The sequence below is a fragment of the Methylomonas koyamae genome (assembly GCF_006483455.1).
Lineage (GTDB): Bacteria > Pseudomonadota > Gammaproteobacteria > Methylococcales > Methylomonadaceae > Methylomonas > Methylomonas koyamae_B.
In genome coordinates this window covers 1-57671 of record NZ_PPPU01000008.1, presented here as the reverse complement: position 1 = coordinate 57671, position 57671 = coordinate 1, and the positions used below count along the sequence as shown (strand labels likewise).

The window sequence follows — 57671 nt, the reverse complement described above, 5'->3', positions numbered from 1 at the left end:
GGCGGCGGCCGGGTTCGATATCGTGACCAAAACCCCGCAATTTGCCAAACCGGTTTTGGATGCCGATGATGCCGAGCGATTGCAACAAGTCTTCCACGAGTCGTTAACAAAGCTGAACTGCGATTCGGTATACGGCTTATTGATTCATCGGGCGGACGATCTGTTCGTGCCCGGCGGCGAACGTTTGATGGCGGCGTTAACCGGCTTGAAGCAGCAAGGCTTGGTCGCCAAGATCGGGGTTTCGGTGTACGACTCGGCGCAGATAGACCAAATTCTGCAGCGGTTTGATATCGATTTGGTGCAACTGCCGATCAGTGTTTTGGACCAGCGCTTGCTGGTTAGCGGCCATTTGCAAAAACTAAAATCGGCCGGAGTCGAGGTGCATGCCCGCTCGGTATTTTTGCAGGGCCTGTTGCTGATGGATGCGTCGGAAATTCCGGCGTATTTCGCTCCGGTGCGGCATGTTCTCGAAGCCTATCACGCATTTGTTCGCGCCCGCGGATTGACGCCGCTACAAGCCGCAGTGGGGTTCGTCTCCGGCTTGACCGAAATCGACCAAATCATTTGTGGCGTGAACAATGCGCAGCAACTACGCGATATCTGCGACGCCGCCAACGTCGAGCTCGATTGCGGCGAGTTTGCCGGGTTCGCCATCGGCGCAGAAGCGATAGTCAATCCGGCTTTGTGGCGGCTGGAACCAGGAAAATCATGATATTAGCGATATTACAGGCTCGGCTGTCGTCGTCCCGCTTGCCCGGTAAGGTGTTGATGCCGTTGTTGGGAGAGCCGATGTTGCTCAGGCAAATCGAACGGCTGCAAAAAGTCCGTCACATCGACCGGCTACTGGTCGCTACCAGCAGCGAGATGGCGGACGATGCGATAGCAAGCTTATGCGAGCAACATGCAGTCGACTGCTTTCGCGGCAATCTGCAAGACGTGCTGGACCGCTTCTATCAAGCGGCAGCGAGTTACCACCCGGATCACGTGGTGAGGCTGACCGCGGATTGCCCGTTGGCCGATCCCGGTTTGATCGACCAAGTCATCGAATATTATCTGGCCGGCGGTTACGACTATGCCAGTAACGCCATACAGCCGACCTTCCCGGACGGCTTGGATGTCGAAATCTGCCGCTTTGCCTGCCTGGAACAGGCTTGGCGCGAGGCCGAGCTGCCATCGCAACGCGAACACGTCACGCCGTTCATTCACCAGCAGCCGGAACGCTTCAATCTTGGCCATTTTTTCAATCGCGAAGACTTGTCGCATCTGCGCTGGACTGTCGACGAGCCACGAGATTTTGAATTGGTCTCGCAGATTTACGCCGCTTTGTACCCGGCGCATCCGGATTTTTCGACGCCGGATATCCTGCAGTTATTAGCCGAGCGGCCCGAACTGGCCAATTGGAATACGCAACATCAACGCAATGAAGGTTATCTTAAATCTGTTGCCGCCGATGCTCAGCAATCGTCAAACCCAGCGAGTTAATCGTCCTTATGTCCGAACGTTACCGTAACTCCGAAACGCTATTGGAACGTGCGTTAAAAACCATCCCGCTCGGTTCCCAAACTTTTAGCAAAAGCAAAACCCAATACCCGCACGGCGTGTCGCCGTATTTCATCCAACGCGGGCGCGGCAGCCACGTATGGGACGTCGACGGCAACGAGTACGTCGATTTCATCAACAGCTTGGCCGCGGTTACGCTGGGTTACAACGATCCTGACGTCACCGAAGCCGTCAAGGCGCAGTTGGAAGACGGCGTGATATTCAGCTTGTCCCATCCGATCGAAATGCAGGTCGCGGAAAAAATCTGCGAATTGGTGCCTTGCGCGGAACAAGTCAGATTCGGCAAAAACGGTTCCGATGCCACGGCCGGTGCCATTCGTTTGGCGCGCGCGCGCACCGGCCGCGACCATGTCGCGGTTTGCGGCTACCATGGCTGGCAGGATTGGTATATCGGTTCGACCTTGCGCAACCGGGGCGTGCCACAAGCCACCCGCGATTTGACGCATACCTTCACGTATAACGACATTACCTCGCTGGACAGTGTGTTCAAGCAGTGGCCGGACCGGATCGCTGCGGTGATTCTGGAACCGATGAATGTGGTCGAGCCGCAGGACGGGTTTTTGGAAAATGTTAAAGAATTAACCCACAAACACGGCGCGGTGTTGGTTTTCGACGAAACCATCACCGGCTTTCGCTATGCCAACGGCGGCGCCCAGGAATATTTCGGGGTGACGCCGGATTTGGCAACCTTCGGCAAAGGTTTGGCCAACGGTTATCCGGTATCCGCCGTCGCCGGGCGGGCGGACTTGATGCAATTGATGGAAGAAGTGTTCTTCTCGTTTACCTTCGGCGGCGAAACCTTGTCTTTGGCTGCCGCATTGGCAACGATGCAGAAATTGCAGCGCGAACCGGTCGTGGCGACGATGCGGCTGCAAGGCGAAAAAATCATCCAGCGCCTGCAGGCAGCGATAGCCGCACATGGCGCTGAGCATTTCCTCAGCGTCTCCGGCCATCCGGCTTGGAGCTTTTTGTTGATCAAGGATGCCGAGCCTTACACGTCCTGGCAATTGAAAACCCTGTTCATGCAAGAGATGTTGGAACGCGGCATTCTGGCCTTCGGCACTCACAATATGAGCTATAGCCATCACGACAGCGATCTGGATCAATTGTTTGCCGCTTACGATGCGGTGCTTCCGCTGCTGGTAGCGGCGGTCAAGGAGCGCTCCTTGGAAAAAATGCTGCGTTGTCAGGCGCTAGAACCGCTGTTCAAGGTCAGATGAGCCTAAAAGTCGCGATTCGCGCCGACGCCTCGGTGCAGATGGGGAGCGGCCATGTGATGCGTTGCCTGACTCTGGCCGATGCATTGCGCGAGCGCGGTGCCGAGGTGGCATTCATCAGCCGCGAACATCCGGGCAATCTGTTTTCGCTGATCGAGGCTTCCGGCCATCTGTTATTGCGGTTGCCGGAACCGGCGTCCGCTCACGATACCCGGCTTGCCCATGCCGCGTGGTTGGGAACAACGCAAACCGAGGATGCCCAACAAACCGCTGCGGCTTTACGGCAGTTTGGCGATCCCGATTGGCTGATGGTCGACCATTACGCGATCGACGCGGAATGGGAGGCAATATTGCGGCCGATGGTCGGACGCATCATGGTGATCGACGATTTGGCGGATCGGCTGCACGATTGCGACTTGTTGTTGGACCAAAATCTGCTGGATCTAACCGGGCAAACTCGCTACGACGGTTTGCTGCCGTCCACTGCAGTCACGCTGATGGGGCCCAAATATGCCTTACTGCGCCCCGAATTTAAAGCGCTAAGGGCGACGGCGCGGATCAGGTCCGGCGTGGTCGAGCGCGTACTGGTTTTTTTCGGCGGCGGCGACCCCAGCAACGAAACCGCGAAAGTGTTGTTGGCGTTAAAGAGTCTGGCTTGCGACGAATTGGCCGTCGACGTCGTAATCGGCAGCGCGAATCCGCATTACCCGCAATTGCTGGAATTATCCGAGCAATTTCCCGCGTGTACCCTATATCGCCAAGTCAGTAATATGGCGGAGTTAATGGCAAATGCCGATCTGTCGGTCGGAGCCGGTGGCGGAGCGATGTGGGAGCGCAGTTGCCTGGGCTTGCCGACTATCGTTGTCAGCGTGGCCGCCAACCAGCAACCGGGATGCGAAGCCATGGCCAGGCAGGGTGCGATCCTGTATCTGGGGCAATCCGAGCGGGTAACGACAGAGTTAGTCGCTTCGGCATTATCGGTTGCGGTTAACGCAGTCGGCTTAATAGAGAGTATTGCGCAACGTAGCTTGGAGGTGGCCGATGGTCTCGGGACGAATCGGGTGGTTTCGCATTTGCTTCAGGCCCGGTTAGCATTACGGCCGGCGGAAATTGGCGATTGCGAGCCGATTTATCAATGGCGCAATGCCGAATCGACCCGAAAATATTCTCAGGATGGGCAGGCTATCGACTTCGAGGGGCATCGAAGTTGGTTTAGCCAAGTTCTATCAGACCCCGATCGCCAGTTGCTGGTCGGCGAGATCGACGGTGAGGCGGTGGGCGTGTTGCGTTTCGATCGCGACAGCGAACGCTCGGTGATATCCGTATACCTTGTGCCTGGTCATTACGGCAAAGGCATAGGCGTGCACCTTATCGAAGCCGGCTGTATTTGGGTCGAGAATAATTGGCCTGGGGTGCAAACGGTCGAGGCCATTATAATGGCGAATAATTTGCCTTCCGTATCCGCCTTTTCCAAAGCCGGTTTTCGAAGCAAATCGTACGCTTACGAAAAGAAAATCAGGAATTGATCCATGCATATCGGAAACAGGCCTATCGGGCCTTCCCACCAACCTTTCGTGATTGCCGAAATGTCCGGCAACCATAACCAGTCGCTCGAGCGCGCATTGCAGATCGTCGAAGCGGCGGCGCGTTCCGGTGCGCACGCGCTGAAGATCCAAACCTATACAGCCGATACCATGACGTTGGATTTGGATCAGGGCGAGTTTTTTATTTCGGACGACAAGTCGTTATGGCAGGGTACGTCACTCTATAAACTTTATCAGCAAGCTCACACGCCTTGGGAATGGCATAAGCCCATCTTCGACCGTTGCCGTGAATTGGGGATGATCGGTTTTTCGACACCATTCGATTCGACCTCGGTCGATTTTTTGGAGACGTTGGATGTCCCTTGCTACAAAATCGCCTCGTTCGAAAATATCGATCTGCCGTTGATACGCAAAGTGGCCGCAACCGGCAAGCCGATGATCGTTTCCACCGGCATGGCCAGCGTAGCCGAACTGGACGATACGGTGCGCGCCGCGCGCGCAGCCGGCTGCAACGACATCGTGTTGTTGAAATGCACCAGTTCCTATCCCGCCACGCCGAAGAACACCAACATCCGCACCATTCCGCACCTGCGTGAACTGTTCGGCTGCGAAGTGGGTTTGTCCGACCATACCATGGGTACCGGCGTCGCGGTGGCCAGCGTGGCGTTGGGCGCCAGTGTCATCGAAAAGCACTTTACGCTGTGTCGCGCCGACGGCGGCGTCGATAGTGCATTTTCGCTGGAGCCCGCGGAAATGGAGGCATTGGTGGTCGAAACCGAGCGCGCCTGGCAGGCCTTGGGCGAAATCAGCTACGGCGTAACCGACGCCGAAAAAAAATCGCTGCAATTTCGGCGTTCGATTTATATCGCCCGCGACGTCGTTGCCGGCGAAGTTTTGACCAGCGAGAATTTGCGCTGCGTCAGGCCCGGTCTGGGATTGCCGCCCAAGTACTACGAAACCTTGCTGGGGCGCAAGGTCAACCGGGATGTGAAAATGGGGACGCCGATGTCCTGGGATTTGCTCGGCTGAGTAATGGCGGAAATCGAACAACCTTGGTTGGATCGTTTAACTTTCGATCTCGATGAAGCTTTGGCGGCGGCGAATTTGCCGGCCCGGCCGTATTCAGAAAATCCAGGCAATTGGTGTAACGCGGCCGTGCGTGCCGAATATCTGCCGGTGGCCTATAGCAGGGCCATGATCGACTACCAGTTGGCATATTGGCGCGGCAGCGGACAACCGCTATTCGACCTATCCCTCGTGCTTTACCAGGACAAGTATCCCTGCGGTATCTGGCCGTTGAGCTTTGTCGTTGCCGATGGCGTGCGTCTCGGTAGCAACGGCGATGCGCTGTTGCCGCCGCTGTTCGTTGCCGGGCTGACGCCAAACGTCAGAAAAAAGCTGTTGCAAAGTTGCCTGGATTTCGTCGATACGCTGGCGAGGAAATTTGATATCGGCCAATGGCAGTCGCTGGCTGCATTCGAAAATCAGTCCAGTGTCAGCGAATGGCAGCACTTGGCTTTGTGCCGCGGTGCCACCGTTACCTGCAGCTACGAATTGTTTATCGATTTACATCGTTCCGTTGCCGAGATTAAGTCCGGCTTTCGCAAGAGTTACCGGCCGTTGGTGTCGTTGGGTGCCAAACTGTGGCAGATTGCGGTTCTTGACGGCCGCGACGATCGGGTCTGGGACGAATTCAAAAATCTGCATCGTGAGGTCGCCGGCAGGGTGACGCGCAGCGACGACAGTTGGCGCTTGCAGCACGCAGCCGTCGCGTCCGGCGATGCGTTTCTGGTGTACCTGCGCGACGGCGCGCAACGCATGGTCGGCGGCGGCTTTTTTCAGGTGACCCGCGACGAAGCCGTATACGCGGTGGCTGCCTACGATAGGGCGCTATTCGACAAACCTTTGGGGCATGCCGTGCAATACCGGGCCATAGAAGAAATGAAAAGCCGAGGCGTCCGTTGGTACAAAATCGGCGCCCGGCCCTATCCCGGCGATCAGCCGCCGCCCAGCGAAAAGGAACTGCGGATCGCCGAATTCAAACAGGGATTTGCCTCGCATATTTTCCCGTGCTATCGCTTGACCGCCAGCCTATGCCATTGATTTCTGAGTCCTGGAACCTGTTCTGCGAACAAACAGCCGTCTATCGTCTTTCCGTATGCACTCGATAACATTCAGCCCATTCCCTGACAAAAACAGCGGCCGCAGATTTTCGAGCCGGCAAGGAGCTTGTTGATGGCAAATGTTTCCATTGGCATCGTCTCTTATAACCGGCCGGAGTTGCTGAAACGGGCCATCGAATCGGCGACCTCGCAAACCTACCGCGACGTGGAAATTGTCATTAGCGACAACGGCAGTACCGATCCGTTGGTCAGGCAAATTATCGAAGAATTTGCCGCTAACGACCCGCGCATCAAGTGCCTGTTCCATCGGGTCAACCAAGGGGCGTTTTTTAATTTCCGGGCGGCCTTGAATGCCGCCACCGGCCGCTATTTCATCTGGCTGGCCGACGACGATTATTGGTGCGCAGAGTATTTGGAAAATATAGTGGCCACAGCCGAACAAAGCGGGGCGGCTTTGACCTATGGCCGTTGCGAGATAGTCGATGTCGACTTAGCTGGCGATGACCGAGTGGTGAAGGAAATGAAAACGGCATTGGGCAGACTGGCCGCGATGACCAATTTCGTTCGTCTCGACACCGACGCCGTCTTTTATGGCCTGTTTCCTACCGCATTGGGCCGGAAATTGGCCGGGTTGTTACGCTTTTGGCGGATACCGCCGAAGCTGGCCGTGGCTTGGCCGTTTCTTGAATATAATTTCGTCAGTTACGCCTTTATTTTCGGCCTGTTGAGCTCGGGCGGATATTGCAACGCCAGTAGCGAAAATACCGTACATTTCGTCGGCGGCCGATCGCCTTTTCCGCATTCGCCGAGTTTGGGTTGGCGCCATCTGCTGCTGTTTCTAATGTACGTCTCGGTTCACCTGCAAATGGAGAGCCGGTTTGCCTATGCCGCGTATGCGGCCGCCAGTTGGCCGGGTGTGATGTTCTCGCCGGTTGCGGTGGGTTATTTGTTTTGCCGCCGGCTCGGCATGATTTTGAGTCAAAGATTAAACACACTGAGAAAGGTCTGAAATGAGCGTAAAAACCAAATTCAAGGATTGGCTGTATACAAACTATCCGGGGTCGAAGCAAAAAGTGGAAAACTTTTTTGCCGATGCACCACTCTTGCGGAGATTGTTGCGCGTCGGCTTTACCCCGACTTTTCAGGGTTGGGGTATGTCGACCTTTACCCATACGCCGTGGGGCAGTGCGACCGATCTGGGCGACATAGAACAGGCTTTCAACGAAACCTGCGGCCAGTTAACCGAACTGGTTAAAAACGACGGATTCAAACTGACCCAATTCAAGCCGGCCGAACGGTTGAGCATGTTGAATTCGTTGATGTGGCGGCATTACATCGTCTTCTGGAGCGCCACTTTTGCCGCCAAATACGCGCCGCGCGGGACGCATAATTTTGTCGAATGCGGAGTTTGCGACGGTCTGACTTCATTTTTTGCATTGAGTGCCGCATCCGGCTGCGGTAACGATTGGGGCGCTTATTTGTACGATGCTTGGGAGGCGATGCGCGGGGATTTGCTGTTGGATAGCGAGAAAGCCAATCAGGGGGAATACGGCTACCTGAATGTCGATGTCACTCGGGCCAATCTGGCCAAGTTTGGCGATAGGGTTCGCTTCAACAAGGGTTATATCCCCGAATCGTTTGCCCAATCGGAAAATCCCGAGGCGATTGTGTGGATACATATCGATTTGAATTCCGCGACGCCGACCATTGCCGCGCTCGACTTTTTTTGGCCGCGCATGGTTTCGGGCGGGGTGGTGTTGTTCGACGATTATGCCTGGGCCGGTTACGAAGATACCCGCAATTTAATCCTGCAATGGTTGAAAGGCAAGGAAGGCACGCTGCTGCCGTTGCCTACCGGGCAAGCGTTGATCTTTAAACGCTAATCGAGGAAGCGAGCCGATGGGCTGTCGTTTTAAGGAGCAAAAATGCGCTTTTTGATGCTGGTTTTCAGAATCATTCCGGAAGATTGGCATCGGCGGTTTTTTGGTCTGGTCGCGTTGTATCTGTTGTTGGGCGTGTTCGAGATGCTTGGCGTAGCCTCGATCATGCCGTTTGTCGCCCTGTTGTCCGATCCGGCGGCACTGGCCAAGTCCTCGACCGGCCAGTTGTTCGCGCTGGTCAGTCCCGTACCGTTGGAGCAGATACCGGTACACGTGGTGGGTCTGGTCGTACTGTTTTTGTTCGTGTTCGGCAATCTGCTCGGCCTAGCGTCGATGTGGTTGTCGATCCGGTTTTCGGCGCAGTTGGGTGTCAGATTGGCCGGCGAATTATCGCTGAGCTTTTTCGCCAGGGGCTTGCCGTTTTTGCGGTCGCAGAACCCGACGATTCATGCCAATTACGTGGTCAGAGAAATCGATAGAGCGGTGTCGGGCGGCATCCTGCAATTGTGCCTGATCGTCAGTAAAACCTTTCAGGTTGCCTTGGTCGTTGTGCTGCTGGCTTTGGTCTCGCCGTTGTTTTCCGCGGTTTTCGGGTTAGCGGCCATCATCATGTACTCGTTGTTCTTTCGCGTGTTGCGAAAGAAAATGGCCGGAGCCGGCGAGGCGATTTTGCACGCTACCGGAAATGCCACCCGCGCGGCCACCGATCTGTTCGCTTCCGCTAAGGAGGTGTTGGTACGCGGCAATCTGAACTACTTTGTTGACGGCGTTTGCGGTTGGTTGGATGAGTACCATCATGCCGATCAGGTTTCCAGGGTTTATCCGATGGTTCCCAAATACCTGATAGAACTGCTGGCATTTTCGATGTTGCTGTCCTTGCCGATCTACCGTTCCTGGAGCGGCGGCGAATACCTTTCGCTGGTACCGTTCATCGCCTTGTTCGCTTACGCCGGCTACCGTCTGCTGCCGAATTTGCAGCAGGTTTACGCCAGTCTGAGTATTCTGAAATTCAATGCCGCTGCGGTCGAATATCTCGGCCAATGTCTGGCGGAAGCCAGGGCGCGGACGGCGGGTGTCACCAGGATAGAGCACTTCGGCCGGAGCATCGTCTTCGAAAATGTGGCCTATACCTATCCGGGCAGCGATAGCCCGGCGCTTGCCGGCGTGTCGTTGCAAATCGCTGTTGGCGAAAAGGTGGCGATTGTCGGTGTTTCCGGGAGCGGCAAAACCACCATGCTCGATTTGATCCTGGGTTTGGTGCCGGCTGCAAGCGGAACGATCGCGATCGACGGGATCGAACTTGCCGATCAACGATTGTCATGGGCGACCGAATTGGTCGGCTACGCGCCGCAAGCGCCGCTGATCTTGGGTGCCTCGGTTGCCGAGAATATCGCGTTCGGCATTCCGGCCGATGCCATCGATCAACGGCGCTGCCGTGAGGTCGCCGATTTTGCATTGGCCGGCGACGTGGTCGGCAATTTGCCGCGCGGTATGGCTACGGTCCTGGGCGGAGACGGCGTGGCGCTTTCCGGCGGCGAAGCCCAGCGTATATCGATCGCCCGCGCCTTGTACCACGACCCGCAAATCGTTGTGCTCGACGAGCCGTCCAGCGCCTTGGACCCGGTATTGTCGGCTCGCCTGTTCGAAAAATTGTGCGCGACCGATTTTCAGAAAACAGTGGTCGCGGTGACTCATAACTGGGACGTTCTGCCTGGGTTCGACAAGATTGTCTTGATGGACGCCGGCCGCTTGGCCGCGATCGGCAGCTATGCCGAGGTGGCGCCGCTGGTCGAGGAACTGCGCAAGCGCGAGCCGGCCGAAGGTTGACCGACCTGGGAATCCACAAATTTCGCAGGTGAAAGCCGGCGGCCTATCGTGTATCATCCACCGTTTTTTCTTTAGCTCGCTCGCGTTGAAAAATAAAATGGTGCGTCCGTTACAGCCCCGCCGATTGGCTGCCGACCTTTTTAAAGTTGATTCATGAAAGCAGTCATTCTGGCCGGCGGGCTCGGTACCCGCATCAGCGAAGAAACCGTTTCCCGCCCCAAACCGATGATCGAAATCGGCGGCAAGCCGATTCTGTGGCACATCATGAAGATATACTCCGCGCATGGGATTAACGAGTTTATCGTGTGCTGCGGTTACAAGGGATATGTCATCAAGGAGTATTTTGCCAATTATTTTCTGCATATGTCGGACGTCACCTTCGACATGCAAAAAAACCAAATGGAAGTCCACCACCGCTACGCCGAACCTTGGCGGGTGACACTGGTCGACACCGGCGACGACACTATGACCGGCGGCCGCCTGAAACGGGTCGCCGCCTATCTGCAAAACGAAACGGCATTTTGTTTCACCTACGGCGACGGCGTGGCCGATGTCGATATTTCCGCTGCGATTCGTTTTCATCAAGACCATGGCAAGTTGGCCACCGTCACCGCGGTCCAGCCTGCCGGGCGCTACGGCGCCTTGGATTTGGCCGGAACCCGGGTCAAAGGCTTCATGGAAAAACCGAAAGGCGACGGCGGCTGGATCAACGGCGGTTTCTTCGTGTTATCTCCCGAGTGCGTGGAATACATCGACGGCGATGCAACCCACTGGGAGGCCGAGCCATTGACCCGTTTGGCACAGCAAAGCCAACTGATGGCGTTCGAACACGCCGGCTTTTGGCAACCGATGGATACGCTACGCGACAAGAATCAGCTCGAGGAGTTGTGGCAATCCGGGGCCGCACCGTGGAAGGTTTGGCATGAATCCTGAATTCTGGCAAGGCAAGCGGGTGTTCGTCACCGGCCATACCGGTTTCAAAGGTTCCTGGTTGACGATGCTGTTGCATTCGTTGGGGGCGACGGTTTATGGCTATGCCTTGCCTCCGGCCACTGCACCGGCGCTGTTTGTCGAGGCCGGCGTGGAATCGCTGCTCGCCGCGCATGTATTGGGGGATATTCGCGATTTACCTGCTTTGGCGACCGCGCTGGACCAGGCCCGGCCCGATATCGTCTTGCATCTGGCGGCCCAACCCTTGGTACGCTATTCCTATCGCGAGCCGGTCGAGACTTTTCAGGTCAACGTGCTGGGAACGGTAAATTTAATGGAGGCGGTGCGTCGGCAAAGCACGGTCCGCGCCGTTGTCAACGTGACCACCGACAAGTGTTACGAAAATCGCGAGTGGCTGTGGCCCTACCGCGAGAACGAAGCCATGGGCGGCCGCGATCCTTATTCGGCCAGCAAAGGCTGCGCGGAATTGGTGACGGCGGCTTACCGGGCGTCGTTTCTGGCGCAGGCTGGTGTGCATTTGGCGTCGGCCCGTGCCGGCAACGTGATCGGCGGCGGCGATTGGGCGGAAGACCGTTTGCTTCCGGACGCGCTGCGTGCATTGGACCGCGGCGAAGAATTGGTGATTCGGGCACCGAATGCGACGCGGCCCTGGCAACATGTGTTGGAACCGCTATCCGGTTATTTGGCGTTGGCCGAGCATTTATTCGAGCATGGCGAGGCGTTCGCCGAGGGCTGGAATTTCGGACCGCACGAACAGGACGCCAAGCCTGTGGCCTGGGTGCTGGGCGAATTGGCGAAGCGCTTCCCGACTCTGAATTGGCGCTCAGAACCCAGCGATCTGCACGAAGCGCATTTTCTGAGCCTGGACAGCAGCAAAGCCCGGCAGCGTTTGGCTTGGCAACCGCGCTGGCGTTTGCAGATTGCCATCGAAAGAACTGCCGCCTGGCACCGAGCTTGGCGCAACGGCGAGGACATGGCCGAGTTCAGCGCCGGACAAATTCGGGACTACCGGCAAGCGCCGCATGGAGACGGTCTTGGCGCAATTTGAAGTCGTCGCGACGCCTTTGGCCGGATTGAAATTGATTCGGCGGCGCTGTTCGGAAGATAGCCGAGGTTATTTTTCCCGGTTTTTCTGCGCGGACGAATTAAACGCTGCCGGCTTTTCCGAACCGATCGTTCAGATCAACCAGACGCTGACTCGCCGCCGCGGTACGGTCAGGGGCCTGCATTTCCAGTATCCACCCCACGCCGAGACCAAACTGGTCAGTTGCCTGGGCGGGCGGATATTCGATGTCGCAGTCGATTTGCGCAGCGGTTCGCCGACCTTTCTACACTGGTACGGCGTGGAGTTGTCAGCTAATAACCGCGAGTCGCTGCTGATTCCGCAAGGTTTCGCCCACGGTTTCCAGACTTTGGAGGACGACTGCGAATTGTTGTATTTGCATAGCACCGCCTATGCGCCGAGTGCGGAAGGCGCGTTGCATGCGTTGGAGCCGAGAGTGGCTATCGACTGGCCGTTGGCGATTACCGAAATGTCCGAGCGCGACCGGCAACACTCAAACCTACCATCCGATTTTCAAGGTATCGAGCTATGAAATGCCGTCATTGCGGTTCCGAACTCTCTCTGCCGCTGATCGATCTGGGCAGTGCGCCGCCTTCGAATTCCTATCTGACCGCCGAAACCTTGCATGCGCCGGAACGCTGGTACCCGTTGCGGGTACTGGTCTGTCAACAGTGCTGGTTGGTACAGACCGAGGACTATGCCCATTGCGCCGAATTTTTTTCGGCCGATTACGCCTATTTCAGCTCGTTCTCGTCGACCTGGCTGCAGCACGCCGAAAATTACGTCGCGGCGATGGTCCGGCGTTTCGGTCTGGATGCAGGGTCGTTGGTGGTGGAAGTGGCCTCGAACGATGGTTATTTGTTGCAATATGTGCAGGCACGCGGTATTGGCGCCCTGGGTATCGAGCCGACTGCGAGCACTGCGCAAGCTGCCCGCGATAAGGGCTTGCGAATAGTAGAGGCGTTTTTCGGCGCGCAATTGGCCGAGCGGCTGGTTGCGGAAGGCGTCCGGGCCGATTTGATGGCCGCGAACAATGTGCTGGCGCATGTCCCCGACATTAACGATTTCGTCCGCGGCTTCGCGGTGTTGCTGAAGCCGGTCGGGGTTGCGACCTTCGAGTTCCCGCACTTGCTGAATCTGATCGAAAGCAACCAGTTCGATACGATTTACCACGAGCACTTTTCCTACCTGTCGCTGACCGCCGTGCAGCGCATATTCGCGGAAAACGGTTTGACGGTATTCGATGTCGAGGAATTACCGACCCATGGCGGCAGCTTGCGGGTGTTTGTTCAGCGCACCGCCGACGGCGCACAGCCGGTCGAGCCAGCCGTGGCCGAGTTGTTGCGGCGCGAGGTTCAGGCCGGCATGGCCGGGGTGGCTTTTTACGCCGGATTCCAGAAGCGGGCCGATGCGTTGAAGAACGATCTGCTAAGCTTTTTGCTGGACGCCGCCCGCAACGGCAAGAAAGTCGCGGCTTACGGCGCAGCGGCCAAAGGCAACACCTTGCTCAATTACGCCGGCGTGCGGCCTGATCTGATTGCCTATGTCGTCGACCGCAATCCGGCCAAGAAAGGCAAATGGCTGCCCGGCAGTCGGATACCGATTGTGGATGAGCAGCATTTGCAACGCGACAAGCCCGATTATGTGCTGATATTGCCGTGGAATTTGCAGCGCGAAGTTGTTGCGCAACTCGATTACCTGCGGGATTGGGGCGGCCGTTTCGCCATTGCCGTGCCGGAGTTAACGGTCCTCTAATGCGAATCGCGGTTACTGGGGCCGACGGCTTCATTGGCCGTTATCTGTTGTCGATCCTGCTGGCGCAGGGCCATCAGGTGGCTGCCGTTTCCAGGCGTTCCGATCATGCGCCGCAGCCCGGCCTGACCTGGTTACCGGCCGATTTGTTGGATGTCGGCCAAGCCAGGCAGGCGATGGCTCAAGCCGAAGCCGAGTGCTTGATTCATTTGGCCTGGTTCGTCGAGCACGGCCGGTTCTGGACCGCAGCCGAAAATTTTGCCTGGTGCGATGCCACGGCGAATTTGCTGGCGGCATTTAAAGAATTTGGCGGTAAGCGGGCGGTGATTGCCGGGACCTGCGCCGAGTACGACTGGAATTACGGCTATTGCGTCGAAGGCAAAACGCCAACTGCGCCGGTAACGCTGTACGGCAAGTGTAAGGATGCCACCCGGCAATTTACCGAAGGTTTTTGCCGCGACAACGGCATTGACTGGGTGTGGGGGCGGATTTTTACGCCGTACGGGCCGGGCGAACCGACGGCGCGATTCGTGCCGTCGGTGCTCTCGGCCATGGCCCGGGGCGAAGTTTTAAAGTGCAGCCACGGCCGGCAGTTTCGCGATTTTCTGCACGCCAGCGATGTCGCATCGGCTTTCGCCCATTTGGCGGCAAACACGTCGGCGACCGGCGCGTTTAACATCGCCTCGGGCGAACCGATGCGGCTGGCGGACATCGTGGCGATCTGCGCCGGTTTGTTCGAAGCCGTGCCGGCTGTCGAATTCGGCGCCGTGCCGGTCGCCGAATACGATCCGCTGCTGCTGGTCGGCTGCGCGGACAAGCTGGCTGCAACCGGTTGGGCCGCACGGATATCGATCCGCGACGGCCTTGCCGATTACCGAATTAAAATTAACGAATTGAAGGGGAGTGAATGATGGATCCGGTAACACAGTTTGCGCATGAAAGAGAGTCTATCCGCCAGGCTTTCGCGGCAAACAATGCGGGCGAACAGCTGACACGCGCCTGGATGAATTTCGCTCAAGCCGGCAAATATTCTTACCAGTTCGATTGGATGGGGCGGCCGATCATTCAATACCCGCAGGACATCGTGGCGATGCAGGAGCTGATTTGGTCGGTGAAGCCAGACCTGATCGTCGAGACCGGTATCGCTCACGGCGGATCCTTGATTTTCAGCGCATCGATGCTGGCGTTGCTGGACATGGCCGAAGCGATCGAAGCCGGCGAGCAGACGCTGAATCTGCGCGATTTCCGCCGTAAAGTGATCGGCATCGATATCGATATTCGCGCCCATAACCGGGCGGCGATCGAAGCCCACCCGATGAGCTCGCGGATCGAAATGATCCAGGGCTCCAGCATCGCCCCGGAGACCGTGGCCGAGGTCAAAGCGCGCGCGGAGGGTTCGCAGCGGATTCTGGTGTGCCTCGATTCCAACCACACCCACGAGCACGTGCTGGCCGAGCTGGAAGCCTACGCGCCGCTGACGACGGTAGGCAGTTACTGCGTGGTGTTCGATACCATGGTCGAAGACATGCCGGCCGATCTGTTCCCGGACCGTCCCTGGGGGCCGGGCGACAATCCGAAAACCGCGGTCAGACAATATTTGCAGTCGCATCCCGAATTTGAGATCGACAAAAGCCTGGACCATAAACTGCAGATTTCGGTGGCCCCTGACGGCTTTTTGAAACGCCTACGCTAAGCGCCGGCCTTGCCGATGCTCCGTTTTCCTGGTCTTTCTGTGCCGATTGCCCACGCTGTTGTCGCCAATGCCGGTTTTGCCGGCGGTCCGGCTGCCGTGGCGCAACGCGGCGAACGTATCGCAACTCTGGATTTTTTTCGCGGCATTGCCATTTTGATGGTGATTTGCGGCCATTTTCTGCCGCAGCGCTTGGTCTTCGGAGATTTAGCTGCATCGTTTGCCACGATGGGCAGGGGCGGCGTGATTGTGTTTTTTTTGCTCAGCGGATACTTGATATTCAAGAGTTTACAGAGCTGCAATATCGGCCCCTTTCTATGCCGGAGGTTTTTCAAAATTTTTCCGGCGTATTGGTTGAACCTGCTGGTGTTTTTCGTTGCCGGCCAACTGGGTTTCGGTTTGGCAAGTCACTCCAATGCGACCTACCTGGCGAATTTTACGATGCTGTCCGACCTGTTCAGGTTACCCAATGTCAGCAACGTATATTGGACCCTGTTGATCGAAGTGAAGTTTTACCTGTTTATCGCTTTGTATTCTCATTTCTTAAAGAATCGTTTCGTTTTGGCGGTACCGGTATTGTTTACTCTGGCTAATGCTGCGATGTTTTTACTTAGGGGCCAGGCCAGCCAGTTGTTGACGTATTTTCCGGTTTTCTTTGTCGGTATTCAGGTGTTTTTGGCGGAGAAATCGGATTGGGCAGGGGGAAGCCTGTTAAGGTTGGCTTTGATCGCCTTGTTGGCCGGACTTAACGTTGCCTTGTTCGACGGCATCTATCCGCTTTGGTCGATGGCCTATATTCTCGGCGGCGCTGCGGCGATGGCCGGACTGTTGCAATTCGGATTCTCGATGGCTTTGCTGGCGTTTTTCGGCAAGGTCTCCTATAGCAATTACTTGTACCACACGCTGGTCGGATACTCGTTGCTCGATTGGATCGGCCGCCAGCAGACCTTCGCCGGCAATCTGATAGCTATTGTGGGCGCGGCAGTGCTGTCGACCTGGGTGGCTTATCTGAGCTACATATTGGTCGAGTTGCCGGCGGTACGGTTTTGTAAAACCCATGAGCTACGGTTTCTGGGGCGGCTCTCCAGGGTTTGGACACGGTAATGGCAGCGGGAAAAACGGTTTTGGTGGTTTTGGGAACCCGGCCGGAGGCGATCAAGCTATCGCCTTTGGTTTTGGCCGGCAAAAACCGGAGCCAATTCGATTTTCTGGTCTGCAACACCGGCCAGCATCGGCAGATGTCGGATCAGGTGTTGGAGTTGTTCGGCTTGCATGCCGATTTCGATTTGGACATCATGCGTGCCGAACAAACCCTGACCGGTATCACCGTCGATATCCTGACGCGGATGCAGGATTGTCTGGACCGCTGCCGGCCGGATTGGGTCGTGGTGCAGGGCGATACGACGACCAGTTTTGCCGCGGCACTCGCGGCTTTTTACCGGAAGGTACCGGTAGCCCATGTCGAAGCCGGCTTACGAACCGGCAATATCTATGCGCCGTGGCCGGAGGAGATGAATCGACGGTTGGTATCCGAATTGGCGACGCTGCATTTCCCGCCGACCCGGTCCGCCGCGGAAAACCTGCTGGCCGAAGGGATTCCGCCGGACAGAATGTTGGTGACCGGAAATACCGGCATCGACGCTTTGAAGGGCCTGGTCAAGCGCTTGACGGACGACGCGATGTTGCAGGACAGGGCGGCGAAATCATTGAACGCGGCCGGTTTGAAAGCCGTGAGCTTGTCTGAGCGCCGGCCTTACGTACTGGTCACCTGCCACCGGCGGGAGAGTTTCGGCGCCGGCCTGGAGGCGATCTGCTCGGCGATATTGCAGCTTGCCGGCCATTTTCCCGGTTACGATTTTATTTACCCGGTGCACCCGAACCCACGGGTCAGGGAAACGGTAAACAGGCTGCTGGGAAGCGGTATCGCCAACGTTCAATTGATCGAGCCTTTGGAATATTTGCCGTTCGTCAGCCTGATGGCGGACGCCGAACTGATTTTGACCGATTCCGGCGGCGTGCAGGAAGAGGCGCCGAGTCTGGGTAAACGCGTCGTGGTTTTGCGAGACGAGACCGAGCGGACCGAGGGCCTCGACACCGGTCTGATTCGCTTGGCCGGAACCAATCCCGATAAAATAACCGCTTCTACGATAGACGCCTTGGAAGGCCGTTGGCCGCTGGCGGATAGCGCCGATGTTTACGGCGACGGACTGGCGTCGGAACGGATTATCGATACCATCGCCGCCCATTCCCCGGTTTGACCGCGCCTTACCATGAAACTACTTGCCGTATCCTACGTGCTGCCGCCCAATCTCTATTCGCAGGCCATCCAAATCGGCCGTCTGCTTTACCACGCCCGGCTGCCGATAGCCGCCGTCACGGGGCAGGTGGAGGCCTTGGCGAACGGGCTGGATGCGTATCCCGATTTCGACAGCCGCTTACTGTTTAGATTGCCGGTGGCGTACCGTGCGCCCTTCTCCGGCCTGTGGCATCGAATTGCGGCGAATCTGCTGCCCTTTTACGCGCGGGCCCCCGACGAATTCCTGGGCTGGGTGCCGCTGGCCGAGCGTGCCGTGGTCGAGCGTTTGGCGCAGGGCGATTTTGCGGCGGACGCATTGCTGAGCTTCGGCGAGCCGATGTCGGACCATCTGCTCGGCCTGCGTTTGAAACGCCGCTACGGTTTGCCGTGGGTGGCGCATTTCAGCGATCCCTGGGCGGATAACCCGTTCCGGCGCCGGTTTTTCCTGGCGAACATCCGTAACCGCCAATTGGAACGCGAAGTGGTTGCCGCCGCCGACCGCATCATTTTTACCTCGCAGGAAACCGTGGATTTGGTGATGGCCAAATATCCCGCGGCGTGGCGAGAGAAGACCCGGGTCCTGCCGCACGGTTTCGAGCCCGGCGCTTACGGCGACTCGCCACGCGATCCGGATGCGCCGCTGTTGATCCGTTATTTGGGGAATTTCTACGGCCACCGGTCGCCGCAGCCGTTGTTCGAGGCTTTGGCGGCCATTCTGCGCGAGCGGCCGGACGAACTGTGCGGCGTCCGCATCGAATTGGTCGGCGGAGTGCCGCCCAGGATGCTGACATCGGCGGCCTACCGGTCCTTGCCGGACGGATTGGTAACCGTGGTGCCTACCGTCGATTATTCGGCCTCGCTGGCATTGATGAAGCAAGCCGATTTGTTATTGGTGATCGATGCGCCGGACGACCTAAGCGTGTTTCTGCCCGGGAAGCTGGTCGATTATTTGGGCGCCGGCGTGCCGATTTTCGGCATCGTACCGCCCGGCGCATCGGCGCAGTTAATTGCCAAGCTCGGCGGTGTCGTCGCCAATCCGCGCCGACCGGCCGAAATCGCCGAGTCTCTGCGGCAGGTTTTGCACACTAGTCGCGAGCGCAGGGCGGCGGGAATTACGTCGGCCTGGGGTGATCCGCAAGTGCGCGCGGCTTACAGCGCCGATGCGGTGGCGGAACGGTTCCGTTCTATTCTCGGCGAACTGGCCGGCAGCGCTGCGGATGGGTAAGGTTTTTCTCTACGGCTATTACGGCTTCGGCAACGTCGGCGACGATTTGCTGTTGGCGGCGATTTTGCGGCGCTTGCGCTCGGCGGCGCCGGATTCGAGTTTTGTCGTGCGCAGCCTGCATCCGGTAGCCGACTTGCAAAGCGAAAACGTCGAATTCAGCTGCCAGGAGCGGATTCTGTTGCAGCCGAATCTGCCGAAGTGGCGGCGCCTGCTCGACTATCTGGCGGTCAATTGGCGGTCGCTGGCCGGTTGCCGGGCCATGGTTTTCGGTGGCGGTACGCTGTTTCACGCCCGCGGCGGCGCGTTGACCAATCTGGTGTTGATTTTCCTGGCCGTCGTTCAAGCCCGGCTCAGAGGCGCCCGAGTGTTTGTGCTGGGGGCCGGCGTCGCCGAAATGCCCGGCATTTCGGCCAGATTGTTAATGGCGGCGATCCTGGCGCTGAGCGATGATTTTGCCGTGCGCGACGCCTCGTCGTGGCGCCATTGCCGGCAGGTGATCGGCGGCAATCGCGTCAGGCGTACGGCGGATCTGGTGTTCTCATTGCAGTTGCCGACGGTGCCGACAACCTCGGCCGGCAAAACGGTCGGCGTCACGTTGGCGGCCAGCGATATCGGCGCCGCGACCGACGCGTATCCGCAGTTTTTTAGCGCTCTTGCCGCGGATTTGGCGGAATTACGCGACAAGGGTTGGTCGGTCCGGCTGTTGTCGTTTCAAGAGCTGGACGATCCGCAGGCCGGCGTGTCCGATACCAAATTGCTGCAGGCCGTCGGTATCGCCGGCGAGCGCGTCGAACTGCTCCGGGTTTCGTCGGACCCGGATGCATTGTGCCGGCAATTCGCCGAACTCGATATCGTTGTCGGGATGCGGTTTCACGGTCTGGTCATGGCGGCTTTGCTGGGCCTGCCGTTTGTCGGGATTGGCCGCGACAGCAAGCTGTCGGATTTTTGCCTGGATGCCGGTATGCCGTTCCTTTCGCTTTCCGAGGCGCGGACAGGGGTGATCGCCGAAACGATAGAGGGAGCAGCCGGCCGAATGGTCGATGGCGCCAATCTTGCCTCCTGGCAAGCCTTGTCTGCGGAAAATTTCGGCCCAATCGAGGAATACTTGAAATGAGGGTGATTTTGCACGGGTTCGGCTCGTTCCCGATTCTGTTTTACCACGTGGTCGAATATGCCAGACGCCGCTATCCGGAACTGGAATGGGCGATGATCTTGTCGTCGCCGCACCACGAGGCCTTGATGGTATCGCTGCTCGGCCGGGACAATGTCCTAGTATTGAATGCCAACGACGCCACTTGCACTACTGAAGAGAAAAATTGGCTGTATCCGGGCAGCCTGCACCGCGATATAGACAGCGAAAAACGCAATTTCAAATTCGCCCGCTCGCAGCTCCAACTGCAACGGGCGATGAACTTGTACCGCGGTGCCAGAGGGTTCATGGCGCGCTTCGCGCCGAGCCATGCTTTGGTGTCTCAGGTGGAAGGTCTGGACGGCAAGGTGTTTCTGGCGTGCGCCAAACAGATGGGCATACCGGTCGTCGTGCCGACTCATTGCCGCAATTTGGGCGGAATATTTTTTTCGCCGGATGATAGTGAATCCTTGCCGCCGTATGCGAATGCGGGCGATTCGACTGCCAGGCAGTCCGGCGAACGATTTCTCCGAGAGTTCCGGGAAGCGCCAAAAGCGCCGGCTGTCGGCCAGGCTGTAGCGGAAGACAAGATTCTGCCAACGTTCCAAAAGCCATTGTTGCAGCGTGTGGGCTTGGCGTTACAACGCCGGTTCGACGCCAGGGAAAGCTTCGAATGGGATTACCTGCGTGCGGCGTTTTTGAATAACCTGCCTTGGCTGCGGGACGCTGTTTGGAATTTGCGGCGCTGGAAAAACCAAGGGCTATGCGACATTACCGGTTTGGAACAGCTCCCGGAAAAATTCGTGTTTTATCCGTTGCAGTATTCGCCCGAGTCTTCGATCAATACCCCGGCGCCGTATTTCGTCGATCAGATGCGGGCAATCGATGCGATTCGGCATGCGTTGCCCAGCGACGTGGTTTTAGTGATCAAAGAACACCCGGCCTGCATACTGCTGCGAAGCGGCAGTTTCGTCCGCGAGTTGCTGCATAAATCCGGTGTCGTGGTGGCCCATTACGCGATGCCGTCGGCGGAAATCGTAAAACGGGCGCGGATCACGATCTCAGTGACCGGCACCGCCACCTTCGAAGCCTATCTGCTGGGCCGGCCGTCGATTACCTTGGGCAACGCCTTTTTTTCCGAGGCTTTGGGCGGCGTCTGCAATCTCCGCGATTTACGCGCCAAAATTGCCGAGAAATTGGATGGCAAAGTCGACGACGCCGAGATTATCGATTTTCTGGCCCGCGTGTTTTCGGTACGCAAGGACATCGTGTTCGGTTCGCCGGGCATGGCCGGCGAACCGGTGTTACGCGAGGGCAATGTAACTGCGTTTGCCGAGGGCTTCATCCAACATTGCCGTGCTATCGACGGAGTGGGCAAATGAATACGGTGCCGCAACAAGCCCATGTCTGCCCGATTTGCGCTGCCGAGCAGTCCAGGCCGATACCGTTCCGCGACCCCGATTCCGGGCTGCGGGTGTTGAAAACCGCCGGTTACCATTGGCGTTTATGCGGCACTTGCGGCAATGCCTTCCCGACGCAGACGGTGTCGTTGGCGGAACTGCAGCAATATTGGGATCGCAACCGGGTAATCGATGATACGCCTGCCGCCGAGGCCGAGGCTGTCTGGCAAGGCCGTTGGCAGGCCAGCCAAGTTTGGGCGCAGCGGACTTACGACTTTGTCGCGCCGTTTTTACGGCCGGATATGCAACATTTTCTCGATGTCGCTTGCGGGCTGGGCGCAACCGTCGCCCTGTTCCGCGATAAGGGTTGGCAGGCGGAAGGGGTCGATGCCGACCCGAACACGCGGCAATTCCACGAAAAAGCCGGAGTGTCGGTGACGATAGGGCAGGTGGAGAATTTGCAGCCGGGAGCTGCTTTCGATGTGGTTTCGATCGCGCATGCGATTTATTTCGTCAGCCGGCCGCGGCAGTTCGTGCAGCAGGTCGCGGCGATGCTGAAGCCCGACGGCCTGTTCGTCGTTATCGTCAGCGATTTGTTGTCGTCGTTTAGCGACAGTTGTCCGGGTTATGCGCACACCTGGTATCCGAGCGCCGATGCGCTGGTCTATCTGCTGGAGCAGGAAGGTTTCGTCGTGATTGCCCGCCGCCGATTGAAAGGCTCGATCATGATTTTGGCAAAACCCGGCCAAACCGTTGCGCCGCGGGCGTTTCCGCGCCGCGACTACTGGTTGCACATGAGCCAGGCCTGGCGCTTTAAATTGTTGGGTCGGCCTTACCGCTGCCTGGTAAACGGTTTAAAAAAACTGTTGCGGAAATAGTTTGGATTGCTTATGCGTAACGGCACTTCAGGCATCCGGCCAGAGGCCGGAAACGGCAAATTTGGGGTGCGGCTTGTCCGCACCGTTTTGAGAATAGGGGAGAACTGGCATGGGGCACGCGGCTGAGGTCGAGTCCGGAGAACGTTTTGAATTCGGCGAAAATTGGGCGCGTTTCTTGGCCGAGCTGTCGGATGAAAAAATCGCCGCGGCGGAGGCGTCGCTGAAACGGATGCTGGGCGTCGAGTCTTTGCAAGGCAAGACCTTTCTCGATGCGGGCTCCGGCAGCGGCTTGTTTTCGCTGGCGGCGGCGCGCCTGGGGGCAACGGTGCATTCCTTCGATTTCGATCCGAGTTCGGTTAAATGTACCGAACGGATCAAGCAGCTTAAATTCCCGGACTGCGAACGCTGGCGGATCGAGAGCGGATCGGTACTGGATCGAGCCTATGTCTCGGCATTAGGTGATTTCGATGTGGTCTATTCCTGGGGCGTGTTACACCATACCGGCGATATGGCTGCGGCATTTGCCAATATCTCCGCTTGCGTCAAACCGGGCGGTTTGCTGTTTATCGCGATCTACAACGACCAGGGCTGGATCAGCCGCTATTGGACCTGGGTCAAACGATTGTACAACCGCAGCAGGATTGCCAAACCGGTATTGATCGCATGCCATGCCCCTTACTTGCTGGGCCTGCGCTGGCTGGTGCGCGCTGCCAGCGGACGGCTGTCGATCGAGCGCGGCATGACGATCTGGTACGACATGATCGATTGGTTGGGCGGTTATCCGTTCGAAGTGGCCAAGCCGGAACAAGTCTTCGCTTATTTCCGCGATCGCGGTTTTACTTTGACCGAAATGACGACTTGCGGCGGCCGCATGGGCTGTAACGAATTTGTGTTCCGCCTTGCCAACCGCTAACGCCAATCGCATCGTCGTCGTCCACGTCATCACCGGCCTGAACGTCGGCGGTGCCGAGCGCATGCTGTGGAAGTTGCTGGCCCATGCCGACCGGGAGCGGTTCGACATGCGGGTAGTTTGCCTGATTGGCGACGGGCCGGTTGCGGACGATATCCGCGCCTTGGGCATACCGGTATTGTGTTTGGGCGCTCGGTCCCCGGTGAGCGGCTTGAAAGCCGTCGGCCGTTTGCGCAAATATTTGCTCGCGGCACGGCCGGATATTGTGCAAGGCTGGATGTACCACGGTAATTTTGCGGCCTGGGCGGGCCGTTTGCTGATCGGCCGGCGGGTACCGTTGATCTGGGGTGTACGGCAGAGTCTTTACGACATCAATAAAGAAAAGCCGGGTACCGCGAAAATCATCCGCTTGTGCGCCTGGTTGTCCAGAGCGGCGACTAAAATCCTGTACAACTCGCAAACCGCCAAACAGCACCACGAAAACATAGGTTATGCGCCGGAGCGCGGCGATTGGCTGCCGAACGGTTTCGACACCGACGTATTCCGGCCGGAGCCGGCGGCGCGGACTGCATTACGGGAAGAGCTCGGCTTGCAGCCGCAAGCGGCGTTGGTCGGCATGGTCGCCCGCTACGATCCGATGAAAGGCCATGCCAATTTTCTAAAGGCCGCCCAACTGTTGGCCGAGCGGCGCAACGATGTGCATTTCGTGTTGGCCGGGCGTGGGGTCGACTCGCAAAACCGCTTGTTTGTCGACGCCGAACGCAGTTCCGCTTTACAGGGGCGTTTGCATCTATTGGGTGAGCGCCAGGATATTGCAAGCATTACTGCCGCGCTGGATATCGCCGTCACGCCCTCGGTTTCGGAAGGCTTTGCCAACGCGATCGGCGAAGCAATGAGTTGCGCGGTCCCGTGCGTGGTGACCGATGTCGGCGATTCCGCGGCGGTTTTGGGCGACGGCGGCAGAGTCGTTGCCGCCGAAGATTCGCAGACGTTGGCGGCCGCAATCGGCGAACTGCTCGATTTGGCGCCCGAACGGCGACAGGCGATTGGTATGCAGGCCCGGCAGCGGGTGCTGGAGCAGTTTTCGATTCAAGCGGTGGCTCAGCGTTATCAAGATCTATACCGCAGTTTGGCTGCGGCCGAGGATGCTTAAGCGATGTGCGGCATAGCGGGTTTTTTCGGCATTGACCTGTCCGACCCGGAAGCGGTTCTGCAAGCGATGGGCGATGCGATTCGCAGTCGCGGCCCCGACGATAGCGGGATTTTCCGAAGTGCCGAGGACGGGATCGGCTTGGTGCACCGCCGGCTGGCCATCGTCGACCTGTCGCCGGCCGGGCATCAACCGATGCTGTCGTCCTGTCGGCGCTATGTCATCGTTTTCAACGGCGAAATTTACAACCATTCGGTGTTGCGCGAACAACTGGAGCGGGCCGGACAGGCGCCGGTTTGGCGCGGGCATTCCGACACCGAAACCTTATTGGCGGCCATCGCCGCCTGGGGTTTGCGCAAAGCGCTGGAGTCGGCGGTGGGTATGTTTGCGCTGGCTTTATGGAATCGGGAAAGGCGCGAGCTGTCGTTGGCGCGGGACCGCTTGGGTGAAAAGCCGTTGTATTACGGTCGGGTAACCGGCGGTTTGGCTTTTGCTTCGGAACTGAAAGCCTTGCGGGCAATTCCGGGCTTCGTTGACGAAATTGATCGTCAAGCCCTGGCGTTATACATGCGGCATAACTACGTTCCCGGCCCGTTCAGTATTTATAGCGGGATCAATAAGTTGGTTCCGGGCAGTTTGTTGACCTTCGACCGCAGCCAGATTGCATCGGGCAAGTTGCCGGAGCCCGATCTGTTCTGGTCCGCCGCCGCTGCGGCTAGAGACGGCTTGGCCGAGCCGTTTACGTTTAATTCCGCAGACGACGCGGCCGACGCGCTGGAACAACAGTTGCGCGAGGCCTTGCGCGGCCAGATGGTGGCCGATGTGCCATTGGGTGCATTTTTGTCGGGCGGTGTCGATTCGTCGACGATCGTCGCGTTGATGCAGGCCGAGGCGCGGGCTGCAGGTGCACCGCCGGTCAAGACTTTTACCATCGGCTTTGGCGAGGATGCATTCGACGAGGCCCGCTACGCAAAGGCGGTGGCCCGGCATTTGGGTACCGAGCATAGCGAACTTTATGTAACCTCCAACGATGCGTTGACCATCATTCCAGAGCTGCCGGCGATTTACGACGAACCGTTTGCCGATTCGTCGCAATTGCCGACATGCCTGGTTTCGCGCATGGCCCGGCAGCAGGTTACGGTAGCGTTGTCCGGCGACGGCGGCGACGAATTGTTCGGCGGCTACGGCCGCTACCGGATGGCGCAGCGGCTATTGGCCAAGCTGGCAGCGGTGCCTTTGCCGCTGCGCAATGCGCTAGCCGGGGTTTTACGCGGCGTACCGGTCAAAGGTTGGGACGCTCTGTACGCTGGTGTCCAGCCCTTGTTGCCGGCCGGCACGCGTAGCGGTTTCCCGGGGGACAAGATTCATAAAGGGGCTGGCTTGTTACATAGCGCCAATCCTGCCGAGTTGTACTTGAACCTGATCAGTCATTGGCAACCGGCCGATGTGGTGCTCGACGGCGACTCTGGAACTGCGTTGCTGAAAAGTTGGCCGGAATTGCCGGAGTTGCTCGAACAAATGATGTTGTTCGATAGTTGCAGTTATCTGCCGGACGACATTCTGGTCAAGGTCGACCGGGCGGCAATGAATGTCGGCCTGGAAACCCGGGTGCCGCTGCTCGACCATCGTTTGTTCGAGTTTGCCTGGAAATTGCCGCGGCAGATGAAGGTGCGCGACGGCGAAGCCAAATGGCTATTGCGCCGGGTGTTGTACCGGCATGTGCCGCGCGAGTTGATCGAACGGCCGAAAATGGGTTTTGCGGTACCGCTCGAAGAGTGGCTGCGCGGGCCGTTGCGCGACTGGGCCGAGGCCTTGCTTGACCGCTCGCGGCTCAGCCGCGACGGTTATTTCGATCCGGAGCCGATCAGGCGCAAATGGGCCGAGCATTTGTCCGGTCGGCGGAATTGGCGATTTTTGTTGTGGGATGTTTTGATGTTCAATGCCTGGCTCGATCAGCAATGAGTAACAAACTATTGGTGGTTTGCAACGACCTGGATTTTTTTCTGCTGCACCGGCTGCCGGAAACCAGCGGGGCGCTGAAACAGGGTTACGAAGTCCACGTTGCGACCCCGCCCGGGACGCGGGTTGCGGAAATCCGCGATCTCGGTTTTATCTATCACGAGCTGGTGCTGACCCGGAGCGGCCAAAACCCGATGGCGGAGCTGGCAGCGCTCCGGGCGATGTATGGCTTGTTCAAGCGGGTGCAACCCGATCTGGTTTACCTGATGACGGTAAAGCCGATTTTGTACGGTGGCATCGCCGCGCGCTTGGCCGGGGTCAAGGCCGTGGTTGCCGCAGTATTCGGTATGGGCTATCTGTTTACCGATACCCGGCTTAAAACCCGGATCCTCCGAACTTTGGTTTCCCGGCTCTACCGCGTGGCGCTGGGGCACCGGCGTATTCGCGTGATCTTTCAGAATCAGACCGATCGCGATCTGATGGTCGGGCTAGGTGTCGTGTTGCCGCAGAACACCGTATTGGTGCGCGGTTCCGGGGTCGACTTGCAGCGCTTCGCCGTTATCCCGGAGCCGGAAGGCCGGCCGGTCGTGTTGATGGCGGCGCGCTTGCTGTACGATAAAGGCGTGAGGGAATACGTCGAGGCCGCCCGCTTGTTGTGTGAACAGGGTGTCGACGCGCGCTTTGTGCTGGTCGGCGATCGGGACGACGGCAATCCTTCCAGTTTAAGCCGTCAGGAAGTCGAAGCCTTGCGTGCCGATCCGAATATCGAATTTCTCGGCTTTCAAAAAAATATGCCGCAATTATTGGCCGCTGCCAATATCGTGGTATTGCCCTCCTACCGCGAGGGCTTGCCCAGAGTCTTGGAAGAGGCGGCCGCCTGCGGGCGGGCGGTCATTACTACCGACGTGCCGGGTTGTCGGGATGCGATCGAAACCGATGTCAGCGGTTTGTTGGTACCGGTGAGAGATGCCGTTGCGCTGGCAGATGCGATTCGGCGTCTATTGGCCGATGGCGGTTTGCGGCGGGAGATGGGGCGGCGGGGCCGGCAACTGGCCGAACGACGCTATGCCGTCGCAGCTATCGTCGACGCTCATCTGGCGATTTACCGCGAATTAATCTCTGAAGCTGCCGACGTCTGATTATTCGGTGCCGCTTTAAATCCCGCACTGAACGAGCGGACGACGGTGATTTTCGTAGTGGCCTGATTTTGCCCGAAATTTTGCTAAAATGGCCGCCATTTCCTTTTCTCGAGCTGACATGAAACACATCGAACTCCTTTCCCCGGCCGGTACCTTGCGCAATATGCGTTACGCGTTTGCTTTCGGTGCCGATGCGGTTTATGCCGGGCAGCCGCGCTACAGTCTCCGGGTGCGCAATAACGATTTCCTATCCGAGAATCTGGCTAAAGGCATAGCGGAAGCGCATCAGTTGGGCAAAAAGTTTTTCCTGGCCGCCAACGTTATTCCGCATAACGCCAAAATCAAAACCTTTTTGAAGGACATGGCGCCGATCATCGCGATGCAGCCCGACGCGCTGATCATGGCCGATCCGGGTTTGATCATGATGACCCGCGAACAATGGCCGGAGATGCCGATTCACTTGTCGGTGCAAGCCAATACCGTCAACTATGCCAGTGTTAGGTTCTGGAAGAGCATGGGCGTGGAACGGGTGATTTTGTCGCGCGAACTGTCGCTGGACGAGATCGCCGAGATTCGCCAGCAATGCCCCGATATGGAATTGGAAGTTTTTGTGCACGGCGCGCTGTGCATCGCTTATTCCGGCCGCTGCTTGCTGTCGGGCTACTTCAATCATCGCGATCCTAACCAAGGCACTTGTACCAATTCCTGCCGCTGGAAATACGATACCAAACCGGCGGTGGAAAACGCTGAGGGCGATTATTTGTTGGCCGATAGCGCGGTTATTTCCATGACCGATTTGAACCAGGGGCTAAACACTGCCAGTTGCGGCGGCGCCGATCGGCATCCTCTCGCCGACAATATTTATTTCCTGGAAGAAGAAGGGCGGCCGGGCGAGCTGTTGCCGGTGATGGAAGACGAGAACGGCACCTACATCATGAATTCCAAGGATCTGCGCGCGATTGAGCACGTGCAGCGCTTGGTGGAAATCGGCATCGATAGTTTGAAAATCGAGGGCCGCACCAAATCCCATTTTTACGTCGCTCGTACCGCACAGACTTACCGCCAGGCCATCGACGATGCTCTAGCCGGACGGCCGTTCCAACCGGAGTTGCTCGGTATTCTGGATAATCTGGCCAACCGCGGCTACACCGACGGTTTTTACCAGCGCCACCACACCCACGAACACCAAAATTATCTGTCCGGCTATTCGAAGAGCCACCAACAACAGTTTTGCGGCGAAATTACCGGTTTCGATGCCGCGACCGGCATGGCCGATGTCAGCGTCAAAAACAAGTTTGCGCTGGGCGACAAATTGGAACTGATTCTGCCGAGCGGCAACCGGGATATCGTCGTGGAACACATGGTCGATAAATACGGCCAGCCGATGCAGGAAGCCGCCGGCGGCGGCTACGAAGTGAAGATTCCGTTGCCGACCGCTGAGTGCGATTACGGTTTGTTGGCCCGTTATTACTGATTCGCGGAGGCGAGTATGAGCTTCGATACGGCGGATTTATGCGACCGTTTTGCCCAAACCGACAGTTTTCAGGTGGCAGAACCAGTGCTGCGCCATTTCGGCGGTAACCGCCGGTTCTGCGGTCAAATCACGACGCTAAAAGTGTTCGAGGACAATTCGCTGGTCCGCGCCGTGTTGGCGGAGAAAGTCGACGGCCGCGTATTGGTGGTCGACGGTGGCGGTTCCAAGCGTTGTGCGCTGATCGGCGATACCCTGGCCGGCTTGGCGCTGGAGAACGGTTGGCAGGGCATCGTGGTCTACGGCAGTATCCGCGGCTCCGAACTGATCCGGCATCTGCCGATCGGCGTGATGGCGTTGAACACGAATCCGTTACGCAGCAACAAGCATGGCCACGGCGACCGCGACGTGATGATCACGTTTGCCGGCGTCAATTTCAAAAAAGACCATTATTTATATGCCGATGGCGACGGAATTATCGTCTCGGATGCGAAATTGGATTAGAATTCTTCCGTCTTAACCCAGTAAAACACTCAAGAATATGCAAATAGTACTCGCTAACCCCCGTGGATTCTGTGCCGGCGTCGATCGGGCCATTGAAATCGTCGATCAAGCGATCGATACGTTTGGTGCGCCGATTTACGTACGACACGAAGTGGTGCACAACCGCACCGTAGTCGATGGCTTAAAGGAAAAGGGTGCCGTTTTTATCGAAGAACTCAGTGACGTGCCGGTCGGCTCTTATCTAATATTCAGTGCTCATGGCGTGTCCAAGGCGGTGCAGCAAGAAGCGGAGGAGCGCCAGCTGACGGTGTTCGATGCGACTTGTCCGCTGGTGACCAAGGTGCATATGCAGGTGGCCAAACATGCCAAGCAAGACCGGGAAGTGATTTTGATCGGCCACGCCGGTCATCCCGAAGTTGAGGGTACCATGGGCCAGTACGATAAATGCACCGAGCACGGCGATATTTATTTGGTCGAAACGCCGGAAGACGTCAAAAACCTGAAGGTCAACAATCCGGACAATCTGGCTTATGTGACGCAAACCACACTGTCGATGACGGATACCAAAGTCATGGTCGACGCGTTGCGCGAACACTTTCCGTCGATCAAGGAACAAAAGAAAGACGACATTTGCTACGCCACCCAAAACCGCCAAGATGCCGTACACGACTTGGCGAAAATCTCCGATCTGATTCTGGTGGTCGGTTCGCCTAACAGTTCCAATTCCAATCGTTTGCGGGAGATTGCCGAACAACTGGGCAAACCGGCCTACCTGATCGACACCTATAAGGATTTGAAACAAGAATGGTTGGACGGTATCGAAGTGGTCGGCGTCACCGCCGGTGCCTCGGCCCCGGAAGTGCTGGTGCAGGAAGTGATCAACCAATTGAAGGAGTGGGGCGGTGAAGACACTGCCGTGCGTGAGAACAAAGGTATCGAAGAAAAAGTGGTGTTTTCGATTCCGAAAGAATTGAAAAAAGCTATGGAAGCCTGATTTTTAGGAGTCGTTTATGTCGATCACAGCTCAGGAACTGGTTGCTGCCGCCAAGCAGCAGATCACCGAAATCGACGTCGCCGCCGCCAACGCCCGGTTGTCCGGCGCGTTGCTGCTCGATGTGCGGGAGCCGGCCGAATTTGCCGCCGGCCATTTGCCGGGAGCGGTCAACATTCCGCGCGGCGTCTTGGAGTTTCAAATCGGCGGCCATCCGGCGTTTCAGGGTAAGCAGGATGCCGGTATCGTGGTCTACTGCCAGAGCGGCGGTCGCTCCGCGTTGGCAACCCAGGTCCTGAACCAGTTGGGATATTCCGGCGCGGTTAGCATGGCCGGCGGCTTCAAGGCTTGGGCGGAGAGTGGACTCAAGGTTGAATGAGTTAAGCCAGATCCGGATCGACAAATGGCTGTGGGCCGCGCGCTTTTTCAAAACCCGCGGTCTGGCGGCCGATGCCGTCAACGGTGGTAAGGTCCATGTCAACGGTCAACGTTGCAAGCCGGGTAAGGACATCAAAATCGGCGATCTGGTCACGGTGACCAAAGATCAGTACACCTGGGAAGTGCGGGTAACCGATCTAAATCAGCAGCGGCGTCCGGCTCAGGAAGCCGCTCGGCTTTACCACGAAGACGAGACCAGCTCGGAAAGACGCCATCAGCAAATCGAATTGCGCAAGCAGCAACAAGCGTTACAACATCCATCCGAACGCGAACACAAACCTAACAAGAAACAACGCCGGCAAATCCACCGTTTCAAGCAGGACTCGTTGTAAAGTCTTACGGCGAGCGGATAAAACGGTAGCCACTTCGCAAGCTTCAATTTATTATTCCGCGCTGAATGTAGTGAATTGAGCATGGCGATTTTGTAATACACTCGCAGTTCGATTCCGTTAAGCAAAGCCTAAGCCGCCCCCGCTAGCTTGAAAACAGCGGCGGCAATAGCGGCCGTCGAACCTTGCCAAATTTGTTTAGGACCATTAATGCCGATCAGCCGATTATTTTCCCTACCCGTCACGCTAATTGCTGGTAGCCTGATCGCCGGTTGCGCCACGACCCGGCAGATCGCGGTGGATTATCCCAAAACCGAAACCTTACCGATCAAACCCTTACGCGGTCATGCGACGGTCGGCGGCGACGATTATTACGTGCAATTGGTGTCGGATTTCGAGTTCAAAGGCGACAGCGCGCTGAAAGGCGGTTGTAACGAAATGGGCGGCCATTACGAGAACGGCGATTTGTCGGCGGCTTTGGTATTCAGCGTCCATAACGAGACTTTGAAGCTGAAACGCGAGGTGAGCGGTTTTCTTTATCAAGCGACCACCGGCAAATGCAACTTCAAGTTGGAGACCAAAAAAGCCAACCTGACGCCGTGGTTGAGGCTGGATACCGGCAAGGATACGCTGGTTGATTACAACTTTTTAACCAGCAACAGCCACGAAGCCAACCTGTCGCAATTGGTCAGCGACGTCAACGCCGCCAGCGGTTTGTTCGCGTTGACCGGGGTAGGTGCCGGCATGGCGGTGATGGGAAAGTTGGCTGGTAACTGGGTCGAGACCAGCCCGCAGGTGGTAGCGAAGACACCGGCCGCTAGCGGTAAGTACAGTTCCGAAACCCACTCCTTGCCTGCCAGCGTGGTGTTGGCCGGCGATAGCGGTAATTTCAACCAGAGCCGGTTGGCGGTCTATGAAGTGGTTGAAGGCGGCTGGAAAGCCTGGAGTTCGGAAACCCGGCTGCTTGGCGAATTGAGGATTTACCCGGAAGTCGCCACGTCGCTGTTGCTAAAAACCGGCGGCGACGCCATTCCGGACGCGCATGATTTATCCTTGGAGGAATTGTGGCGGGCGCCGGTACAAACCGCTAACGGCGAGATCAGCCTGCAACAATTGATCAACCAGGTCGACCCGGCCGCCAAACCCAATTTGCAACCGGATTGGCGTAACTATGACGATGTGGAAAGCCAATGCCGGCGGCTGAAATTGGTGATGAAGGATTTGGGCTTCAATAAATTCGACCGCGATGCCGTGTTGTACTACTTCCTGGCCAAATCCACCGATTGGAAAAACTTCAATATCTCCGCGCAGAAGGCCATGACCGACGAAATTCGGCCGAAACTGCTGGAGCAGTACCGGACCAAGGATTTTTCCGCCTGTCTGGCGGCAGAGGACTATACGGCCATGAAAAACATGCGCTTACCGGTCAACACGCTACAGGACTGGGATAATCTGACCAGTTCCAGGCAGAAGAAAGAGGGTGTGATCAGTCCGATTCAATCGGCGGCGCGCCAATTTTTGTCGGCATTGCAAAATCCGAATCAGGATGAAGCGGCCCGGCAGCTGTATCCGTTGTTGAATACCGAAAAATCCGGCAACGGTTCGGTATTGCTGCAGAATCATTTGAGCAACTTCGGCTTGGAAGCCTTGTTGCAACTGCCGAATATTGCCGATGATGGTGTGGTGATCAATGCGGCGCAGTTGGCCAGCGTGTTTGGCGCGCTCAACGTCGAGAGTTTCAGTTGCGCGCGGCCGGCGCAGGAACAAGGCCAGCCGCTGGCGAATATCGGCATCATGTTGTTCGCGACCAAACCTGGCAGTCCGCGCGAGAAAGGCGGTGCGCTGGAATTCGAATTGGTGCAGGGCAAAATCAGCCGTTTGGCGTTTCAACACCCGTCGTTTCGCGATTTCGAACAAAATTTGGCGGACTATCCCGATTTGGGCGGTTGCCGGATAGATGCCGAATTCATCAACCGATTGCACTGATCTGAAGCCGATGCCGATCGCGATCAACCGGAGAAAAGCCTTGATTGCCGCCGCGGCAGTCTCCGCCGGCGTGGCAAGCTATGCGTTGGCCGGGTTTTACCTGCTGCCGAAAATTGCCTTGAGCAAGCTGCCGGAAATCATCAAGCAACAAACCGGGCAAACGCCGCAGTTGAAACAGATCAGTCTGAACCCGTTCAGCTTGGTGATCGAGCTGCGGGATTTCTCGTTGCCGGCCGGGGATGGACAACTGCTGGCCGGTTTCGAAAGCCTGCGCATCGATCTGGCGTTTTGGCGTTCGGTCGGAATGGGCGGTGCCGTGGTCGACAGCATCGAGTTGACCAAACCGCAATTCAATATTAGTCGCCGGGCCGACGGCAGCTTTAATTTTGCCGATCTGCAGCCGCAGCAAACCGAAGCTGAAGATACGCCGGAGCCGGACGCCGCGGCCAGCCCGTTCAAACTGGCGATTCATCGTTTGGCAATCGCCGAAGGCAAAGTCGCCTGGTCGGATGCCTCTTCCGGTCAAACTTTGGCGGAAACTTTATTGCCGGTTAATTTGACCCTACAGGAAATCAGTACTCTGGCTGATCAAACCGGTAACGGCAAGTTGACTTTGGGCCTCGAGTCAGGCGGTAGCATCGAGTGGAGCGGCGATTTAAGTCTGCAGCCGTTAGCCTCGAAGGGACGAGTAACGCTCGACGGTATCCGGTTGGACAAAATTTGGCAGTTGTTTTTGCAGGAGTTGCCGGTGCGGATCGAGGCCGGTCAGGCTGGTCTGCAAATCGAATATCAAGTAACGGTTGACGATACCGGTGCCGTCACGGTGCTGAACAACGGCGCGCTGGCCTTACGAGAGTTGGCAGTCGTCGAAAAAGCCACCGGGAAGCCTTTGATCGATTTACCTGAATTAGTCGTCAGCGGCATCGGCGCCGATTTAGGCAGTCAAGCCGTCACTATTACCTCGGTTGTCAGCAACAATGCGGCGATAAAGGCTTGGCTGCAAGCTGACGGAGTGGTCAATTATCAGGCCTTGTTCGCTGACGACGCTGGCGGCTCGGCAGCCGGCGCCACTCAAACAAGCGGTAGCGCCGCTCCGGTTGCCAATGCCGGCAAACCCTGGTCGATTCGGTTGGGCGAGTTGGCGTTGCACGATTACCAAATCCATTTTACGGATTTTAGCCAAGCCAAACCGTTCGAATTCAAACTGACGGAGTTGAATTGCTCATTACAGAATTTCAGTTCCGATCTGGCCGGCAAACTACCGTTGCAGTTCGATACCCGTTTGAATCAAGCCGGTAGCTTGGCGCTGAAAGGCGATATGACGCTGGTACCCTTCGTCGCCGATTGGGATCTGCATCTCAAGGACCTGCAGTTAAAACCCTTCCAACCCTACTTGGAACCGTTCATAAAGCTGGAAGTGGTGGACGGCGACGTCAATGCGGCCGGCAAACTGCATCTGGCTGCCGCCGAGCCGTTTCAACTCAAATTCACTGGCGATGCCGACATCGATAATCTTTTGACTCGCGACCAACTGAAAAACAAGGATTTCGTGAAGTGGTCGAATCTGGTGCTGAACGGCATCGATATCGATTTGGCCGCGCAAGACTACAAGCTGGCGAACGTGGTATTGGAGCGTCCTTATGTGCGGTTCAATATCAAAAAGGACGGTAGTACCAATGTCGACGATATCCTGGTCGAACAAGCAGCCGAACCGGTACCGACGACAAAGCCGGTTCAAGCTCGCGGCAAGTCCGAAACCGCGACAGCCCAGGCGGATGAGCCCCGTCTGAGCATAGGCAAGATCGAGATGCGTAACGGCAACTCGAATTTCGCCGACTATTCGTTGATTTTGCCGTTCGTAGCCGAAATGAACGGTTTGAACGGCGAAGTGAGCGGTTTTTCTTCTGCCAAGGATGCCGTCGCGACGATGGCTTTGAAAGGCAAGGTTTACGATATGGCCTTGGTGGGCATCAAGGGCAAGTACCAGTTCCAGAGCGGTGACTCCGATATTGCCTTGAATTTTACCCATATGCCGTTACCGTTGATCACCCCTTATATGGCGGAATTTGCCGGTTACCGGATAGAGAAAGGCCAGATGGCTCTGGATTTGCACTACAAAGTAAAGAGCGGCCAGCTTGAAGTGCAAAACAAACTGTTAATCGATCAATTGACTTTGGGTGATAAAGTCGAAAATCCGAATGCAGTGTCCGTGCCGTTGCATTTGGCAATTGCCTTGTTGAAAGACGCCGACGGCAAAATCAATCTGGATTTTCCGATTTCCGGCAGCCTGGAGGATCCGCAATTTAGCGTCGGCGCCCTCGTGCGCGACGTGTTGGTGAACTTGGTCGCCAAGGTGGCAATGTCTCCGTTCAAGGCCATTGCGTCGCTATTGGGTGACGACAAGGACTTCAGTGTCGTGCAATTTAATCCGGGTAGTGCCGAATTGGCTAAGGATGAGACGGTCAAGCTGGGCGAATTAAGCAAGGCCTTGTTGAGCAAACCGGAACTGACCTTGGAAATCAAAGGTATTGCCTATCAGAATCAGGATTGGCCGGCGATGCGGTTCGAGGCCTTACAGGATGTACTGAAAAAAATGAAATCCGGCGAACTGCGCGATCAGGGCCAGAAGATTCGTCACGAATATATTCAGCTTGCCGACGACGATTACAAGCGCTTGTTGGCCAAGTTTTTCGCGGAAGTGTTTCCGGAAGATTTCGAACGCAGTCTGCTCGGTACGCCCCGTATTAAAAGCAAACCCGACGCGGATTTTTACGCTTCGGCGCGCGAGCGGCTGGAAAGCATTTTTCAACCCGATCCGCTAAAGCTCAACGATTTGGCGGTAGCCAGAGCTAACCATATCGCCCAATATGTCGCCGACCAGCCGGGCGGAATCAGTCGGGACCGAGTCTACATCCTGGCGACCGAGCTGAACCAGGCAGACGCAGCCGACGGCATCAAGTCGGTGTTAACATTGAGTGCAGGGCCTTAGGGGCCGCCAGGCTGCGACTCGCTCAGCCCGAAAACCCGTGATAAATAAGATTGGGCTAATCGGCGGTGCGTGCGGTTCGCGATACTGCCGGCACCCAACTTTACAGCGTTGCGGTGTAAGATAGGCCTAATGCTTAGGCTGAGCCGGGTCGCGGCGAAATTCATTTAGTGTTACTAACCCATTGGAGTAGCTATGAAAAATAAGCTTGTTCGTTCGATGTTGACGCTGGCCTTGACTGCGGCTGGTGCGTTTTCGTCGGCCCCGGCGCTCGCCGAAGCGTTTACTTCGTGCACGATGACCTACAAAATGAGCGGCTGGTCTTTGGTTTACAAGCAATACGACGGTATCGGCAATATCAGTTGCAGCAACGGTCAGCGCGCCCAGGTAGCCTTGGCGTCGAAAAGCATCGGCTTTACCATCGGCAAGTCCGAGATCGAAGGTACCGGGGTGTTTTCCGATGTGAAGAATTTAAACGAAATTTACGGTAATTTCGTCGCCTTGGAAGGCCATGCCGGCGCGACCAAATCGGTTGACGGCCAAGTGTTGACCCGCGGTGAAATATCCTTGGCATTGTCGGGTAAAGGACGCGGGATAGACATCGGCGTAACCTTGGGTGCCCTGACCATTTCGCCGCGTTGATGCAAGCGCGCATCTTGGGGTTCGGTGTTCGTCGTTAGGCAGCCACAGGGAGCTAAGTGCATGCCTTTCGTACAACGCGGCGCCGATGGCGCCATTGTCACGGTAAGCGACAACGGTAACGGAGAATGGTTGGCGGCAGACCACCCCGAGTGGTTGGCCTACGCCAAAGCCCGCTACGAGCAGGATGCCCGTCAGGCTTTGTCGGATACCGACAGCGAGATGGTGCGGGTGATAGACGATTTGGTCGATTTGCTGGTGGCCAAGCAGGTATTGATCTTTACCGAGTTGCCCGAGCGGGTGCAATCCAAATTGCTGGCCAGAAAACAGCTCAGAAACGATATCAACGCATTGCAAAGTCCGATGGTCGATGACGAGGCGCTTTTCTAGAAAATGGGGGCTATAGTTGTTCGCGTCACCCGGCAGCGTTGGCCGCGGCGTTACGAAAGCGCGCTAAGCGCGTACATTATTTGAGCTGTTTGTGAAAAACTCGTTCTTTTTAGTCATTCCCGAGCAAAGAAACGATCCCCAGCTGCTGGCTTCGTTCAGCGACGACGCGCTCAAACAATGGATTACCGAGCTTCCCACGGCGAATCCAGGTCTGGCTGCGCGCTTGTTCTACGAATTGCTGGGCGAGTTGATATCGGTAGACATGCCGGCCGCCAAACGGCTGCACGCGCTGGAAATGCTGAGGGACAGTTTTTTTCTGATCGACGACTACCTGCGTTCCCGCCTGACCCGGTCGGGTTTTCCCAAGGGCGATAGCGAAAAGAAAATTTTCGCCTTGACCTGTAGTATCGAACGCCAGTTTACGATCGGTTACTGGAGCGTGGCGCGCGAGCTGACGCGGCGCGAGATTGGCTGGATGCAGGCCAAGCCGACCGTGTTGTCGATTCAGCGCACGATCAAGGGTTTGAGCCGTATCATCATTACCCATTACATGATGAGTTATCCGATTCCGGATTGGATCTGGATCGACCTGCATTCCTTGTACAAGCTGGCCGTGAAGTTGGATAAAGCCGATGTCAAAGCGGCCGATCATGGCGGCATTTTCAGTAAGCAGTCGTCGATCGAGGACAGTTACAAACAAATTTTATTGCTCAGTCTGGCCTATCCGTCGGGTTTGATGCAGAAAGAATTCCAGCTGGTTTACGAGTTCATCGAAAAAATCGCCGATTTGCTCGAGATCGAAACCAAGCCGGTCGCCGGCCAAGCCGTGCAATGCTCGATTCTGATGGACGAGGATTTGCCGCCGGCCTTTCTGGCCAGTAGCGGGCAAAGCGATAGGCGCTCGGATTCGGCGATGCTGTATCTGAATCTGAGCAAGCTGGCCAAGGTTTTCAAGCATCCCGACAAATTTTCCAGCAAGGACGAAGCCCGCTTCAGCTCGCTGGAAATGGAAAAAAGCCAGCAGCAACGTCTGCCGGCCGAGTTGTTCGATTATTTACTGCAGCGCTGGCAGGGCAAGGAGCCGCAGGGCTCGGTTTATTTCAGCGACCGGCTCGACCGCTACGTGGCGATCGGCCTGGAGGCCACGTTCGACTTGCTCGATACCTCGCGTGCCGGCACCGGTTCCGGTTTGGAAAAACGCGCGGAGACCGACTCGGAGCGCGCGTTGTCCTGCAATTTCGACCAGGAAGGCGTGTTGTCGATCGGCAGTTTGGTCAGCTTCAGAAAGATCGACGCCTTGCCTCAGCAACGAGCGTTGGGCGTGGTGTGCAAAATACTGGTGCCCAAACAGGACAGCAAGCTGATTTTCGAGTTGATGGTGATCGCTGCCCAGACCTACGCGGTGACCTATCAGGCACTGGATGCAGCACCCGGCGACGAGCGCAAAAAGGCCTTGATTTACGGCGCGAAAGACCAAGAAGGCGAGAAGAGTTATATCATTATGGATTCTTTTCGATTGAAAGACGGCGACCTGCTCAGGATGTATATGGGGAACGAGAACTTTCCGATCATCCTCAACGGCCGGCGCAATATCGGCCTGGGGTATTGGCAATTCGAGTGCCGGCGGATTCTGGACGAATCCACCATACCGCAACAACCCAAGAAGAAAGGCTATGACTTTATATAACCCATGCCACAAGCGCCCGATACATCGTATTGCGGGGGCGTGGCTGCCAAGCGACGGACTCAATGACCACCAATAGCGATCAACCCGCTGATTTTTCGACTTTCGTCGATCCGCACGCCGAACGCGAAGCGGAAAAATACGAGAACCCCATCCCCAGCCGCGAGCTGATCCTGGAGCTGATCCAGCAAGCCGGCAAACCGTTAAGACGCCAACAAATCGCCCAGCAATTCGGGCTGGAATCGGCCGATGCCCAGGAAGCGCTGCGGCGCCGGCTCAGAGCCATGGAACGCGACGGCCAATTGAGTTTTAACAGCCGGCAAAAGTATTGCATCGGTTCCGGCCACAACACCATCGCCGGACGAGTCCTTGGTCATCCGGAAGGCTTCGGTTTCCTGAAGCCGGACGACGGCAGCGAAGACTTGTTCCTGTCGCCGCGGGAAATGAAACCGCTGATGCCTAATGACCGGGTGATCGCCCGCGTCAGCGGCATCGACCGTCGCGGCCGGCGCGAGGCTACCGTGATCGAGATTACCGAACGTAACACCCATCAGATCGTCGGCCGCTTTTTCACCGAGGGCCGCGTTGCTTACGTGGTGCCGGACAATAAGAAGGTCAACCACGAAGTGTTGATCGCCAAGGAGGATACCGGCGGCGCCAAGAACGGCCAGATCGTTGTCGCCGAAATCCTGCAGCAACCCAGCGCCCACTGCCAGCCGATTGGTCGCATCAGCGAAGTGCTGGGTCTGCACATGGCGCCGGGCATGGAAATCGAAATGGCGATTCGTTCCTACGATTTGCCGAACCAATGGCCGGATGCGCTGCTCAAGGAAATCAAGCCGTTGACGCCGGAAGTGCCGGAACAGGCCAAACAGGGCCGGGAAGACATCCGCCAACTGCCGTTGGTGACGATAGACGGCGAGGATGCCCGCGATTTCGACGACGCGGTCTACGCCCAAAAAACGCCGAAAGGCTGGAAATTGCTGGTGGCGATTGCCGACGTGTCGCATTACGTCAAAGTCGGCACCGCGTTGGACGATGAAGCGAAGAACCGCAGCACTTCGGTGTATTTTCCGGAAAAAGTGATTCCGATGCTGCCGGAAATCCTGTCCAACGGCCTGTGTTCGTTGAACCCGGCCGTGGACCGCTTGTGCATGGTCTGCGAGTTGTTGATCAGCAGCGAAGGCCTGGTGTTGCGCTCGCGCTTCTTCGAAGCGGTGATGCGCTCCCACGCTCGCTTGACTTACAGTGCTGTGGCCAAGATGTTGGTGGACGGCGATCAAAAGCTGATTAAAAAGCATCAAGAACTGATGCCGCATCTACAGACGTTATACGATCTGTACAAAGTCATGCGCCAGCAGCGCGAACTGCGCGGAGCGATGGATTTCGATACCCAGGAAACTAAAATCGTATTCGGGCCGGAGCGCAAGATCGCCGAAATCGTACCGCTGGTGCGCAACGATGCGCATAAATTGATCGAAGAATTCATGATCACCGCCAACACCGCGGCCGCGCGCTTCCTGAATCGCAAGAAAATGCCGCGCCTGCTGCGGGTCCATGACGGTCCCGGCGCGGAAAAACTGCTGGCGTTGAAGACCTTTCTGAATGAGTTGGGCTTGCATCTGGGCGGCAAGGCCGAACCGACGCCGTTGGATTATATGCATTTGCTGGAATCGGTACAGCAGCGCCCGGACGCCCACTTGATTCAGACCTTGTTGCTGCGCTCGATGTCGCAGGCGGTCTACAGCCCGGAGACCAAAGGCCATTTCGGCTTGGCGCTGGACGCTTACGCTCACTTTACCTCGCCGATCCGGCGCTATCCCGATCTGTTGGTGCATCGGGCAATCCGGCACTGTCTGGCCGGCCATAAACCGGACACCTTCCATTACAGCCATGACGACATGGTGCTGCTGGGCGAACATTGTTCGGCCAACGAACGGCGGGCCGACGAGGCCACTCGCGACGTGGTCAGCTGGCTGAAATGCGAATATATGATGGACAAGATCGGTGAGGAGTTTGCCGGCGTAATTTCCGCCGTGACCGGCTTCGGCTTTTTCGTCGAATTGCAGGCTATCTATGTCGAGGGCTTGGTGCATATCGCCTCGTTGCAGGACGATTATTTCAATTTCGATGCCAGCAAGCACCAGTTGTACGGCGAACGCAGCGGTATTCGCTACCGCTTGGGCGACAGCGTACGGATTCGGGTGGTACGGGTCAGTCTGGACGACAAGAAAATCGATTTCGAACTGGTGCAGGTCGGTAAAAAGAACAAGGCCAAGGCTGTGCCCGCCAAGGACAATGGCAAGAAAAAGGCGAAGAAGTCCAAAGCCGAGCCGGCAAAGGCCAGTGCCAAATCTAAATCCAGGAAGCGCCGCCGCTCATGAATTTGACTCATCTGTTCGGCATCCACGCGGCGCAAGCCGCATTGGAATATTCGCCGCAAAAAATCCGCCGCGCCTGGGTCGATAGCCAGCGGCAGGACGCCCGCCTCAAACCGCTGCTCGACGAGCTGGCCGCACTGGGCATCGGTCTGGAAAAAACCGAGCGCAAGAAGTTGGATAAACTGGCCGACGGCAAGAACCACCAGGGTATCGTCGTTGCCGTCGAATTGCCGGCCATGCACAGCGAGGACCGGTTGAAGAGCGATGTCGAGGCGTTAACCGAGCCGGCGTTTTATCTGATTTTGGACCAAGTCCAGGATCCGCATAATCTCGGCGCCTGCCTGCGCACGGCCGACGCGGTCGGCGCCCACGGTGTGATCGTTACCAAGGACAATGCGGCCGGCATTACCCCGACCGTGTGCAAGGTCGCCAGCGGCGCCGCCGAAACCGTGCCGGTGTACCAAGTCACCAATCTGGCGCGGACTTTGCGATGGTTGAAGGAACAAAATATCTGGATCATGGGCGCGGCCGGCGAAGCCGAGCAGACCGTCTACGACATGAAACTGGATATGGCACTGGCTTTGGTGATGGGGGCAGAGGGCAGCGGTTTGCGTCATCTGACTCGGCAGCACTGTGACTTTTTGGTCAAGATTCCGATGCTGGGCCAAGTGGAAAGCCTGAATGTTTCGGTCGCAGCCGGGGTGTTGATGTACGAAATCTTTCGGCAAAAACATCTGGTCTAACGGCATGCGGCGGCTGCGCGGCATCGTTTGCGCTCTAGCGCTTTTTCCAGTCCCGGCTGCACAAGCCGATTTGTCCGCTCAGGCCATCGTCGTGAACTGTCTGAATTGCCACGCTAGCGGCCAGGCGGCGAGCCGTTTGCCCGAGCTTGGCCGTCTCAGCGCCGCCGAACTGGAGCAGGCCTTGCTGGCGTTTAAGTACGACAGGCGGACTGCAACGTTGATGCCGCGGCTGGTCAAGGCTTATAGCGATGCGGAGCTTGTCGCCGTGGCGGCCTATCTGGGCCGGCACTGATGCGATCCGTATTGTCGCGGCGTCGGTTTCTGAGCGGCTGTGTCGGGTTGAGCGCCAGTTTGCTGGCCGGCTGCAGCCGGTGGTCGTCGTTAGGTGCTGTCGAGCCGCGAGTGGTGGTGGTCGGCGGCGGTTTCGCCGGTGCTACCGTCGCCAAATATCTGAAAATATTGGACGGTGGGATTCGCGTTACGCTGGTCGAAGCGCAATCCCGCTATACCACCTGTCCGGCCAGTAATTGGCTGTTTGCCGGGCTGGGCGACATGGAACGACTGCGGGTGGATTATCAGGCGCTACGCAGCCGCTATGGCGTCGAAGTAGTGGCCGATACCGCTGCGGCATTGGATTTGTCCCGGAAACGGGTGCAGTTGCAAAGCGGTGGCGCTCAGGCTTACGACCGCCTGATCCTGGCGCCTGGGATCGATTTTCGTTGGAATGCAATCGCCGGTTACGACGCGGTCGCCGCCGAACGCTTCCCGCACGCCTGGAAGGCCGGACCGCAGACCTTGATCCTGTTGCGGCAAGTGCAGGCCATGCCAGACGGTGGCGTGGTGTTGATCTCAGTGCCGGCGGACCCGTACCGCTGTCCGCCGGGGCCTTACGAGCGGGCCAGCATGATGGCATTCTGGCTGAAGCAACACAAACCGCGGGCCAAGATTCTGATTCTCGACGCCAAGCGCAGTTTCTCCAAACAGGCCTTGTTCGAAGCCGGCTGGGCCAAGCATTACGGTTACGGGACGCCGAACAGCCTGATCGAATGGCATAGTCTGGCCGACAATCCGTTGCTGGAATTGCACGCCGATGCCAAGACTCTGGTCAGCGAGTTCGGCGACCGTTTTACCGGCGACGTGCTGAACATCATTCCGCCGCAAACGGCCGGCTCGATTGCGCGGCAAAGCGGCTTGGCCGATGCCGGCGGCTGGTGTCCGGTCCGGCCGGCCAGCGCACAATCGAGATTCGACGAGTTTGTGCATGTGATTGGCGATGCGGCCAACTATGCGCCGATTCCGAAGTCGGCCTTTGCCGCCAATTCCGAAGCGAAAGCCTGTGCTTTCGCGGTTGTGTCGCTGTTGCGGGAACAGCCGTTAGCCGAGGCGCATTGGCTGAATACCTGTTATAGCTTGGTCACGCCGGAGCACGGGATTTCGGTGGCCGGAGTTTACAAGCCCGATACCGGCAATACGGTCAGTCCGGTCAGCGGGGCGGGCGGTGTAAGCGTCGGAAAAGATGCCGAAGTCGAGCGGGCCGAAGCCGAATATGCGCAAATTGTCTACCGCAATTTGGTGGCGGATAGTTTCGGTTGATTTGGTTTTCTCATTAAAAATTATAAATTTCAAAAGGTTGGGCGTTGTTTTTTGGAGATTTGTTTCTATTGTTTTGCTTTGCTTTTGAAAAAAAATAAGAAAGCAATTTTTCGGCCAAAATTAACCAGTATTTACCTTGGAAGGCGCGGGAATGGCAAAACAGCATGTTACAATCGCCGCATTTATCCATTCTGGTTGACTGCGTGAAGAAAAGCCCGCTTTTGCAAATCCTGTTGTTGAGCATGTTGACCGGCAACGCTGTCCAGGCAAGCAGTTTTGTAGTCGAGGACATCAAGGTCAAGGGGTTGCAACGGATTTCGGCTGGTACCGTTTATAACTATTTACCGGTCAACGTCGGCGAAACCTTTACCGAAGACAAGCAAGCCCAGGCGATTCGGGCATTGTTCAATACCGGTTTTTTCAAGGATATTGCCCTGGAGCGCGACGGCGGTACTTTGGTCGTCAATGTCGTCGAGCGGCCCTCCGTCGCCAAAGTGGTGATCGAGGGCAATAAAGACATCAAGAAGGAAGATCTGACCGAAGCTTTGAAGAAAATCGGTTTGGCCGAGGGCAAGGTCTACAACAAGCAGGTTTTGGATAAGGTCGAACAAGAGCTGCGCCGCCAGTATTTCAGTCACGGTAAATACGGTCTCAAAATCAAGACCGAAGTCACCGAACTCACCCGTAACCGGGTCGGCATTCACATCGATATTTCCGAAGGCCGGGTTGCCAAGATCAAACAGATCAATATCGTCGGCAGCAAGTCGTTTTCCAACGATGTATTGCGCAAGGAATTCGAATTAAGCACTACCAACTTCCTGTCGTTTTATTCGAAAGACGACCAATATTCGAAACAGAAGCTGTCCGCCGACCTGGAAAAGCTGCGCTCGTATTACCTGGACCGCGGTTATATCAATTTTTCGATCGAATCGACCCAGGTCGACATCACGGCCGATAAAAAGGAAATTTACATAACGATCAACGTCAAGGAAGGCGACGTGTACATGTTGGACAAGGTCAAATTGTCGGGCGATTTGATCGTGCCACCGGAAGAGCTAATCAAACTGGTCAAGGTCGGTCCCGGCGAGATTTTCTCGCGCAAGAACGCAACCGAAACATCGAAAGCCATTTCCGACAGGTTGGGCGACGAAGGTTACACTTTCGCCAACGTCAACATGGTGCCGGAAATCAACGAACCAAACAAAACCGTAGCGATGACGTTCTTCGTCGACCCGGGCAAGCGGGTTTACGTGCGGCGCATCAATATCAAGGGCAACACCAAGACCCGCGACGAAGTTATCCGCCGCGAAGCTCGGCAGATGGAGTCCAGCTGGGCTGCCAGCAGCAAGATCGAGCGTACCAAAACCCGTCTCGACCGCTTGGGTTATTTCGAAGAAGTCGGCGTCGAGACTCCGCCGGTGGTTGGCGCGGCCGACCAAATCGACGTGAATTATTCGATCAAGGAAAAAGCTTCCGGTAACTTGCAGGCGGGTATCGGTTATTCACAGGTGCAAGGCATCATCTTCAATGCCAACGTGTCGCAGGACAATATTTTCGGTACCGGCAAACGCGTCGATTTCGCCTTCAATAACAGCAGTATCCTGACCCGCTACAACCTGGGCTTTACCGACCCTTACTACACCTTGGATGGCGTGGCGCTCGGTTATAACCTGGGCTATACCTCGCGCAACGCCTACGCCGCCAACCTGGCCAGCTACAACACCAACATTACCAATGCCGGCGTCAATTTCGGGATTCCGTTGAACGAATTCGACCGGATCGGTTTCGACGTCGAATTGAAGCGCACCGAAATCGAAAACACGACCTTGTCGTCGGATACGATTTTGAAGTTTTTGGGTTTTGCCAAGGGCGATCCGCTGGTAACCAAATCCAAAAGTTTCAACACGCTATCCACCTCCATGGGCTGGACCCACGATACGCTGGACCGGGCCACCTTCGCTCACAGCGGCGGTCAGCAGCGGGTATCCGGTTTGATCACGGTGCCGGGCAGTGATTTGGAATATTTCAAGATCGGTTACAAGCATCAGCATTATTTTCCGTTGTCCAACGACTTTACCTTCCGCTTGCTGGGCGAAGTCGCTCACGGCGACAGTTATGGCGGCGATTCCGGTCTGCCGTTCTTCGAAAACTATTTCGCCGGCGGTACCAACGATGTACGTGGTTTCATGCAGAATACGCTCGGTATCATCGATACCAACGACTTGAATCCGACCAATACTTTCCGGCGCCCGGTCGGTGGTTCCACCAAAATGATCGGCAAGGCCGAGTTGTTTTTCCCGGTGCCGTTTTTGAGCGACGTCAAGTCGGTCCGGATCGGTTCGTTTATCGACGCCGGAACGTTGGCGCCGGGACTCAATACCGGGGACCTGAAAAAATACTTCCGTTATTCGGTCGGTTTGAGCGGCGAATGGTTGTCGCCGTTCGGGGCCTTGGCCGTTAGTGTCGCCCAGCCGATGAATACCGAAGATACCGACCGGACCCAGGCTTTCCAGTTTACCTTCGGTTCCGGATTTTAGTTCAGTTCAGGCCGGTTTTGCCCTATAATCGCCGCTGCGTTTTGTCTTAACTCATAATTGACCGGAGATGGTTTTAACCATGAAAAATAGAATTTCTTTGTTTTTAATGCTGATGATTTTTGCCGGCATAAGCCACGCGGAGCTGAAAATCGGCTTTGTTAACGTGGCCAAAGTATTGGAGAAAGCGCCGCAAGCGGCAAAAGCAAAAACCCGCCTGGAAACCGAATTTTCACCCCGGGACAAAGCGTTGGCTGCCCAACAAAAAGAAATCAAAACGCTGGAAGAGAAATTGGGTCGTGATAGTGCCGTGATGAGTGACGACGAGCGCCGCAGACTGGAAAAAGACGTATTGGATAAAAAACGCGAATTCACTAGAGCGCAACAGGAATTCAGTGAAGATTTCCAGATGCGCCGCAATGAAGAGTTGGGTACTTTGCAAAAACGCATCGTAGAAGCTGTCAGAGCCTTGGCGAAAGAAGAATCTTTCGATTTGCTGTTGACCGACGGCGTGATTTACGCCAACGACCAAATTGATGTCACCAGTCGCGTCCAACAAAAGCTGGAAACCCTGTCGCAGTAAATTCTTCGCGGCTTTCCTGATCCAAATATCGGAAAGCCGCCGCTCAGTTTACGGAAGGCTTGAGTTTGTCGCGCCTTCCAGTCCACCCGTCTTCATCTAAGCGCTATGGCCGGAACACTCGATATTCTGCAGATTCAGAAACTACTCCCGCATCGTTACCCGTTTTTGTTGGTGGATAAAGTGGTTGATTGCGAGCCCGGCATCAGCTTGAAGGCTTTAAAAAACGTCACTTTCAACGAGCCTTTCTTTCAGGGGCATTTCCCAAGCCAGCCGATCATGCCCGGCGTATTGATTATGGAAGCACTCGCGCAAGCCACGGCTTTGTTGACTTCGCAAAGCGACGACAAGCTGGGCGAGGGAGCTGTCTATTATCTGGCCGGAATCGACAACGCCCGCTTCAAGCGGCAAGTGGTGCCGGGTGACCAGTTGTGCCTGCATGTGACTTACCTGAAACACAAGCGCCATTTGTGGTCGTTCGATTGCCGGGCCGAAGTCGACGGCGAACTGGCAGCCAGCGCGCAAATCATGTGCGCCGTGTCGGTGGCTTAAATGATCGATCCCAGAGCGATTGTCCATCCACACGCCGATTTGGCGGAAGACGTTAGCGTCGGCCCATTCACGGTAATCGGGCCGGACGTGCAAATCGATGCCGGTACCGAGATCGGGCCGCACGTGGTGATCAAGGGGCCGACCGCGATTGGCCGCGATAACAAAATTTACCAGTTTTCGTCGATCGGCGAAGACCCGCAAGACAAAAAATACGCTGACGAAATCACTCGCTTGGAAATCGGCGACCGCAACGTGATCCGCGAATTCTGCACCATGCACCGGGGTACGCAGCAGGATCAGGGCTTGACCTTGATCGGCAGCGACAATCTGTTCATGGCCTACACCCATGTCGCCCACGATTGCGTAATCGGCGATCACGTCATCATGGCCAATGGCGCGTCGATTGCCGGACACGTGCATTTGGGCGACCATGCCATTCTTGGCGGTTTTACCTTGGTCCATCAGTTTACCCAGATCGGCGAGTACAGCTTTTCGGCAATGGGCAGCGCGATCACCCAGGATATTCCGCCTTACGTGATGGTGGGGGGGCGGCCGACCCGTCCGCACGGCATCAACTCGGTCGGTATGGAGCGCAACGGCAAGTCGCCGGAAGTGATCCGTCAGATTCGTCAGGCCTACAAAATCCTGTACAAAAACAATCTGCGCCTGGAAGACGCGATCGAAGAAATGGAAGGCATGGCCGGCGAAAGCAACGAACTCTCCAATATGGTCAGTTTCTTGCGTAATGTCACGCGCGGCATCCTCCGCTAATTCCCCGCTACTGATCGCCGGCATCGACGAAGTCGGACGCGGCTGCATCGTCGGCCCAGTGGTCGCGGCAGCCGTGATTCTGGATCCGGCCCGGCCCATCGCCGGGCTGGCCGATTCGAAAAAACTCAGCGAAAAACGCCGCGTCGCACTGGCCGAAGAGATCCAGGCCCAGGCCCTGGCGTGGGCGGTCGGTCGGGCCGAAGCCAGCGAAATCGACGCCATCAATATCCTGCAAGCCACCTTTGTCGCGATGCGGCGCGCCTATACGCAATTACCGATCAAGCCCGATTACATCAAGGTCGACGGCAATCGCCTGCCCGGCATAACGTGTCCCGGCGAAGCGGTCGTCGGCGGCGACGCGCTGATCGCCGAAATCTCCGCGGCCTCGATCCTGGCTAAAGTGTCCCGCGACAGCGAAATGGCGGTGTTGGATCGGCTGTATCCCGGCTACCATTTTGCCGGCCACAAAGGCTATCCCACTCAAGTCCACCTGACAGCGTTGGCACAACTGGGCGTTACGCCGCAGCACCGCCGTTCCTACGCGCCCGTGAAAAAATTCCTCTAAGCCGATGAGTCCGAGCTTCGTTCATCTGCGTATTCATACCGAGTTTTCGCTGGTCGACGGCATCGTCCGGATCAAGCCGCTGGTAAAAAAACTCGGCGAATTTCAAATGCCGGCCGCAGCTATCACCGAACAGAGCAATCTGTTCTCGCTGGTCAAATTCTACAAGGCCGCGCAAGGGGCCGGAATCAAACCGATAGCCGGCGCCGATGTCTGGATTTATAACCCCGAAGAGCCGACGGCGCCGCATCGCTTGACCTTGCTGGCCCGCAACCAGCCAGGTTACGTGACGCTGACCGAGTTGGTTTCCCGCGGTTATCAGGAGGGCCAACACCAGGGCATTCCGATGCTGCAGAAAGATTGGATTGCCGAAAACCACAATGGCTTGATCGCGTTGTCCGCGGCGATGCAGGGCGACATCGGTGCCGCGCTGCTGGCGGAAAATCGGGCTCAGGCCCGGGCCTGCGCCGAATTTTGGAGCGGTTTGTTCCCCGATTGTTTTTATCTGGAATTGCAACGCGTCGGCAAGTCGGACGAAGAGCGCTATATTGCTCTGGCGGTGGAGTTAGCCGCCGAAATGGACCTGCCGGTCGTTGCCACTAACGACGTGCGCTTTTTAAACCCCAGCGACTTCGAAGCCCACGAAGTGCGGGTCTGCATTCACCAGGGTCGGGTACTCGACGATAGCCGGCGGCCGAAAGACTATACCAATCAGCAGTATCTGCGTAGCGCCGAAGAAATGGCCGAGTTGTTCGCCGATATTCCGGAAGCTTTGCAAAACAGCGTCGAAATCGCCAAGCGTTGCACCGTCGAATTACGCCTGGGCGAAAACTTTCTGCCGGATTTCGAAGTGCCGGATGGCATGACTCTGGCCGATTATTTCAAGCAAGCCTCGCGCGAAGGTCTGGAAGAGCGTTTGCAGCAGCATGCCCCGATCGGTAACGGCAGCTTCGAGGAAAACCGCAAGGTCTACGACGAGCGTCTGGAAATCGAGCTGAACGTGATCGTGCAGATGGGCTTCCCCGGCTACTTCATGATCGTTGCCGATTTCATCCAATGGGCCAAGAACAACGACATTCCGGTCGGGCCGGGCCGGGGGTCCGGCGCCGGCTCCCTGGTGGCGTATGCGTTGAAGATCACCGACCTCGATCCGATCGAATTCGACTTGTTGTTCGAGCGCTTTCTGAATCCGGAAAGGGTATCAATGCCGGACTTCGATATCGACTTCTGCATGGAACGCCGCGACGAGGTGATCGATTATGTTGCCCGCCATTATGGCCGCGATCACGTCTCGCAGATCATTACCTACGGCTCGATGGCGGCCAAGGCGGTAATCCGCGACGTGGGTAGGGTGATGGGTCATGCCTATGGCTTCGTCGACCGGCTGGCGAAACTGATTCCGTTCGAAATCGGCATGACGCTGGACAAGGCCTTACAGGAAAGCCAGGAGCTGAAAGACCTGTACGAAGCCGAAGAAGAGGTCAAACAACTGGTCGACATGGCCCGCTCGCTGGAAGGTATTTCCCGCAACGCCGGCAAGCATGCTGGGGGCGTCGTGATCGCGCCGACCAAACTCACCGATTTTTCGCCGCTGTATTGCGAGCAGGGCGGTGGCAACCTGGTGACACAGTTCGATAAGGACGACGTCGAAGCGGTCGGGTTGGTTAAATTCGACTTCCTGGGCCTGCGCACGCTGACCATTATCGATTGGGCGCTACAGACCATTAACCGCCAGCGCGCCGAGAAAGGCGAGCCGCCAATCGACATTGCCCAAATTCCGCGCGACGATTTGCCCAGTTATGAGTTGCTGAAAAACGCCCAAACCACGGCGGTGTTCCAGCTCGAATCCAGCGGCATGAAGGCGCTGATCAAAAAGCTCAAACCCGATTGCTTCGATGACATCATCGCGCTGGTGGCGCTGTTCCGACCCGGCCCGCTGGAGTCGGGCATGGTTGACGACTACATCAACGTCAAGCACGGCGCCAAGGCCGAGTATGCCCATCCGTTGCTGGAGCCCATTCTCAAGCCGACCAACGGCGTGATTTTGTACCAGGAGCAGGTGATGCAAATCGCCCGCGAAATGGCCAGCTATACCCTGGGTGGCGCCGACATGCTGCGGCGGGCGATGGGTAAGAAGAAGCCGGAAGAGATGGCCAAGGAGCGCGCCAAATTCACCGAGGGTGCGATCAAGAACCAGATCGACCAGAGCATTGCGACCTACATCTTCGACTTGATGGAGAAGTTCGCCGGCTACGGTTTCAACAAGTCGCACTCGGCGGCCTACGCGCTGGTGGCGTACCAGACCGCCTGGCTGAAAGCTCATTACCCGGCCGCGTTCATGGCGGCGGTGATGTCGTCGGATATGGACAACACCGATAAGGTCGTGGTGTTGATCGAGGAATGCCGGGAGATGAAGCTGCAAATCTGCCCGCCCGATATTAATCTGTCCGACTTCCGTTTCACGGTCAACGATAAGGGCCAGATCGTCTACGGCATTGGCGCGATCAAGGGTGTCGGCGAAAACGCGATCGACGACTTATTGAAGGAGCGCAACGCCAACGGCCCGTATTCCGGTTTATACGACCTGTGCAAGCGCGTCGATCTGCGCAAAGTCAATCGCCGGGTGTTGGAAGCTTTGATCAAGGCCGGCGCGCTGGATTCGATCGACCCGAACCGCGCCGCGCACATGGCCGAGTTGACCACCGCGCTTCGCGTCGCCGAGCAACACGGCAAAATGGCGTTGGCCGGCCAGAATGACTTGTTTGGCTTGGGCGTCGAGGTCGAGGCAAGCGACAACGAGGCTGACGCCTATTCGACTATGGTCGAGCCCTGGACCGAAAAAGAAAAGCTGGAAGCCGAGAAGCAGACCCTGGGCTTGTTCCTGTCCGGTCATCCCATAGCCGAGTACTTGCCGGAGTTGAAGCACATCACTCACGGCACTCTGGGTAGCCTGGAAGTCGATGCCGGCCGGGCCCGCGGCAAGATGGAAGCCCGCGTCGCCGGCCTGATCGTGGAAATGCGCACCCGTCAGACCAAGCAGGGCAAGATGATGGGTTTTGCCACATTGGACGACCGTACCGGTCGCCTGGAAGTCGCCGCGTTTAGCGGTATTTTCGATAAATATCGGAATCTGTTGAGCAAAGATACGATTTTGATTGCCGAAGGCTCGCTGGCCATGGACGACTTTACCAATAGTCTACGCATGACCGCCGAGAAACTGTACGGCATGGAAGAGGCGCGCGAAATATTTGCGCGCAGCATAACGCTGGAAATCGATATTGCGAGCGCCGATCTGCCAAGCGACTGGCTGGCGCGTTTGCGGGATACGCTGTTACCGTTCCGCGGCGGGCAATGTCCGCTGGAATTGGAATATCGCACGGCCAGCGATAAGGCGGCGCTGAAATTAGGCGACGAATGGCGGGTGCGACCGGCGGACGAATTGTTGATCCGTTTGCGCAGGCTGTTAAACGAAGGCAGCGTTAAAGTCAGATATTAAGCAGTGTTGATTTCGCACCGCTAACCGTTGCCCAGGCTTTGGATTCTGCCTGGATGGTGCTAGGCTGCTTGTATGTGAATGGGTAGGCCGACACCTGGCTGATTTTTATGGGGGGAAGAATGCGCGGATCGCTTGGTTTTATCTCCTGTAGATTTGTTGTCGCTTATTTGTGGCTGGTGTGTGCGGGCGCAGTTTGCGCCGATGATGGGGGTTATCAGAAAGCTCAAGCCGCCAAGGCCGAAGTAAGCAGTGGTATTGTGCTTCGCGCCGACCATAGCGGCCACTTTCGCGGCAAGTTATGGGTTAACGGTAAAGAACTGCCGTTTTTAATCGACACTGGGGCGACCGTCATCGCGATTCCGATGAAGTTCGCGCTGGAAGCGCGCTTACCGTTCGGCAGCCAAGTGGACATGGCTACCGCCGGCGGCAGAACAATCGACAAACAGACGGTTATCGACAGTCTGGTGATCGGTGACACCGAGTTGAAACATGTCGAAGCGGTTCTGAATCAGCACCTGACCGAGATTTTATTGGGTATGAATACCCTGAGGTTTTTCAAAATGACCCAATCCGGCGATATGCTGACCTTGCAGTTGAATAAGCAATTGATCAAACAGAACCATCTGGAGGATCGGGTGACAGCGCTGGAAGAAGCGCGTCCGCATAGCGAAGGCCAGCCGGTAACCGACTATTACGTGTCGCCCAACCCGATTACTAAATCGGTGGAGTGCGATTCACGCAACCATTGCGTCACCAAGTTCGGCAATTAATCCTTGGTCGCTGCAGCCGGTTTTTAACCGGTTTTTACGAGCGACGCGAAGCTAGGCTATTTGAATCGGCCTTTTAGCATCAGCGTTTGCCAAAGGTGGCGATCCTTGCGCTCGAAATTGACGTTTCCGCCGGCTTGGCGGTCCGCTTCGTCTTTGGCTTTTGCTTCCCTCAACACGTCGCGGTAGGAGCGGTTAACGCTCTTGGCGTATTCGGCTTCTTGTTTGTCTTTTTCTTTCGCGATGGTTTTGGGCGGCTCAGGGTCGTAGCGCTCGGCCAGTTCGTCCGCTAACGCTTTCAGGTTTTGGCCGATGGTCAGCAGCCATTTGGAGTTGTGGTACTTATCGGTGTCGAGCTTGAAATATTTGAGCAACTCATCGCGCAGATTGAAGCCGTACACCACCGGTTCGCCGCTTTTTTGTTGAAAATCGTAGGCAATGTAAAAATCCAGGGGTTCCTTGGGGTTTTTGTCGAAAATAAGCTTCGCGCTTTCCATCGAGTAATTTAGCGACTCGATAAACTGCAGGCGCGAGGCTTCCAGCTCGTCGAAAATGAAGTCGTCGCCGATCTGTTTGATAATGTATTTCATACGCTGCTCCGGTGAGGCCGATTGACGGCGCGGCATTGAATTGCGGGTTGAATCTCGTTGGCGATTCTATCGGTAAAATTCGGTTTCCGATTGGGATTGATTTACTTGCCGTGCTCGTAAGCAGGGCTGACGCGCATAAAAAAGGGAGGCCTCAGCCTCCCTTCCGGAATTAACTCCTCGGTTTTAACGCTTAGCGGTCGGTACGCTTGTATTCGACGCGGCGGTTGTAGGCGCGGCCTTCGTCGGTATCGTTACTTTCGACCGGTTTTGATTCGCCGAAGCCGACTGCAGTTAAGCGTTTGCCGTCCACGCCCTGTTTAATCAGCTCGTTTCTGACGGCATTGGCGCGGCGCTCGGACAATTTCTCATTGTAAGCGTCGGTACCGTAGCTGTCGGTATGGCCTTGAATTTCAACGGTCAGACCGGGATTCAATTTCATCACTTCCACCGCATTCTGGATCAACGGGCTGTATTTGGATTTGATGTCGGCTTTGTCGAAATCGAACAGCAGACCGCGGAATGCCCAGCAGCCGTTTTTATCGACAATGGCACCTTTAGGCGTGTCGGCGCATTTATCGGCGCAGTTGTTGACACCGTCTTTATCGTCATCCAGTTTCGAGCAGTCGGCGACTGGGGTGCCGGCTTTGAAGAAGACGTTTTTGACGAATTCGCTCATGCCGTGCGGAGTGCTGATCGCCTCTGCGGTGGTTGAGAACCCGCAACCGGAGGCGTCGGCAATGCTTTGCAGTACGGCTTGACCTGCTTCGTCTTGCTCGTTGCCTACCCACACGGTGTAGATGCACAAGCGGTCGCCGTATTGTGCTTTCAGCGATTCGGCTGTGGGAGCCGGAGAGCTTTCCTCGATACCGTCGCTCAGTACGATCATCGCGATGTTGCCGGAGGCGTTAGCCAAATCGTGGCTGGTTTCCTGCAGCGCGTCGGCTAAAGGCGTGCCGCCGCTGGAGCATTGCAAAGAGGTGAGCGCGCTGTCGAAGCCGGCTTGGGTATAGTTTTGCACCGGCTGGTTCAGTTTGGTAGCGCTCCAATCCAGGCAAGGCCCGTAGCCGAAGCTGCGCAAGCCGGACATCAACGGAATGGAGGGGATGGTTTTGTTGAACTTGTTCAGCAGCGCTTTTTCGACATCCAGCTTGGTGCCACTATAATCCTGAGAATTGAGGTAGATACGGCTCATGGACGACGAAGAGTCGTTCACAACCAGGAAACTGTTGGCTTTTTGTACCAGTTTGCCCGATTTGACCAGCGCATTCAGATCTTCAGCCTGGAACGGCGGGAAGTTATTGCTCGACTGAGTGGCGCAGCCGGATAGTACTGCTCCAGCCAGAGCGGCCGTGATCATTAGGTTTTTTTTCATATATCAAGTCTCCTGGTTGTTATTCTTGGGCGGGCAAGGCTGGAGTGTTTGCCTTGGTGGATAAAGTCTAACATCAATCCCTTATTTTTTTATAGTTCATTCAATTGGGCTGCGTGCCGTGAAATAATAGCGGTTTGGCCTTGCCGTTGATTTTTTGCCCGGAGACGCGTGATGCGAAAGTGGCTTTTACTCAGTTTGTTGTTGGTGCAGTTCAATTCGGCCCTTGCCGACGATATTAAACATGCTGCCGAGCAAGGCAATGCTCTGGCCCAAGCTAAGCTGGCATCGCGTTTGTTGTTGGGCCGCGATGGTGAGCAGAAAGACGAGGAGCGAGCGGCATATTGGATGGAAAAGGCGGCCAACCAAGGCTTGATGGATGCCCAAGTGGCGCTGGCAGCGATGTACGATCGCGGTTTGGGGCTTACCGCCGACCGTGATAAAGCCACCTATTGGTATGAAAAGGCCGCTGCCCAAGGTCATGGGACGTCTCTGGCCATCCTCGGTAAGAACGATGCTGCTAAGGGCAGCGTGCAATTTAATTATCAGGCGATGCGGCTGAATGCGTCGCGCTCGATTCCCGGCGAATACGCAAAGAAATTTTTAATCACGAAATAATTCGATAATGAGTATAAGAACCCGATTTGCTCCGAGTCCCACTGGCTATCTTCATGTTGGTGGTGCAAGAACTGCATTGTTTTCATGGCTTTATGCTAGAAAGCACGGCGGCCGCTTTATATTGCGGATCGAGGATACCGATCTGGAGCGTTCGAGCCAGGAATCGGTCAACGCGATTCTGGAGGGCATGACTTGGTTGGGCTTAGAATACGACGAAGGTCCGTTTTACCAAACCCAGCGCTTCGATCGTTATAAAGCAGTGATTCAGCAACTGCTCGACCAAGGCGATGCCTACCACTGCTACTGCAGTCGTGAAGAGCTCGATGCGTTGCGCGAGCAGCAAATGGCCAATAAGGAAAAGCCGCGTTACAACGGTAAATGCCGCCATGGTGTGTCCGACTCGCGGGGGGAGCCGGTGGTGCGCTTCAAAAATCCGGAAAGCGGCGAGGTGGTAATTGACGATTTGGTGAAAGGTCGGATCGTCGTTGCCAATAAGGAATTGGACGATTTGATCATCGCTCGTTCCGACGGTACCCCGACCTACAATTTGACCGTCGTCGTCGACGATATGGATATGGGGGTGACGCACGTCATTCGCGGCGACGATCACGTCAACAATACGCCCCGGCAGATCAATATCTTGCAAGCGTTGGGTGCGCAATTGCCGATTTATGCCCATGTGCCGATGATTCTTGGCTCCGATGGCGCGCGCCTGTCCAAACGCCATGGTGCGGTCAGTGTTATGCAATACCGCAACGACGGATATCTGCCGGAAGCATTGTTGAATTATCTGGTGCGATTGGGCTGGTCGCACGGCGATCAGGAGTTGTTTTCGATCGAGGAAATGATCGAGTTGTTCGAGCTAGAAAAGGTAAACGTGTCGGCCTCTACCTTCAACACCGACAAGCTGGTTTGGTTAAATCACCAATACATCATGAACTCCGATCCGGCGCACGTGGCCCGGCATTTGGCATGGCACATGGGCGAGCGCGGCATCGATCCGGCCTGCGGCCCGGCGTTGAGCGAGGTCGTCAAAGCTCAGCGCGAACGCTGCAAGACTTTGGTGGATATGGCCAATGACAGCGTCTATTTCTACCGCGAGTTTGACGAGTATGACGACAAGGCCGTGAAGAAGAATTTCAAGGCCGGTGTCGATGCCGTTTTGCAGCACTTGCGCGATCAATTCAGTGCGCTGGAAGGCTGGGAGGCCGAGGCGCTGCATCAGGTCGTGCTGGATAGTGCCGAGCGGTTGGAACTAAACTTGGGTAAAGTCGCGCAGCCGTTGCGGGTAGCGGTGTGCGGCGGCAGCGTGTCGCCGGCTATAGACCTGACCTTGAAACTGCTGGGCCGCGAAAAAACCTTGAATCGCTTGGATCGGGCGATCGAGTTTATAAAAAAATTATAAATTCTCTGGACAAGGCTCTAAATATCCGTATAATACGAGAACTCAACTACGGGGCCATAGCTCAGCTGGGAGAGCGCTTGCATGGCATGCAAGAGGTCAGGAGTTCGATCCTCCTTGGCTCCACCAAATTAGTTGATTTAGTCCTAAGTCCCCATCGTCTAGTGGCCTAGGACACCGCCCTTTCACGGCGGTAACCGGGGTTCGAACCCCCGTGGGGACGCCAATCTGGCTAAAACCGGTCAAGGCCGGTAACCGCAAATCAAAAAATCAGCAGACGCTTCTGCTAATAGTCCTGAGTCCCCATCGTCTAGTGGCCTAGGACACCGCCCTTTCACGGCGGTAACCGGGGTTCGAACCCCCGTGGGGACGCCAATTCTCGTGATTCCTTTCCGTGATTTAGCTGCCGCTACTTTGCATCGGCTTGTGCCGCCCCGAACGTCTCTAATTCAAATCCTTGAATGCCTCTATAAGGCGCTGTTTGGCGTTCATTTCAATGATTTCGCCGTGAGCAACGACAATGCTCCGCACATATATGGACTCATCCCCAATTGCAAGCCAAGTGTTATCAAAATTGATGTTTCCAACAGAGATCAAGATTG

At 56.6% G+C, this 57671-nt stretch carries 50 protein-coding genes and 3 tRNA genes (1 of these 53 running past the window's edge); 51 read left to right on the top strand and 2 right to left on the bottom strand.

Annotated features, from left to right (window positions below; translation table 11 throughout):
- The 46 genes from C2U68_RS04760 to C2U68_RS04535 form a co-directional block, all read left to right on the top strand.
- A protein-coding gene (locus C2U68_RS04760; protein ID WP_140911371.1) for an aldo/keto reductase crosses the window boundary here: on the top strand, positions 1 to 712 show its 3' portion. It extends 182 nt beyond the left edge of the window; the window shows 712 of its 894 coding nt (coding positions 183-894); its start codon lies off the left edge, out of view; it ends in the stop codon at positions 710 to 712.
- Positions 709 to 1482: a cytidylyltransferase domain-containing protein gene (locus tag C2U68_RS04755; protein WP_140911370.1), complete on the top strand. Its 774-nt coding sequence runs from the start codon at positions 709 to 711 to the stop codon at positions 1480 to 1482. The genes C2U68_RS04760 and C2U68_RS04755 overlap by 4 nt, the downstream gene beginning before the upstream one ends.
- A gap of 8 nt (positions 1483 to 1490) precedes the next feature.
- On the top strand, positions 1491 to 2780 hold the full coding sequence (locus C2U68_RS04750; protein ID WP_140911369.1) for an aminotransferase class III-fold pyridoxal phosphate-dependent enzyme: 1290 nt from the start codon (positions 1491 to 1493) through the stop codon (positions 2778 to 2780).
- Positions 2777 to 4303 carry a UDP-2,4-diacetamido-2,4,6-trideoxy-beta-L-altropyranose hydrolase gene (pseG, locus tag C2U68_RS04745; protein WP_140911368.1) on the top strand — a complete coding sequence of 509 codons (1527 nt, stop codon included), beginning with the start codon at positions 2777 to 2779 and terminating at the stop codon, positions 4301 to 4303. Before C2U68_RS04750 ends, pseG begins: the two co-directional genes overlap by 4 nt.
- 3 nt (positions 4304 to 4306) lie before the next feature.
- On the top strand, positions 4307 to 5350 hold the full coding sequence (gene pseI / locus C2U68_RS04740; protein WP_140911367.1) for a pseudaminic acid synthase: 1044 nt from the start codon (positions 4307 to 4309) through the stop codon (positions 5348 to 5350).
- Positions 5351 to 5353: 3 nt separating this feature from the next.
- Positions 5354 to 6424 (top strand): FemAB family protein, encoded by a 1071-nt coding sequence (locus tag C2U68_RS04735; RefSeq protein WP_140911366.1) that lies wholly within the window; start codon positions 5354 to 5356, stop codon positions 6422 to 6424.
- Positions 6425 to 6556: 132 nt separating this feature from the next.
- A complete protein-coding gene (locus C2U68_RS04730) occupies positions 6557 to 7453 on the top strand; it encodes a glycosyltransferase family 2 protein (RefSeq protein WP_140911365.1) in 897 nt (298 codons plus the stop codon).
- Position 7454: 1 nt separating this feature from the next.
- A complete protein-coding gene (locus C2U68_RS04725) occupies positions 7455 to 8327 on the top strand; it encodes a class I SAM-dependent methyltransferase (protein ID WP_140911364.1) in 873 nt (290 codons plus the stop codon).
- 42 nt (positions 8328 to 8369) lie between these two features.
- Complete coding sequence (locus C2U68_RS04720; protein ID WP_140911363.1) at positions 8370 to 10151, top strand: ATP-binding cassette domain-containing protein; 1782 nt, start codon at positions 8370 to 8372, stop codon at positions 10149 to 10151.
- 153 nt (positions 10152 to 10304) lie between these two features.
- Positions 10305 to 11084, top strand: coding sequence for a glucose-1-phosphate cytidylyltransferase (gene rfbF, locus C2U68_RS04715; protein ID WP_140911362.1), 780 nt, complete (start codon positions 10305 to 10307; stop codon positions 11082 to 11084).
- Positions 11074 to 12150, top strand: coding sequence for a CDP-glucose 4,6-dehydratase (rfbG, locus tag C2U68_RS04710; protein WP_140911361.1), 1077 nt, complete (start codon positions 11074 to 11076; stop codon positions 12148 to 12150). Before rfbF ends, rfbG begins: the two co-directional genes overlap by 11 nt.
- Positions 12137 to 12697, top strand: coding sequence for a dTDP-4-dehydrorhamnose 3,5-epimerase (gene rfbC / locus C2U68_RS04705; RefSeq protein ID WP_186289497.1), 561 nt, complete (start codon positions 12137 to 12139; stop codon positions 12695 to 12697). Before rfbG ends, rfbC begins: the two co-directional genes overlap by 14 nt.
- A complete protein-coding gene (locus tag C2U68_RS04700; protein WP_140911359.1) occupies positions 12694 to 13920 on the top strand; it encodes a class I SAM-dependent methyltransferase in 1227 nt (408 codons plus the stop codon). Before rfbC ends, C2U68_RS04700 begins: the two co-directional genes overlap by 4 nt.
- Positions 13920 to 14828: an NAD-dependent epimerase/dehydratase family protein gene (locus tag C2U68_RS04695; protein ID WP_140911358.1), complete on the top strand. Its 909-nt coding sequence runs from the start codon at positions 13920 to 13922 to the stop codon at positions 14826 to 14828. Before C2U68_RS04700 ends, C2U68_RS04695 begins: the two co-directional genes overlap by 1 nt.
- Entirely contained in the window at positions 14825 to 15610 is a 786-nt protein-coding gene (locus C2U68_RS04690) for a cephalosporin hydroxylase family protein (protein WP_222101865.1), read from the top strand. Before C2U68_RS04695 ends, C2U68_RS04690 begins: the two co-directional genes overlap by 4 nt.
- A gap of 15 nt (positions 15611 to 15625) precedes the next feature.
- Positions 15626 to 16711, top strand: a complete 1086-nt coding sequence (locus C2U68_RS04685; protein ID WP_140911357.1) for an acyltransferase family protein — start codon at positions 15626 to 15628, stop codon at positions 16709 to 16711.
- Positions 16711 to 17865: a non-hydrolyzing UDP-N-acetylglucosamine 2-epimerase gene (gene wecB / locus C2U68_RS04680; protein WP_140911356.1), complete on the top strand. Its 1155-nt coding sequence runs from the start codon at positions 16711 to 16713 to the stop codon at positions 17863 to 17865. The genes C2U68_RS04685 and wecB overlap by 1 nt, the downstream gene beginning before the upstream one ends.
- Positions 17866 to 17877: 12 nt before the next feature.
- Positions 17878 to 19128 (top strand): glycosyltransferase, encoded by a 1251-nt coding sequence (locus C2U68_RS04675; protein WP_140911355.1) that lies wholly within the window; start codon positions 17878 to 17880, stop codon positions 19126 to 19128.
- Positions 19121 to 20242 carry a polysaccharide pyruvyl transferase family protein gene (locus C2U68_RS04670; RefSeq protein WP_186289496.1) on the top strand — a complete coding sequence of 374 codons (1122 nt, stop codon included), beginning with the start codon at positions 19121 to 19123 and terminating at the stop codon, positions 20240 to 20242. Before C2U68_RS04675 ends, C2U68_RS04670 begins: the two co-directional genes overlap by 8 nt.
- Complete coding sequence (locus tag C2U68_RS04665; protein WP_140911353.1) at positions 20239 to 21639, top strand: hypothetical protein; 1401 nt, start codon at positions 20239 to 20241, stop codon at positions 21637 to 21639. Before C2U68_RS04670 ends, C2U68_RS04665 begins: the two co-directional genes overlap by 4 nt.
- Positions 21636 to 22535: a class I SAM-dependent methyltransferase gene (locus C2U68_RS04660; RefSeq protein WP_140911352.1), complete on the top strand. Its 900-nt coding sequence runs from the start codon at positions 21636 to 21638 to the stop codon at positions 22533 to 22535. Before C2U68_RS04665 ends, C2U68_RS04660 begins: the two co-directional genes overlap by 4 nt.
- A gap of 109 nt (positions 22536 to 22644) precedes the next feature.
- Entirely contained in the window at positions 22645 to 23448 is an 804-nt protein-coding gene (locus C2U68_RS04655) for a class I SAM-dependent methyltransferase (RefSeq protein WP_140911351.1), read from the top strand.
- On the top strand, positions 23435 to 24598 hold the full coding sequence (locus C2U68_RS04650; protein ID WP_140911350.1) for a glycosyltransferase family 4 protein: 1164 nt from the start codon (positions 23435 to 23437) through the stop codon (positions 24596 to 24598). Before C2U68_RS04655 ends, C2U68_RS04650 begins: the two co-directional genes overlap by 14 nt.
- 3 nt (positions 24599 to 24601) lie before the next feature.
- Positions 24602 to 26557, top strand: coding sequence for an asparagine synthase (glutamine-hydrolyzing) (asnB, locus tag C2U68_RS04645; protein ID WP_140911349.1), 1956 nt, complete (start codon positions 24602 to 24604; stop codon positions 26555 to 26557).
- On the top strand, positions 26554 to 27693 hold the full coding sequence (locus tag C2U68_RS04640; RefSeq protein WP_140911348.1) for a glycosyltransferase family 4 protein: 1140 nt from the start codon (positions 26554 to 26556) through the stop codon (positions 27691 to 27693). Before asnB ends, C2U68_RS04640 begins: the two co-directional genes overlap by 4 nt.
- A gap of 118 nt (positions 27694 to 27811) precedes the next feature.
- Positions 27812 to 29167, top strand: a complete 1356-nt coding sequence (gene yegQ / locus C2U68_RS04635; RefSeq protein ID WP_140911347.1) for a tRNA 5-hydroxyuridine modification protein YegQ — start codon at positions 27812 to 27814, stop codon at positions 29165 to 29167.
- 15 nt (positions 29168 to 29182) lie between these two features.
- Positions 29183 to 29668, top strand: coding sequence for a ribonuclease E activity regulator RraA (gene rraA / locus C2U68_RS04630; RefSeq protein ID WP_140911346.1), 486 nt, complete (start codon positions 29183 to 29185; stop codon positions 29666 to 29668).
- Between the two features lie 37 nt (positions 29669 to 29705).
- Positions 29706 to 30662, top strand: coding sequence for a 4-hydroxy-3-methylbut-2-enyl diphosphate reductase (gene ispH / locus C2U68_RS04625; protein ID WP_140911345.1), 957 nt, complete (start codon positions 29706 to 29708; stop codon positions 30660 to 30662).
- 16 nt (positions 30663 to 30678) lie between these two features.
- Positions 30679 to 31038 (top strand): rhodanese-like domain-containing protein, encoded by a 360-nt coding sequence (locus C2U68_RS04620; RefSeq protein ID WP_140911344.1) that lies wholly within the window; start codon positions 30679 to 30681, stop codon positions 31036 to 31038.
- The gene (locus C2U68_RS04615; RefSeq protein ID WP_186289495.1) at positions 31031 to 31429 is read left to right on the top strand and encodes an RNA-binding S4 domain-containing protein; all 399 of its coding nucleotides are present in this window, start codon (positions 31031 to 31033) and stop codon (positions 31427 to 31429) included. Before C2U68_RS04620 ends, C2U68_RS04615 begins: the two co-directional genes overlap by 8 nt.
- Positions 31430 to 31636: 207 nt before the next feature.
- A complete protein-coding gene (locus C2U68_RS04610) occupies positions 31637 to 33412 on the top strand; it encodes a hypothetical protein (protein ID WP_140911342.1) in 1776 nt (591 codons plus the stop codon).
- A complete protein-coding gene (locus C2U68_RS04605; RefSeq protein WP_260839219.1) occupies positions 33384 to 36401 on the top strand; it encodes a DUF748 domain-containing protein in 3018 nt (1005 codons plus the stop codon). The genes C2U68_RS04610 and C2U68_RS04605 overlap by 29 nt, the downstream gene beginning before the upstream one ends.
- Positions 36402 to 36593: 192 nt before the next feature.
- Entirely contained in the window at positions 36594 to 37040 is a 447-nt protein-coding gene (locus C2U68_RS04600) for a hypothetical protein (RefSeq protein ID WP_140911341.1), read from the top strand.
- A gap of 60 nt (positions 37041 to 37100) precedes the next feature.
- Positions 37101 to 37427, top strand: coding sequence for a hypothetical protein (locus C2U68_RS04595; RefSeq protein ID WP_140911340.1), 327 nt, complete (start codon positions 37101 to 37103; stop codon positions 37425 to 37427).
- A gap of 91 nt (positions 37428 to 37518) precedes the next feature.
- Positions 37519 to 39114 (top strand): hypothetical protein, encoded by a 1596-nt coding sequence (locus C2U68_RS04590; protein WP_140911339.1) that lies wholly within the window; start codon positions 37519 to 37521, stop codon positions 39112 to 39114.
- Between the two features lie 62 nt (positions 39115 to 39176).
- On the top strand, positions 39177 to 41495 hold the full coding sequence (gene rnr / locus C2U68_RS04585) for a ribonuclease R (RefSeq protein WP_140911338.1): 2319 nt from the start codon (positions 39177 to 39179) through the stop codon (positions 41493 to 41495).
- On the top strand, positions 41492 to 42235 hold the full coding sequence (rlmB, locus tag C2U68_RS04580; protein WP_140911337.1) for a 23S rRNA (guanosine(2251)-2'-O)-methyltransferase RlmB: 744 nt from the start codon (positions 41492 to 41494) through the stop codon (positions 42233 to 42235). The genes rnr and rlmB overlap by 4 nt, the downstream gene beginning before the upstream one ends.
- Before the next feature lie 4 nt (positions 42236 to 42239).
- Positions 42240 to 42527 carry a c-type cytochrome gene (locus C2U68_RS04575; RefSeq protein WP_140911336.1) on the top strand — a complete coding sequence of 96 codons (288 nt, stop codon included), beginning with the start codon at positions 42240 to 42242 and terminating at the stop codon, positions 42525 to 42527.
- On the top strand, positions 42527 to 43828 hold the full coding sequence (locus tag C2U68_RS04570) for an NAD(P)/FAD-dependent oxidoreductase (protein WP_140911335.1): 1302 nt from the start codon (positions 42527 to 42529) through the stop codon (positions 43826 to 43828). Before C2U68_RS04575 ends, C2U68_RS04570 begins: the two co-directional genes overlap by 1 nt.
- Before the next feature lie 203 nt (positions 43829 to 44031).
- Positions 44032 to 46365 carry an outer membrane protein assembly factor BamA gene (gene bamA, locus C2U68_RS04565; protein ID WP_409563843.1) on the top strand — a complete coding sequence of 778 codons (2334 nt, stop codon included), beginning with the start codon at positions 44032 to 44034 and terminating at the stop codon, positions 46363 to 46365.
- A 79-nt stretch (positions 46366 to 46444) separates the two neighbouring features.
- Entirely contained in the window at positions 46445 to 46945 is a 501-nt protein-coding gene (locus C2U68_RS04560; RefSeq protein WP_140911333.1) for an OmpH family outer membrane protein, read from the top strand.
- A 105-nt stretch (positions 46946 to 47050) separates the two neighbouring features.
- On the top strand, positions 47051 to 47494 hold the full coding sequence (fabZ, locus tag C2U68_RS04555; RefSeq protein ID WP_140911332.1) for a 3-hydroxyacyl-ACP dehydratase FabZ: 444 nt from the start codon (positions 47051 to 47053) through the stop codon (positions 47492 to 47494).
- Positions 47495 to 48265 carry an acyl-ACP--UDP-N-acetylglucosamine O-acyltransferase gene (gene lpxA / locus C2U68_RS04550; RefSeq protein WP_140911331.1) on the top strand — a complete coding sequence of 257 codons (771 nt, stop codon included), beginning with the start codon at positions 47495 to 47497 and terminating at the stop codon, positions 48263 to 48265.
- The gene (gene rnhB, locus C2U68_RS04545) at positions 48240 to 48830 is read left to right on the top strand and encodes a ribonuclease HII (RefSeq protein ID WP_140911330.1); all 591 of its coding nucleotides are present in this window, start codon (positions 48240 to 48242) and stop codon (positions 48828 to 48830) included. The genes lpxA and rnhB overlap by 26 nt, the downstream gene beginning before the upstream one ends.
- A gap of 4 nt (positions 48831 to 48834) precedes the next feature.
- On the top strand, positions 48835 to 52323 hold the full coding sequence (gene dnaE, locus C2U68_RS04540) for a DNA polymerase III subunit alpha (protein WP_140911329.1): 3489 nt from the start codon (positions 48835 to 48837) through the stop codon (positions 52321 to 52323).
- A 257-nt stretch (positions 52324 to 52580) separates the two neighbouring features.
- Entirely contained in the window at positions 52581 to 53093 is a 513-nt protein-coding gene (locus C2U68_RS04535) for a TIGR02281 family clan AA aspartic protease (protein WP_186289494.1), read from the top strand.
- Positions 53094 to 53149: 56 nt separating this feature from the next.
- Here the strand turns inward: C2U68_RS04535 and C2U68_RS04530 are convergent, their stop codons facing one another.
- Positions 53150 to 53680: a hypothetical protein gene (locus tag C2U68_RS04530; RefSeq protein WP_140911327.1), complete on the bottom strand. Its 531-nt coding sequence runs from the start codon at positions 53678 to 53680 to the stop codon at positions 53150 to 53152.
- Positions 53681 to 53870: 190 nt separating this feature from the next.
- Complete coding sequence (locus C2U68_RS04525) at positions 53871 to 55052, bottom strand: OmpA family protein (protein ID WP_140911326.1); 1182 nt, start codon at positions 55050 to 55052, stop codon at positions 53871 to 53873.
- Between the two features lie 171 nt (positions 55053 to 55223).
- On the opposite strand from C2U68_RS04525, the gene C2U68_RS04520 reads away from it, so the two are divergent.
- From C2U68_RS04520 to C2U68_RS04500, 5 genes are all read left to right on the top strand, one after another.
- Positions 55224 to 55667, top strand: coding sequence for a tetratricopeptide repeat protein (locus tag C2U68_RS04520; protein ID WP_140911325.1), 444 nt, complete (start codon positions 55224 to 55226; stop codon positions 55665 to 55667).
- Positions 55668 to 55674: 7 nt separating this feature from the next.
- Entirely contained in the window at positions 55675 to 57072 is a 1398-nt protein-coding gene (gene gltX, locus C2U68_RS04515) for a glutamate--tRNA ligase (RefSeq protein WP_140911324.1), read from the top strand.
- 50 nt (positions 57073 to 57122) lie between these two features.
- Positions 57123 to 57198: transfer RNA gene (locus C2U68_RS04510), tRNA-Ala, on the top strand.
- A gap of 21 nt (positions 57199 to 57219) precedes the next feature.
- A tRNA-Glu gene (locus C2U68_RS04505) sits at positions 57220 to 57295 on the top strand.
- 73 nt (positions 57296 to 57368) lie between these two features.
- Positions 57369 to 57444, top strand: a tRNA-Glu gene (locus C2U68_RS04500).
- Positions 57445 to 57671 lie beyond the last annotated feature (227 nt).

What these genes read in the sequence shown, in the direction of transcription:
- C2U68_RS04600 (WP_140911341.1), top strand. Translation starts at nt 36,594, where the DNA reads ATGAAAAATAAGCTTGTTCGTTCGATGTTGACGCTGGCCTTGACTGCG.
- dnaE (WP_140911329.1), top strand. Translation starts at nt 48,835, where the DNA reads ATGAGTCCGAGCTTCGTTCATCTGCGTATTCATACCGAGTTTTCGCTG.
- fabZ (WP_140911332.1), top strand. Translation starts at nt 47,051, where the DNA reads ATGGCCGGAACACTCGATATTCTGCAGATTCAGAAACTACTCCCGCAT.
- C2U68_RS04620 (WP_140911344.1), top strand. Translation starts at nt 30,679, where the DNA reads ATGTCGATCACAGCTCAGGAACTGGTTGCTGCCGCCAAGCAGCAGATC.
- C2U68_RS04725 (WP_140911364.1), top strand. Translation starts at nt 7,455, where the DNA reads ATGAGCGTAAAAACCAAATTCAAGGATTGGCTGTATACAAACTATCCG.
- C2U68_RS04595 (WP_140911340.1), top strand. Translation starts at nt 37,101, where the DNA reads ATGCCTTTCGTACAACGCGGCGCCGATGGCGCCATTGTCACGGTAAGC.
- rraA (WP_140911346.1), top strand. Translation starts at nt 29,183, where the DNA reads ATGAGCTTCGATACGGCGGATTTATGCGACCGTTTTGCCCAAACCGAC.
- rnhB (WP_140911330.1), top strand. Translation starts at nt 48,240, where the DNA reads ATGTCACGCGCGGCATCCTCCGCTAATTCCCCGCTACTGATCGCCGGC.
- C2U68_RS04685 (WP_140911357.1), top strand. Translation starts at nt 15,626, where the DNA reads ATGCTCCGTTTTCCTGGTCTTTCTGTGCCGATTGCCCACGCTGTTGTC.
- C2U68_RS04730 (WP_140911365.1), top strand. Translation starts at nt 6,557, where the DNA reads ATGGCAAATGTTTCCATTGGCATCGTCTCTTATAACCGGCCGGAGTTG.
- pseI (WP_140911367.1), top strand. Translation starts at nt 4,307, where the DNA reads ATGCATATCGGAAACAGGCCTATCGGGCCTTCCCACCAACCTTTCGTG.
- C2U68_RS04665 (WP_140911353.1), top strand. Translation starts at nt 20,239, where the DNA reads ATGAGGGTGATTTTGCACGGGTTCGGCTCGTTCCCGATTCTGTTTTAC.
- wecB (WP_140911356.1), top strand. Translation starts at nt 16,711, where the DNA reads ATGGCAGCGGGAAAAACGGTTTTGGTGGTTTTGGGAACCCGGCCGGAG.
- C2U68_RS04655 (WP_140911351.1), top strand. Translation starts at nt 22,645, where the DNA reads ATGGGGCACGCGGCTGAGGTCGAGTCCGGAGAACGTTTTGAATTCGGC.
- rfbG (WP_140911361.1), top strand. Translation starts at nt 11,074, where the DNA reads ATGAATCCTGAATTCTGGCAAGGCAAGCGGGTGTTCGTCACCGGCCAT.
- C2U68_RS04700 (WP_140911359.1), top strand. Translation starts at nt 12,694, where the DNA reads ATGAAATGCCGTCATTGCGGTTCCGAACTCTCTCTGCCGCTGATCGAT.
- yegQ (WP_140911347.1), top strand. Translation starts at nt 27,812, where the DNA reads ATGAAACACATCGAACTCCTTTCCCCGGCCGGTACCTTGCGCAATATG.
- C2U68_RS04560 (WP_140911333.1), top strand. Translation starts at nt 46,445, where the DNA reads ATGAAAAATAGAATTTCTTTGTTTTTAATGCTGATGATTTTTGCCGGC.
- C2U68_RS04695 (WP_140911358.1), top strand. Translation starts at nt 13,920, where the DNA reads ATGCGAATCGCGGTTACTGGGGCCGACGGCTTCATTGGCCGTTATCTG.
- asnB (WP_140911349.1), top strand. Translation starts at nt 24,602, where the DNA reads ATGTGCGGCATAGCGGGTTTTTTCGGCATTGACCTGTCCGACCCGGAA.
- C2U68_RS04530 (WP_140911327.1), bottom strand. Translation starts at nt 53,680, where the DNA reads ATGAAATACATTATCAAACAGATCGGCGACGACTTCATTTTCGACGAG.
- C2U68_RS04690 (WP_222101865.1), top strand. Translation starts at nt 14,825, where the DNA reads ATGATGGATCCGGTAACACAGTTTGCGCATGAAAGAGAGTCTATCCGC.
- gltX (WP_140911324.1), top strand. Translation starts at nt 55,675, where the DNA reads ATGAGTATAAGAACCCGATTTGCTCCGAGTCCCACTGGCTATCTTCAT.
- C2U68_RS04735 (WP_140911366.1), top strand. Translation starts at nt 5,354, where the DNA reads ATGGCGGAAATCGAACAACCTTGGTTGGATCGTTTAACTTTCGATCTC.
- C2U68_RS04670 (WP_186289496.1), top strand. Translation starts at nt 19,121, where the DNA reads ATGGGTAAGGTTTTTCTCTACGGCTATTACGGCTTCGGCAACGTCGGC.
- lpxA (WP_140911331.1), top strand. Translation starts at nt 47,495, where the DNA reads ATGATCGATCCCAGAGCGATTGTCCATCCACACGCCGATTTGGCGGAA.
- C2U68_RS04660 (WP_140911352.1), top strand. Translation starts at nt 21,636, where the DNA reads ATGAATACGGTGCCGCAACAAGCCCATGTCTGCCCGATTTGCGCTGCC.
- C2U68_RS04750 (WP_140911369.1), top strand. Translation starts at nt 1,491, where the DNA reads ATGTCCGAACGTTACCGTAACTCCGAAACGCTATTGGAACGTGCGTTA.
- C2U68_RS04605 (WP_260839219.1), top strand. Translation starts at nt 33,384, where the DNA reads ATGCCGAATTCATCAACCGATTGCACTGATCTGAAGCCGATGCCGATC.
- pseG (WP_140911368.1), top strand. Translation starts at nt 2,777, where the DNA reads ATGAGCCTAAAAGTCGCGATTCGCGCCGACGCCTCGGTGCAGATGGGG.
- rfbF (WP_140911362.1), top strand. Translation starts at nt 10,305, where the DNA reads ATGAAAGCAGTCATTCTGGCCGGCGGGCTCGGTACCCGCATCAGCGAA.
- C2U68_RS04640 (WP_140911348.1), top strand. Translation starts at nt 26,554, where the DNA reads ATGAGTAACAAACTATTGGTGGTTTGCAACGACCTGGATTTTTTTCTG.
- C2U68_RS04675 (WP_140911355.1), top strand. Translation starts at nt 17,878, where the DNA reads ATGAAACTACTTGCCGTATCCTACGTGCTGCCGCCCAATCTCTATTCG.
- ispH (WP_140911345.1), top strand. Translation starts at nt 29,706, where the DNA reads ATGCAAATAGTACTCGCTAACCCCCGTGGATTCTGTGCCGGCGTCGAT.
- C2U68_RS04575 (WP_140911336.1), top strand. Translation starts at nt 42,240, where the DNA reads ATGCGGCGGCTGCGCGGCATCGTTTGCGCTCTAGCGCTTTTTCCAGTC.
- C2U68_RS04570 (WP_140911335.1), top strand. Translation starts at nt 42,527, where the DNA reads ATGCGATCCGTATTGTCGCGGCGTCGGTTTCTGAGCGGCTGTGTCGGG.
- C2U68_RS04520 (WP_140911325.1), top strand. Translation starts at nt 55,224, where the DNA reads ATGCGAAAGTGGCTTTTACTCAGTTTGTTGTTGGTGCAGTTCAATTCG.
- C2U68_RS04755 (WP_140911370.1), top strand. Translation starts at nt 709, where the DNA reads ATGATATTAGCGATATTACAGGCTCGGCTGTCGTCGTCCCGCTTGCCC.
- C2U68_RS04610 (WP_140911342.1), top strand. Translation starts at nt 31,637, where the DNA reads ATGCCGATCAGCCGATTATTTTCCCTACCCGTCACGCTAATTGCTGGT.
- rnr (WP_140911338.1), top strand. Translation starts at nt 39,177, where the DNA reads ATGACCACCAATAGCGATCAACCCGCTGATTTTTCGACTTTCGTCGAT.
- C2U68_RS04525 (WP_140911326.1), bottom strand. Translation starts at nt 55,052, where the DNA reads ATGAAAAAAAACCTAATGATCACGGCCGCTCTGGCTGGAGCAGTACTA.
- rlmB (WP_140911337.1), top strand. Translation starts at nt 41,492, where the DNA reads ATGAATTTGACTCATCTGTTCGGCATCCACGCGGCGCAAGCCGCATTG.
- C2U68_RS04720 (WP_140911363.1), top strand. Translation starts at nt 8,370, where the DNA reads ATGCGCTTTTTGATGCTGGTTTTCAGAATCATTCCGGAAGATTGGCAT.